A 57,671-nucleotide genomic window follows, 5' to 3' on the forward strand; every position below is an offset into this window, starting at 1 on the left:
ACACCCGGCCGCGCCTGCTCCTCCGTAGGCGCGACCGCGGCGGCACCACACAACAACGCCGACCACATATTGATCACCGACGCATCGAAAACCAACGGAGCCAACTGCAAAACCCGACTCCCCCCATCAATCCCCAACCGCACACCCTGCCCGACAGCAAGCTCCACCACACCCCCATGCGACACCGCAACACCCTTCGGCGCACCCGTCGTACCCGAGGTATAGATCAAGTACGCCACCTGACCAGGATCCGGAAACGGCAGCGTCATCTCCGGGTGCGCTTCCTTGCTCGATTCGCACATATCGATGATCGGAAGATGATCGACGCCGATGTCGGCCAGCACTAAGGCCAAACGGTCTGCCAGCGCCGATGTCGTCACCACCGCCGCCGGTGCGGCATCACGGAGCACGAACGCGAGCCGGCGGTCGGGATACGACGGATCCAGGGGAACATAGGCACAACCAGCTTTCAGAGCAGCCAGTACCGCGACGAACGGATGCTCGGTCCGAGGCAAGAGCAGCGCAACTCGGTCGCCGGGCTCGACACCACAGCCGATCAGCCGGTGCGCGAAGCGGGTCGACGACCCGTCCAGTTCCTTATACGTCCAGGTTCGGTTGTCGAAGACGAGCGCAACGGAATTCGGGGTGCGCGCGACTTGTGCGGCGAATGCTTTCGGCACCGATACCCGGCCACCGCAGTCGGATTTCGGCGCGGCACCATTGCCGAAGGACTCCAACTGCCGGATGTCCTGTGCCGCCAGCAGTTCGATCGCGGTCACCGGTACCGCCGGATCGGCCGCCACCGCAATCAGCACCCGAACGAACTGTGCGGCGATCGCGTCGACGGAGGCCGCGTCGAACAGGTCGGTGGCGTACTCGATCCAGCCGGTCCAGCCCGCGACATCAGCCTGCTCGACAATCGCGATATTCAAGTCCATCCGGCAAGTACCCGTCGCCACGGACACCGGCTCGGCCGTGAGGCCGGAGAATTCCGCGTCCGCGGCCGTGTTGTTCTGGAACGCCAGCAGAGTCTGGCACATCGGGTGGTAGGCGGGCGATCGGATCGGATTGAGCTTCTCGACCAGTACCTCGAACGGAACATCCTGGTTCGCGTAGGCGGCCAGAGCCTTTCGCCGAACCTGAGCCAGCACCTCGGCGAAGGTCTGCTGCGGAGTAAGCTGAACACGCAATATCCAGGTGTTGACGAAGAACCCGACCAGGTCCTCGAGCGCTTGATCGGTCCGACCGGCGATCGGCGAACCGATCACCACATCCGCTCCGGCGCCCAGTCGGTGCCACAGCACGACCAACGCGGCCTGCAACACCATCGATGCCGTCGCGCCCTCGCTTTCGGCCAACCGCGAAATCGCCTCGCGCACGGTGGGCGCTATCGCAAAGGACACGAATTCGCCGCGGTGCGACATCGTGCGCGGCCGCGGTCGGTCGGCGGGCAGGGTCAGCCGTCGCGGAGCGTCCTCCAGTTCACGCTTCCAGTACTCGAGCTGGGTGGACAGCAGGCTGTCGGCGTTGTCTTCCGAACCGAGTAGTGCTTGCTGCCACAGCGTGTAATCCACGTACTGCACGGGCAGCGGGGGCCACCCGGGCGCATGACCGGCGACGCGCGCTCGATAGGCGCCGGCCAGATCGTTGAACAGCGGTGCGGCGGACCAGCCGTCCGCGGCGATATGATGCACGACGATCAACAACAGATGCTTGTCCTCGCCGCAGCACAGCAGTTGGGCCCGGATCGGAATCTCGGTGGCCAGTTCGAAGTGATACCGGGCCACCTGCGCCACAGCGGTCTGGCGCTGGATGTCGTTCCAGGTCGTGCCGTCCACCGTGGCCCAGCCGAAGTAAGCGGCGTCGGCGGGGATGACGCGCTGGCTCGGCACACCATCCGATTCAGGGAAGACGGTCCGCAAAGATTCGTGCCGAGCCACGACATCCGCTATCGCGGCCCGCAGGGCGTCCCGGTCCAAAGGCCCGATCAGCATTCGGACCATGGGAATGTTGTAAGTCGCCGAAGGTCCTTCCAAGCGATGCAGGAACCACAGTCGACGCTGCGCGAACGACAACGGAATCATCGGCGGTCGCGGCGAAGGTCGCAACGATGGACGCGGTTCGACCGCCGCGTCGAAGTCAGCGGTCAGTCTCGACACGGTCGGTGCGTCGAACACCGCACGGACCGGGATCTCGATACCGAGCACGCTGCGGATCCGGCTCGACAACCGTGTCGCCGCCAGCGAATGTCCGCCGAGAGCGAAGAAGTCGTCATCGACGCCGACCTTGTCCAACCCGAGGACCTCCGCGAACAACCTCGCCACCGCCTCCTGCACCGGCGTCCCCGGCGCCCGAAAAGCACGCTCTGAGGCATATTCCGGCGCAGGCAGCGCAGACTTGTCTACCTTCCCGTTCACCGTCACCGGAATCTCGTCGACCACCACGATCGCCGCAGGCACCGAATACTCCGGCAATCGATGCGTGACAAACCGCCGCAACGACGCCGAATCAACGCCGGCACCGACTACCACCGCATACGCTGCCAACCGGCGATCACCCACCACATCCTCACGGACCATCACCACAGCCCGGGTCACCTGCGGATGCATAAGCAGCGTCGCTTCCACTTCACCGGGTTCGACCCGGAACCCGCGGATCTTCACCTGATCATCGACCCGGCCACAAAACTCCAACTCCCCCGAACGATTCCACCGCACCAGATCACCCGTCCGATACAACCGACCCCCCACCCCACCGAACGGATCAGCGACAAACCGCCCCGCCGTCAACCCCGACCGACCCCAATACCCCAACGCCACACCCGACCCCCCCACATACAACTCACCCACCACACCCACCGGCACCCGCCCCAACCGAGCATCCAACACCACCAAAGCAGCATGCGACACCGGCGAACCGATAGACGGCACACCCGAACCCACACCCAAACGACCAGTGATCGTGCAAAACACGGTCGTTTCGGTCGGACCATACCTATACACCATCGGAAAGCGCCCAGCCCACTCATCGGCCAACTCTGCCGATAACACCTCAGCCCCCACCGACAACAATTCCAACGAGCCCAAATCGCTGGCAGACAACACCGCCAGTGTCGAGGGCGTCACATGAACATGCGTGACTGCGACACGAGAAATCAGCGCCGCCAGCGCATCCCCCGGGCGCGCCTGATCTTCCGTTGGCACCACCGCAACCGCACCATTCAACAATGCCGACCACATGTCGATCACCGATACATCGAAAACCAGCGGTGCGAACAGCAGAATCCGGCTTCCACTGTGTACCGCGTAATGCCGCCTGTGGGCAGCGACCAACTGGACAACGCTGGCATGAGTTACCGCGACGCCTTTGGGTTCACCCGTCGTTCCCGAGGTGTAGATCAGGTAGGCCACCGACCACGGATAAGGGAAGGCAACCGGCGTATGTGGCTCGGTGTCGAGCGTCGGATCAGCGATATCGATGACGGACCTGTCGCGGCGGTCCAGCGACCGCAACAGTGACTCCGCGCGGGCCCGCAGGGCCGCTGTGGTGACGACCGCCGACACAGCGGCGTCGTCGAGGATGTACCGGACTCGGTGATCCGGATAGTTGGGCTCGATCGGAGCATAGGCCGCGCCGATCTTCAGAGCCGCCAACAGTGCGACATAGCTGTGGGCGCAGCGGGGCAGCAGCAGTGCCACGACATCCCCTGTTCGGACACCGCAACCGAGCAGCCGGTGCGCTACCCGGGTGGACTGTCTGTCGAGCTCCCGGTAGGTCCAGGTCTGGTCGTCGAAGATGAGCGCGACAGCATCCGGTGTCCGCGTCACCTGCGCGGCAAAGGCCTCCGGTATCGATGTAGCAGGACCGCGGTCGACAGACAACGCGGCCCGATTGCCGAATGTATCCAGCTGTTGGATCTCCTGGCTACCGAAGAGTTCGAGTGAGCCCACCGGGACGCTCGGATCCGCGACGATGCCGCGCAGCACCTGCATGAACTGCGCTGCCAACTCGTCGATTGTCTCGGACTCGAACAAATCGGACGCATAGGTGATGTGGGCATGCCAGCCCGCACCGCGTCCTCGATCGGTGATCACGATCGTCAGGTCCAACTGAGAAGTTCCCGTGTCCGTGTGCACGACCGTGCTGTCGACACCGTCGAGATCCAGATCCGTGACGATGTCGTGGTGGAACACCAGCATCGTCTGGAACACCGGGTGGTGCGCCGAGGACCGGATCGGGTTGAGCCGCTCGACCAGAAGGTCGAAGGGCGCGTCCTGGTTTTCGTAGGCAGCGAGCGCTTTTCGCTTGACTACCGCGAGCAGCTCGGACGCCGACTGGTCGGAGGTGACGTTCGCACGGAGGACCCAGGTGTTGACGAAGAAGCCGATGAGCTCGTCCGTGGCCTGGTCGGCGCGGCCGGCGATCGGCGAACCGACCAGGATGTCGTTGCCCGCACCGCGCCGATGCAACAACACCACCAATGCGGTTTGCAGCACCATCGCCGCCGTAGCACCGGCGTCGCGAGCCAGGCGGAGGATGTCGGATCGGAGTCGCGCGTCCATGTTGAATGGCCGGGTGCCACCCCGGTGCGATCTCGTCGGCGGGCGCGGGCGGTCCGCGGACAGCTCGAGACATGGTGGAGCGGCCGTCAATTCGGCGCACCAATAATCGAGCTGTGCGGACAGTACCTCGGTCGGTTCGGATTCCGTGCCGAGCAACTGTCGTTGCCACAGAACGTAATCGGTGTACTGCACCGGTAGCGGTGCCCGCTCGGGCGCTCGGCCGCCGAGTCTGGCGTGGTAGGCAAGCGCCAGATCGTTCAGCAGCGGCCGAGACGACCAGCCATCGGCGGCGATGTGATGGAGCACGACCGTCAATACGTGCTCTGTGCGGCTGCGCTGAAACACCGTGACGCGCAGCGGAACGTCGCGCTCGAGGTCGAAGGTGTAGGCCGCGGCCGCCGTTATCTCGGCGGCCAGCCGACCCGGTGCCCACGCACCGGCGTCGACCAGGGCCCAACCGACATCGGCATGATCCACATCAATGATCCGCTGTCGCGGAATGCCGTCCACTTCAGCGAAGACCGTGCGCAGCGATTCATGGCGCGCGAGCAGGTCGATAAATGCGGACCGCAGGGCAGTCAGGTCCAAAGGACCGGTCAGTGACCACGCGAGTGGAATGTTGTACGTTGCCGACTGCCCTTGGAGGCGGTGCAGGAACCAGAGTCGACGCTGTGCGAACGACAGCGGCAAAGCGTGCGGCCGCGGCATCGGCTGGAGCGGCGGACGCATGAGCCGCCGCTCGTTCAGCGCCGGCGCCAACCCTGACACCGTGGGTTTGTCGAAGATCGTGGCGACCGGCACATCCATTCCGAGCGTTGCGCGGATCTGGTTGGTCAACCGAGTCGCGGCCAGGGAGTGGCCGCCGAGCTCGAAGAAGTTGTCGTCCACACCTACCCGGTCGCGCCCGAGGATCGCGGCGAACAGTCGAGCGAGCTCGACTTCGACACGGGACCGCGGCGCACGATACGGAACCGTCGACAGGTATTCCGGCACCGGCAGGGCCGCCTTGTCGATCTTTCCGCTGATCATCACCGGAAGCCGGTCCATGACCGCGATCGCGGCCGGCACCATGAATTCGGGCAACCGGCGTCCGAGCCGACGCCGGACGGCCTCGGGTTCGATGCCCGCGCCAGGGGCGCTCGGATCCGGCACCACATATCCGACCAGTCGTTTCTCGCCGTCCTGATCCACCTGTGCCACAACGGCGGCCCGACCGATCCCCGGCAGGGCAACCAATTCTCTTTCGACCGCCCCTGGTTCCACCCGAAACCCGCGAATCTTCAGCTGATCGTCGACTCGGCCGACGAACTCCAACTCGCCCGCCTCATTCCAACGCACCAGATCACCCGTGCGATACAGCCTGCCGCCGGATCCACCGACGGGATCGGCGACAAACCTCGACGCGGTCAAGCCCGCCCTCTTCCAATAGCCCCGCGCGAGGCCGGATCCCCCCACATACAGCTCGCCGATCGCACCTGTCGGCACTCGGCGCATCAGGTCATCGAGCACCACCATGCCCACGCCCGGTACCGGTGTTCCGATCGACGGCGTACCCGATCCGACGGCCAGCGGTTCGGTCATCGACACCATCACGGTGGTCTCTGTCGGGCCGTAGGCGTTGAACATGGCTCGATCGCCGGCGAATCGGTCCACGAGCGCCGCGCTGCACGGTTCGCCACCGGTTACCAGCGTCACCCCCGCCAATTGTTCGGCAGTGAGTACTTCGACCGTGGAGGGTGTGAGATGTGCATGAGTCACTCTCTGGCGGTCGATCAACCGAACGAGGGCGGCCCCGGGCAGGGCTTCGTCATCGGTGGGCACGACGGCGGACGCACCGGCCAGCAGTGCCGACCACATATTGAGCACCGACGCATCGAAGACCAACGGCGAGAACTGCAGTACGCGGCTGTCGCTGCGGATCCGCACCCGCCGAATGTGCGCTGTGATCCGATCGCACACGGCACCGTGCGATACCGCGACGCCCTTGGGCCGCCCTGTCGTTCCCGAGGTGTAGATCAAGTAGGCCAGCTCCTGTGCATCTGGCAACGGCAACGCGGAGAACGGTTGGCTGTCGAGCCGCCGATCGGATACATCGACGATCGGGATATCGTCGGCTTCGACCGGCAGCGCCGCCTCGACGCGGGAAACGAGTTCGGCCGAGGTGACGACCGCCATCACACCCGATTCGGCAAGCACGGCGGCAATCTGATGATCAGGGTATGCGGGCTCGATCGGCACATACGCTGCCCCCGTCTTGAGGATGCCCAGCACCGCGGTGATCCAGTGCATCGAACGCGGCAACACCAGGCCAACCGTTCGACCTGGTCGTACGCCCAGCCCGATCAGGAAGTGCGCTTGACGAGATGACAGCTGGTCGATCTCACGGTAGCTCCACTCCTGGTCGGCACACACCACAGCGCGGTTGTCCGGCACCCGGTCGACCTGTGCGGCGAACAGCCGGAGTAATGAGCGGCTTCCGCTGCCTATCTCCCGCAGCGCCGCACAGTTGCCGAAGGCATCCAACTGCGTACGTTCCGCTTCGGACAACGGCAATTCCGACCGTGGCTTCATGGTGCATCCTCCTGTGAAAATTCCCGTCGCTCGGGTGCAGCGCTCGACATGAGCAATCCGGACCACATTCCGGGTCGATCGGCCGCTCCTCGGAAGCACGCGCATTCGAGGTGGGGCTTGTCAACGATGTGGTGCCGCCGGACGAACTGGACGACTGCGTCGCGGGCTGGACCACCTTCGGGAACAGGCCGAGCTCAGACGGACGTCGATTCCACGATCCACAAAGGGCCATCGGCGCACTCCACCCGCTCCCCCTCCCCAGGGTCGAGGCGAGTACGCAACACCCTGATGCGACGATCGCCGATCTGCGCGACCGGACCCGTCCCGAGAGAGCGCAACGCTCGGACCTGGTTGTGTACTACGACAGCAGTATTCGACCAATCCACCCGATAGAATCCAGGTTCGAAGGACGACTCGTACGACGCCTCCCCCGCATCCTGCGGAAGTCCGGGAATTCCAGCCACGACCTTGTTCAGCGCGTCGGGCAACAGGTCGTGGATCACCGGATCCATACGACCCCACAACCGTTCCGGCGTCGGATCCTCGTCCAGCAATATACCGCCCCGACTGGACAGTATCTCGCCGGTGTCGAACTCTTCATCCATTCTGTGTACCGTCAGTCCGAATCCCGTGTCACCATTTCTTATGGCCCACGCAATCGGCATCGGCCCCCGATGTTTCGGCAGGAGTGACGGATGTATATTGAGCACACCGAGTTCGGGAATCCGCAGAACAGCGGCCGGGAATTTCCAGGGGAATCCGCACGCCACGATGACGTCGGGTCGATATCCGGGTAATGCGTCAGCCAGCCCGGCGGCACTGCCTGGCAGCACCAGGTCCATCCCTCCCGGTATCACTTCCAGCAACTCCCCTATCACCGCCGCCGACGACGGCAGGATCGGAGAGCCTGACTTCACCGAACGAGCCAACAAACAGGACACCACAGAATATCCGGATTTCTCGCACACCGAGTTGATGGTTTTGAAGTGCGCAGCGCCACCGGCCACGATCACGACCCGAAGCGCGTCTTCCATGCTCGCAGTATTCCAGGCAACACAAACTTCCCCATGGATGGGCATGCTCGACTCCATCACACACAGCGATGCAGCCCGGTAAAATTTTATCCAGAAATCGGCACGGAGGGGCCCATCCGCTACCGATGACGCGACCCGCCAGCTGCCGCGCTACCCAGCCCCACTCCTCCGCACCGTCCAGCACCATCTTGAACCCACACCCACACAACGCCTTCCGCCACTCGATGCCGCTCGGTTTCACCGTCGCCCACCCGCCGAACAACCAGTCCGTGCGGTGAAACCGCCCGAGTTCCGGGAGCATCAGGGAAACGAGAGCGTTCCCAACGGTGGACCCACCGTGTCGCCGTGAATTGTCAGATCGGATTAAACTTCCCGAGCGACGACCCGCTCGGCTGCGGCCGTGCCCCGAGGCGGGCTCCCCAGGGAATGGATGTGATTCACGATGAATCTCGCACGCCGTGCACACCAACTGCCGAGGCGCCGATCTCTGCACCAGCGCATTTCCACCGATGCGCCACTCCGGGTCGAGGTCTCAACGGCCGGAGCGTGAGTTGGTGAATTCGGCTTGCGAATTCTTGGTGTCGGAACGACAGTCCCACCAACGTCGATGCTGATCGCGGACGGCGGCACGCTCGCCCAGCAGAGCCCGGCGCAAAGCCGGATGGCACCGGCAAAACCTCGGATGCCTGTTGACCGCGCTCGACGCCGGTGGGCACGGCCGGCCGGCGGTCGAGTGGAATCGACCGGACGGCGGTGTCTTCCTCGTCATGCGCCTTCAGGCGAACCTCGCGCTCCTGGAAAGATCAGCGTCCAAGTACGGCGTGCTGTGGACCCTGATGGACCAGTTCTATCTCGACGGAAGCGGCAGCCGCCGACTGCGTTTGTCGTGCAGCGACCTCGATGTAGCAGACATCCGGAGCGGATTTACACGGCTGGCCTCGTTCATCGAAAACGAGGTTCTCGCACGCGAGCCGCTTGCCCCGCCCGGGAAGGTTGATGCGTATGGTCCTGAGGACGGCCATATGAACGGGACCAGCGCAGTGCCGCCGAAAAATCCGATCGAAGCGGACATCGTGCCGAGAACGCCTCGTGTTCGACACGAATTGCCGAGTTTGGCACTGCTGCTGGCGGCCACCACGATCGCCTACCTGTGCAATCTCAGCGCCAACGGGTGGGCCGACGAGTTCTATTCGGCTGCCGTGCAGGCTGGTTCGGAGTCGTGGAAGGCATTCTTCTTCGGGTCCTCCGACTCCGCGAACTCGATCACCGCCGCCAAAATACCCGCGGCACTATGGCCGATGGAACTGTCGGTGCGGGTGTTCGGGTTGAACAGCTGGAGCATTCTGGTGCCGCAGGTATTGTTCGGTACCGCGTCGGTGGCTCTGCTCTGGGCGGCGGTACGCAGGTCCTTCGGGCCGGGCGCCGGGTTGCTCGCCGGATTCGCGCTCGCGGTGACACCAGTGGCCGCACTGATGTTCCGGTTCAACAATCCCGATGCCCTGTTGGTGTTCTTGGAGGTCGCCGCGGCGTGGGCGCTGATACGAGCGCTCGACGACGGACGTACCCGATGGCTGGTCCTCTGTGGCGCTTTCATCGGATTCGGTTTTCTCACAAAGCAATTGCAGGTAGTGCTGGTGTTGCCCGCCCTGGCCCTGACCTATCTCGTCACCGGTCCGCCCCGCCTCGGCAAGCGCATCGTCCAACTGCTGGCGGCCGGTGTTACCATGGTCGCGGCAACCGCCTGGTGGCTACTCACGGTGGAACTCTGGCCGGCCAGGTCGCGGCCGTGGATTGGCGCCTCGCAACATAATTCCGTGCTCGAATTGACTCTCGGCTTCAACGGATTCGACCGGCTGACGGGAAACGACCGGCGCGGCGTCGGCACGCCGGGAGTCGAAGCGGTCCGCCGGGCAACCGCACCCAGCGATACGGGCATCGCCCGGCTCTTCGAACCAGCGCAGGGTGGCCAGATCGCGTGGCTCATCCCAGCGGCGCTGGTCACCTTCGTGGCAGGACTCTTGTTGTGCGGAAGATCCCCTCGCACCGATTGCCGGCGAGCAACGCTGCTCCTCTGGGGTGGCTGGCTGGTGGTCTCCGGGCTGGTGTTCAGTTATATGGCAGGCATATTTCACCCCTACTACACGGTGACCCTCGCTCCGGCGGTCGCCGCTCTGGTCGGCATAGGCGCCGCCCTCGCCTGGCAATACCGTGACCGACTGTCGGTGCGCCTTTCCGCGGCCCTCGCGCTGGGAGCTACCACGGCGACCGCGTGGCTGCTATGGAGTCGCAGTGCGGATTTCGCGCCATGGCTGCGTTGGGCGGTGCTGGCAGCCGGATTGCTCTCCTTCGTCACCGCGATAGTCCGTGACAAACCCGGCGTCGTTGTTGCGGCTGCCGCCGCGCTGACCGCATTCGCGGGACCGGTCGCGTACACTGTGCACACCATCGCGACCCCGCACCACGGGACAAATCCCATCGCGGGACCGGTAGTCGCCGCACCTACCGGCGGCGGCGTGACTCCGGCGTCGATCGCGTTCTTCCTCGAGCCCTCCACACCGAGTTCTGAAGTGGTTCGTCTATTGCGGCGCGACGGTACCGGTCACCGCTGGGCCGGCGCGGCAATCGGATCGATGAACGCGGCCGGATACCAAATTGCCGCCCAGCTGCCTATCATGCCCATCGGCGGCTTCAACGGCCGCGATCCGTCTCCGACGCTCGAACAGTTCAAAAGATACGCCGCGCAGGGCGAGATACGCTATTTCATCATCACACCGAACGGGCGAGAGCGCGAGACCGGAGCAAACGCACATATCACCGAATGGATCCAGGACCACTACTCTCCCACGATCGTGGACAGCGTCACTCTCTATGACCTGTCGATCCCAGCCAGACAGAAGAATTGAGCCGAAATCTTCGACAGGCGTCGGATTCCGAACGCATCCGGGCAATCAACGACCGCGGCCGTCCGGCTAGCTTCCGTCGAGCACAGCGGCCAGGCGCTCGACACCTTCGCGAATCTCAGCGGGGTTGTGCGCTGAAGGACATGCGCGCGACGACCTGTTCTGCTCCCGACGCCGACGTCACGGCGGCGGGGCTGAATCCACAGTCCAAGAAGACGGAGACCCCGTACCCGGAGCAGAAACAATGCCGGTGGACCGGCCATGAGCGGCCGGGGTTGGGTGAAGACCTCGTAGGCCCAGTCCGTGAACCTACTGTCCCGAGTGAATACGGCCACATCGTACGATTGACCCCGACAAGGTGTCCACGCCCGAGCCTCTTTCGCGCACGGCGAGGATTGCCCGACCACGGCTGGAGTTGTCCACACCCAGAGACCGTGCGGAATCGGATCCTCGTAGGTGACCGTGCAGGTGAGCGTCTGCCCAACCCCGTTGTCGAGCTTGGACGTGGTGACAGGCTGCGCATCCACTGGTCGACAGGGCGCCCGCGAATCGGTGCAGCGCATCGTCCGCCGCGGTGCCGACCTCAGCGCACGATGTGGGTAGTGCCGAGTATCCGGAGTCGGCTTCAGTGATTGTCGAAGTCGTGTCCACCGACAGGGTTGTGCGGGAAGACCGCGCCTTCTGGTCGTGATCGCGCAGTGGCCGCAGGCCGGTGGCCGGTGGCCGGTGAGGGGTGGGCGATTCGGTCGAGGTGCTCGTCGCGCAACGACAATCACGGACCGTCATCATCCAGTTGCTGCGAACGTCGAAATCGGCCGATACCAACGTCTTCCGCGTGATGGTGGTGTCGAATTGACCTTGATCAACGGTGTTTGTGGATGACCGATGTAACCAGTCAGGAGTACGCGCGTGCCACGTGAAATCGATTCGGCTGTGTTCCCGCATCTGGAGGCGGACCTCGACCGCGTCCGTGACGTTCTCGGACCCGTGCGGTTCGAGGGCAGGCCAGAGTTGACCGCACTCACCGACGAAGGGACCGACACCTCCCGCCGCCTGGTCCGCCCTACCTTGACGTTGCTGTCGTATTACCTGCTCACCGATCCTGCGACGCCCGCCGACGACCGGGCGGTGCGCGCCGCCGCCGCCGTGGAGTTGCTGCATCTGGGCTCGCTGTATCACGACGACGTCATCGATCACGCCTACCAGCGCCGCGGCCGGCCCAGCGCGAACGTGGTGTGGGGATCGCACATGGCCGTACTGGCTGGAGACTCCGTGACGACCGAGGGCGGGCGCGTACTGCTCGAACTCGGCCGACGTGAAGGGCTCGCGGGATCGACCGCGAGTGCGCACATGTGCGCGGGCATGGTGCTCGAGGCCGCCGACCAGTACGTGGCCTCCCGCAGCGAGCAGGCCTACCTGGAGTCGATCGACGGCAAAACGGCGGCGCTGCTGTCGCTGGCCTGCCGGGTGGGCGCGATGCAAGCCGGCCGCCCCGAGGATCGAGAAGAGGCGTTGGCGGTGTTCGGTCGACAGTTCGGGATGGCCTACCAGTTGTATGACGACATTTTCGATTTGACCTCGACCGCCGAAGAAATGGGCAAGCCGGTCAATCAGGATCTGCCCGAGGGCATCTACACCCTGCCCGTGATCCGCGCCGCAGCACGCGATCGGGACCTTGCCCGCCTGCTGCGCAGCAGAATGACCGGTGAGCAAGCCGCACGTGCCCGCGAACTCGTCGTCGCCTCCGGCGCCGTGGACGAAGCACTGGCGCGAGCCGAGGAATTCATGGACCAGGCTGCCGGTCAGCTCGCCACCCTGCCCGTCGACCCGCGCGCCCGTCACGCGATGACCGCCTACGCCCGGTCCATACTCGATCGGCGAACTCCTGGTCCCACGGTCTCCCGGGCCTCGACGCAGCCACCCCAGACCCACAGTGAGGTGGTCTCTGCGCAGGCCGCGTCATGGTTGCGGAGCTGGCTGGTGGACACCGGCCTGGCCCTGACACCGACCGAGGCCGCCTATCACCGGTGGACGGGAGGGCTCCGGGTCCCGGCACGGACCTGGGCCCCAGCAGCGGACGCGGCCCGTGAACAGACCTTCGCCGGCATGTTCACGCTGGCCCTTGTGTGGGACGACCTGTTCGAGGATCCGCAGCTGACCGACCCCGAAGCCGTCACCGCGCTGCGGCGTGGCCTGGTGGCCATGCTGCGCCAAGACCCGCAGGCGCCGTCGCGGCCTGGAGCGATCCCGACGGCGTGGGCGAGTTTGTGGCCGCGCCTGCGCGAGGGCCGCGGCACCCGCTGGCAGCAGCGGTTCTTCGACAACCTCGAGGAGTGGTTCGAAGCCTGCGAACGCGAAGCGCACCAGCGCATCAACGGCGACATCCCCGCCACGGCCGACTATCTGCCGCTCCGGAAGTCGACCAGCGGGTTCGAAACCGCCATCGCCTGCCTAGAGGCATACCAGGACCGTGAGGTGCCGTCGATGCTGCGCAACCACCCCGTGATCCGCCGTCTCGAAGAACTGCTGTTCTTCGTGGTCTTCGTGGAGAACGATCTTGCGGGGCTGGATCGGGACGAAGCCGACCAAGTCCCCTACAACCTGGTCCGCGCGATCCGTCACGAGACCGGCTGTGCCCGCAGCGAAGCCGTCGAGCAGGTACAGCGCCAACTGGCCGAGCAACGCGCCCAACTCGAGACGGTGATCCGCTACATCCCCGCCCTGCTCCGGGTGCTTCCCGGCCTGTCCGGTCAGGGGAAGGACTATGCCGAGATGTACACAAACATAGTGAGAGGGGGGCTCTGGGGGAGTCAAACCGATCGGTACAGGAAAACCGCAGATTCTGCGGCGCCGGACCTGGAACGCTTGCGCCGTGAGATCTACCATCCGGCAGCCGAACCAGCTCAGACCGCGTCGTAAACCCCGCAGGCCGGCCCGAGATGCCAGGTCCGAGCAGGCCGACCTGCAAATATCAGGTGTCGTTCAGTCTGCGGTGGGCTCGGCTCGCAGGTAGCGGTAGACGGTTTCGCGGCTGATGCCGAACTCGGCGGCCAGAGCGAGACGTCGGCGACCCACGGCAGTTCTTCGGCCTGGCACCGAAACTTCGCCGCCCAGCCGCCGCGCCCTCTACCGCGCCATGGTCCGCCTCGGCCGCAGCATTGCAACCCACACACCCCGCGACGGAGACTCTCTCGGCACTTGAGCAAAGGCGCGCCTGCTCGAGCACGCCACTGTGGTATCGGCGTCGAGGACGCGGTATAGGTGTGGCGAGTTGGCCGGCAACGCCGTGGCGCATGCCCGCGCCCCGCGCGGGTGCCGGTTGATCAGGGCTGGTCGCCGCTGGTTTCGCGTGGAGGTCGATGACGGTTCACGCGCGCCGGTACGCTTCCGCCGCCCTGGTCACATCGGCGGGCGCGGGTTGATCCTGGCCGATGAGCTGGCCACTTGCTGGGGTGTGGACTACCGCGGCGGCGGCAAAACGATGTGGGCCGAACTCGGCGCCCGCTGCGTCGGCGAGTGAGGGTCAGTTGTCGGGTCCGGTGTGGGTGGGTCTTGTCGGGAGAGTTGGGCGTTGAGTTCCAAGGCTTCGGTGAGCTGGTCCTCCAGGACGATGATCCGGCACGCCGCCTCCAGGGGTGCGCCGGCGTCAACCAGCGCGCGGGCGCGGGCGGCGATACGCAGCTGGTAGCGGGAGTAGCGGCGGTGCCCTCCCTGGGAGCGTTGCGGGATCAATAGTTCGACGGCGTCGAGACCGCGCAAGAAGGCGGGGGGACGCCGAGGATTTCCGTGGCCCGGCCCATGTGGGCTTCAGAAGATGTCTACATCCTGGAGTGAAGCTTTTTTCAGTACACCGTTTCGCTCTGCGACGACGTCGCCGCAGGCCGGATCTGATGATCTGGATCAGCGCCAGCGCGTCTGTGCTGTTACGCGATGTGCAGAACCGCGTCGGCGCCGTCGAGGGTTGCTTGGTCGAGCGGGAAGTAGCCTTGCTCGGGTGTGGGATCGGTTCGGATGCGAGCGGGCCCGAGGGTGGCGGGGCTGGTCAGACCCCAGGTTTGTATGCGCTCGCTCAGTAGACCCTCGTAGGTGTCCGGCTCGGGGACGCCAAGTCCGACAGCCGTGCTGTGGCCGAGACTTCCGGCGACGAAACAATAGCGTTCGCCGAGCAGGGAATCGGCGATCGCCCCGGCGCTGAACCAGGTGAGATCCATGCCCGCGAGGGACCAGCGGCACCGATTTCGTCGCAGGTGACCGTTCTGCGCGAACACGAAAGTCGCGCCTCGCGGACTCTCGGCTCGGCGGATGGCGAGCAGGTTCTGGGCCATGAGGGCGTCCCGAACCGCGAGCATCCGGGATACCCGGGCGGTTTCGTCGAGTTGCCGGTCGGCGGACTGTTTGTGGTAGCGCAGTAGGCCGAGACCGGCGGTGAGATGCGTTTCGGCAGTGATCCATTCGGCATGTGAGGTGGCCGCGATGAGTTCCGGTGCCCGGGCATAGAGCATGGTGAGCATGTCGTCGGCGATTACCCGCAGTCGCTCGGCCTCGGCTGTGGCGCCGGGCGAGGCGGCCGCATCCATGATCGCCTCCATACGGCTCCATCGCTCGTCGTCGCCGGTCAGTCCCGCGAGGTCGATGGCAAGTCCCAGATAGTCGCGGGCGAATTCGAGGTAATGCCGTGGACTGGGGGCGCTCGTCATTTCGGTGGGTGCATCGAACCCGTGGAAGGACAACTGCTGGTCTTCGGTCCTGGTCGCGTTGTACTCGCGCATCCAGGTGACCAGCTGCCTGTTGGCATCGAGCTTTCCGAGACCGTGCGAGAAGCCTTCGTCAATCACTTGCTCGAGGGAGCCGACCCCATTCCGGACGAAGTCGTCTACGGTCAGCGCCGCCACGCGGTCGGTCTCGATCGTGATTGATCTGAAGCCGCAGCCGACCAACTGAGCGAATAGTTGGTTGCGGACCCGCGCAAAAGCGGGTTCTTGATGTGTGGGTTCGCCGAACGCCAGCAAAGCACAGGTCGCGGGAACGAAGTCTTGAATGTACTGGCTCATGTGTCTCTACCGTATCGTTGAATTCACTGTTGAGACTTAGTCGATATCGAGCCCTCGGAGAACCACAAAAGTCTCAAACGGGTGGGCTTCCCAGTCAGTCGGTCTCGACTCGATTCGCGCTGCGTCGCTCCTTCGCATGACCCGTTGTGTACATCGGCTGGCGGCCTCACCGCCATTACCGGAAGCAGAGAAGCGCAGGGGTCCCGTGGCCGAAGTCAGAAAAGGGTGTCGCGGACCCGAAGCAACCGGTAGCCGGTGGGTCCGAGCTGGGCGAGTCCGGCGTCGACTCGACACCCACCAAACCAGCGACAGCCGGGGGACACAGAAAGGACGGTCACCAGTGCCACGATCGAAAGGACCCCCTCGACAATCTCCGCACACCGGAGCGGTCCCGCCACCACATACCCACCCAGTTCGAATGGGGCACACAACGCTACCGGCTCCACGTCGTCGCACCCACTGTCGCCGACGTGGTCGAACCCGCCGGAGGTTGGCTGTTCGACCGCGCCCTGGCCGGTTGGGAGGTCACAGTGCTGCTGGCTCAGATGTCGGACCCGCGCCCACTCGACGTCCTCGGCGTGCAAGCCCTCGAACTCGAACCACTACTCAACGACCATGACCGCCGACCGCACGCCCTCGCCGTCTGCCGGGATCTGGGCGCATGTGCTGCGGCAACTCCAGGCGATCGCCGACGCCGCCGAACAGATCGGATGGCTGGTCAGCGTGGATTCCACGATCATGCGTGCCCACTCCCACGCCGCCGGAGCCCGCCGCCACGGCGACCGCCAGGCCGAACCACCCGGCGGCTACCACAGCGAACCGGCCGATCACGCACTCGGGCGGTCCCGGGGCGGATGGGAAACCAAACTTCATCTGGCCTGCGAACACCGCCTGCGACCGTTGTCGCTGCTGCTCACCGGCGGTCAAGCCGGCGACAGCCCCCAGTTCGCCGCAGTGCTCGACAGCATCCGGGTACCGCGCATCGGTCGCGGCCGGGCACGCGTGCGTCCGGACCGGGTACTGGCGGACAAGGCGTATTCCTCGGCCGCCAACCGCGCCTACCTTCGCGAGCATGGCATCCCCGCCACGATCCCGATCCCGGCAGATCAAGCAGGACACCGCCGCAATCGCGGCCGTGCAAGCGGGCGACCACCGGCGTTCGACCGTCAGATCTACCGACACCGCAACACCATCGAGCGTGGCAGCAACCGACTCGAACAACACCGCGCCGTCCCCACCCGCTACGAGAAACTCGCCACCCGCTACCTCGCCCGTCATCCAGATCGCCGCCATCGACCAATGGCTGTGACCTCGACACCTACTTCCAGACACTGCCTAGTGTTCTGCGCCTGGGGACTGTGGATCTAACGGTGTTTGCGGCCTGACGCGCTGAGCGATGTTCAGCGGGAAGGTGCCGTGATGACGACACTTGATGCCGTGGCGAGGAAGAAGGCCGAGGCTTCGGCCGAGGAGCTGGCAGCGGCGGAGCTGGTGCGGATAGCCAAGGAGCAGGGCTTGTCCCTGACCGGGCCGAACGGGCTGCTCAAACAGTTCACCAAGACCGTCCTCGAGACGGCGTTGAACGAGGAGATGACCGAGCACCTGGGGTTCGAGCCGAACCAGGCGCCCGCCGAGCGGGACTCGGCGAACGTGCGCAACGGGACCAGGCCGAAAATCTGCCCGGCCAAGACTTTCGCCGAGCTGGAACGCCCCCCGAAGCATACACGTCGGATCTGGATGTCCCGCACATGCAATGCGTCCCCTACGGCTGCAGTGAACGTTCCGGCCGGCGCGCAACCAGCGCTGCTCGGATTCACCGGCGGCAATCCGCTCGCCCTCACCCTCGCTGCCGCCGTCGCCGCCGAAAGCGACGCCGTACCCGGTGACTGGCGACCGAACCAAGAGACGATCGCCACCTTGCTGGGACGTCTCGTCGGCACCACTCCGAGCCCCGCGCACCGCCGGGCGCTCGAGATCTGCGCGCACTCCTACATCACTTCCGAATCCATGCTGCGTGCGCTGATGGGCCCGCAGGCCGCGGATCTGTTCGGCTGGCTACGGATACAGCCGTTCATCGAATCGACCGACACCGGCCTGTTCCCGCACGACGTAGTCCGCGAAGCGCTCGAGGCCGATCTCAAATGGCGCGACCCGCAAGGCTTCGCCGAAATGCACGGCAGCCTGCGCGATTTCCATCTCCAGCAGCTGCGCGCGGCACCGCAAGCCCAGCTGTTGGCACGCACCGGAGCGCTGATCTTCCTCTACCGCGCGGATCGCCGGATGTCGGAGTTCAATGTTTTTCGCGAGGCCGGCGCGGTCCAGGATCGGCCCTACGTCCCGGCCCAGCGCGCCCGCCTGCTGGAGATGGTGCAGGAGACCGAGGGCACGGCCTCGGCGACGATCGCGGCCTTCTGGCTGGACCGGCAGCCGGAAGCCTTCCGGGTCTACCATTCCACCCACACCGACGAACTGATCGCCTTCTCGGCATGGTTGAACTCGACCGAGCCGGAAGGTGCCGATATCGATCCCGTCGTCGCGGCGGCCTGGGAGCACGCCCGCGCGAACGGCCCGCTGCGGGGGGCCGGTGCCAGCGGTCCCGGATGTCGCGCAGGACGGCGTCGTCGGTGAAGGAGAACACGTCGAGGAAGGCCAGATCGAGTTCGGCCAGACCGGTGACGAGATGCCGGTAGAGAGCGGCCGAGTCGGGTCCCTCGTCGATGCCGCCGAGACCGTTGCCGGGTGAGAGCCGGATGCCGGTGCGGTGTTCGCCGATCATGTCGGCGACGGCCTCGGCGACCTGCAAGGTGAATCGTGCGCGATTGGCGAGACTGCCGCCGTAGTGGTCGGTGCGCCGATTGGCGTTGGGTGCCAGGAACTGGTGCAGGAGATAACCGTTCGCGGCGTGGATCTCCACGGCGTCGGCGCCGGCCTGCACAGCCATCCAGGCCGCATCCGCGAATTCCCCGACTATGCCTTCGATTTCGGGTTGGGTGAGTGCGCGCGGCACGGGAGCCGGCTGCGGGCCGGTAGGGGTGAAGATGTCGACGCCCGGTGCGATCGCCGACGGCGCGACCGGTGTGTGCCCGCCGGGGGTGTTGTCCGGATGGCCCATGCGGCCGGTGTGCATGAGCTGGATGACCAGATACGCACCCGCCTCGTGTACGGCGTCGGCGACGGCACGCCAGCCTTCGACGTGGGCGCGAGTGTGGATTCCGGGAGTGTTCAGATAGCCCTGCCCGGTCGCGGATGGCTGGGTGCCCTCGGTGATGAGCAGGCCGAGGGCGGCGCGCTGGGCGTAGTAGCGGGCGGCCATCGGGGACGGGGTGCCGTCGTCGAGGGCACGGCCGCGGGTCATGGGCGACAGCGTGATCCGGTGCGCGAGCTGCATGGCGCCGACGGTGGTGGGGGTCCAGAGTTTGGTCATGGTGATGGGTCCTTGTCGGTGAGTGAACAGCTCAGACGGCGACGGGGCGGGGGCTCAGCCGGAAGATCGGCACTGGCCTGCCCGCGCTGTCGCGGTAGCGGGCGAACGAATCCGAGACGGCCTGGAATCGGTGCCAGGCCCGGTCGTATTCGGCACCCTCGAGTTCCCGGGCGGTGACGGCGGCCGGACCCGCGGGCGTCTCGATCATGATGTCGGGGTGGGCGCGCAGATTGTGATACCAGGCGGGCCTGGCGCGCGCGCCGGCCGCGGAGGCGACGACGAGCCGGTCGTCGCCGTCGCGCAACGACAGGGCCGGGTTGACGCGTTCCAGTCCGGTGCGGGCGCCGGTGGAGTGGATCAGCACGAGCCGGTCGCCCCAGCCGCCGACCCGGCCGCCGCCGGTCCGGAACTGCGTGATCACACGGGTGTTGAAGTCATTCATGGTTCGTCCTTCGGTCCGGGTGCCGTCATGGCACCCGGACAATGCAACACCTATCCGGAAGAAATATTCCGCATAAGTGGTTGCCGGTGAGACGGGCGAACGCCCGCTCCCGATCCGGGACACAGTGGAAGAGGACACAGATGAGCGAGCAGAACCGCACGACCACGGCGCTGGGACTACCGGCCGGAATAATCCATGGCCCGGAGAGCGAGGTCTACCGTGCCGCGACCAGCCCGCACAACACCGTCGCGCCCCAGCATCCGGCCGTGGTCGCCCGCCCACGTCAGGACCGGGAGGTCGCCGCACTCGTACACTGGGCGGCGGATCGGAATCTGCGAGTCGCCGTGCAGGCCAGCGGCCATGGTGCCGGAGCGGCCATCGGTGACGATCAATTGCTCATCGACACCTCCGCGCTGGACACGGTCGACATCGATCCCGTCGCCCACACCGGGCACATCGGGGCGGGCGCTACCTGGACGCGGGTGAACGCGGCCGCCGCCCGGTTCGGACTGGCCGGGCTCGCCGGCACCTCGCCCACCGTCGCGGTGTCCGGTTACACCTTCGGCGGCGGGGTCGGTTGGCTACTGCATCCCTACGGGCTGGCCTCGGCGGCCCTGCTGGCCGTCGATTACGTCGACGGGGCCGGGCGCATGCGCCGCGCCGCCGAGGATGCGGTCGATCCGATCGATCGCGAGGCGCTGTGGACCTTCCGCGGCGGCGGTGGTGTCGGCATCGCGACCGGATTGACCGTACGGCTGGTGGCGCCGACGGCGATGTGGGCGGGCTACCGCTTGTGGGGAATCGACGCGCTCGACGCCGTCATCGCGGCTTATCACCGCGGGCTGGCCGCAGCCGGGGATGCGCTGTCGACCAGCCTGGCGGTGCTGCACACACCGCCGGCGGGACCGTTTCCGCCCGAACTGTCCGGGCGTCCGGTCGTCCACTTGGCCTACGCCTCGCCCGCCGGGGAGGCCGCGGCCGCACCCTTGCTCGAAGCGCTGTCCACCGTGCCCGCTCCGGCCACCGAGGACCCATGGGGTCCGGCCGACGGTGCGCGCCTGGCGCACATCCACCTCGACCCGTCCGGCCCGATGCCGGCGCTCGGGCTCGGGCGCTGGTTGGACCCGAACACCCCCGATGTCAGCGCGGCACTGCTGAACCGTGCGGCGTCGCCCGCCGGTGGGATCGCAATGCTCGAACTGCGTAACACGGCGCGCACCACAGCCGGTCCTGAAGGGGCGATGACGACCTCGCCAGGACCGTGGCTGCTGCACGCCGTCGGTATCGGCGCCACCGCCGAACCGGCACTCGCGGCGATCGAAATGCTCGCTGCTCCGGCGGATACCGGCCAGGCGATGGCGTCCTTCGCCGAAGGCCGGGCCGCGGTCGCGAACGCACTGCCGGATCCGGCGCTGGCCAGACTGCGGGCAATCCGCGCCGCGGTCGATCCGGAGCGGCGGATCGTACCCAGCCGGGTGGGCACGGCCACCGGGCGGCGACAATGAAGAGACGATGACACCGTCTCAGTCCACACCGCCGTCCCGCCGCCGGGCCCTGCGCCGAGACGCCGCACTGAACCGGGAGAAACTTCTCACCGTCGCGGCCGAACTCATTTCCCGGCGCGGGCCCGGCGTGCCGTTGACCGACATCGCCGCTGCCGCCGGTGTCGGCGTCGGCACCTTCTACCGCGGCTACCCCCACCGCGCGGCGCTGCTGCAGGCCCTCGAACAGCGCGCCTACGCGATGCTGGAGGCCGTGCTCGACGAGATCACCGCCGCCGGCGCGACCGGTGCCGCCGCCATCGAAACCTACCTGCGCCGCTGCTTGGAACTCGGCGACCAACTGGTCCTACCGCTGCGCGGAGCCCCACCGCTCACCGACCCGGCCGCAGTCGCCGCGCGGCAGCGCATCGCCGCGGCACTCGACCGATTCCTCGGCGAGGGCCGTGCGGACGGCGCGATCCGGCCGGACGTCACCGCCGCCGACATCGTCGTCTGCGCCGCCCTGCTCACCCAGCCCCTGCCTCGCACTCCGCTGTGGTCCGATCTGGCCGACCGCCATCTCACCTTGTTCGTCAACGGTTTGCAGCCGACCCCCGGCGCACCTCTTCCCGGACCAGGCCCCGCCGACCTCGAAGCCCTGCTCGACGGTCGGCCGGCAGCGGATCCACCCGAGTGAGCGAGGCCGTGACGGCCACTCAGCGCAGCGCGTCGCGCACGAGTGCGGCGGTGACATCCGCGAGGTCCGCCGGGATCGCGGAGCCGGAGGTCAGGTAGCGGCGCACCGCGGCGATGGGCAGGTCGACGGCCGCCAGGAGCAGGGCGGTGCGCCCGCGCCCGGTCTGTTCGCCGAGCCGCGCGACAAGATCGCGCATCGCCGAGTTCCAGCGCTCGTTCTCCGCGTCTCGCTCGGCACGTACCATCTCCGGCCAGGCATCGGCGCCGAATCTGGCGGCGCCGGTGAGCATTACGTGCGCGTCCAGCGGGTTCGCCGCACACCACCGCACGGTGTATCCGGCCAGCGCCACCGCGGCCTCGACGGGATCACCGTCGAACAGCGGGTACGCCGCGGTGTGATAGCGCGCGAGCGTCCGCGTCCACAACGCGCCGAGCAATGCGGCCCGATCCGGAAACCGGTGATAAACCGACCCACTCGACACTCCTGCCGCGCGGACGACCGCGCTGACAGTCACCCCGGCGACACCGCCCGTCCGCAGTAACTGCGCGGCCGTGTCCAGGATGTGGTCCGTGTCGTGCACCAGTCGAGGCATTCCTGGACAGTACTGCCCGCCCTGCCTAGAGTCATCTCTCTAGAGAGTCTTCTTTAGAAGGGAACCGTCATGACCATCACCACCGAGGACGTCTACGCGCTCGCACCATTCGTGCGCACTCTGGGAGTGGAGTTCGATCACATCGAACCGAACCGGGTGACCGCGCGGCTGACTCACTCTGCCGCCCTCTCGACCACCGGCGGTGGCTTGCACGGCGGCGCGGTCATGGCACTGGCCGACGCGACGGCAGCTGTGTGCGCGGCCGTGAACGGCAAGCCCGGCGCACTGCCCGCGACAGCGGACTCCACCACCTACTTTCTGCGTCCGATTACCGATGTCGCCACCGCGATCGCGGTTCCGCTCCGGGTCAGCGGACGTCAGGTCGTGGTCACAGTCGAGGTGCGAAATGACGCCGGCAACATGTGCGCCCATGTCGTGCAGACGGTGCACCTGATTTCGAACCACGAGTGAGGATCGAAGGCGGTTTCTCGAACCTCATCGGACCGGTGAGGCCGTGAGCGCACGCTATCCGCGGCTGAAGCGTTCCACCAGGCGGGCGTAGCTGTCATGGCCGTGACCTGATTCGAGCGCTTCGACGACCAAGTCGGCCGCCAGAGAACGCAACCGCGTCCGGTGAGCCGATGGCCTGAGCGATGGTCATGATCTGGCCATGCGGTAGTCCGTTACCGTGTTCGGTCACCAAACGCGAGCGCTCCTTCGCACGGCTACACGCATTCGAACGCCTACGAACCGCTACGAACGCCGAGCCGACATCCGCCACGCCCTACTCAGCCTCGCCTGCTCGGTCATATTCTCCGCAACTCATTTGAACCGAGTTCTTAGCCTGATCGGGGCCGCCAGCTCCGATCAGGCACCCAGGCAAGGTCACAGCCCAAGCTACACTCGGCACCCGCCGCGCCTCCGAACGCTAGATGAGATCCCCCGCCAAGCTCGCCGCCGCGTTGCGAGGCGGTCATGAGCGATCGCCCGCCTTCCCGACTTGACCGCTGGAAGCTGCAGGAACCGCCTCATCTCAGTTGAAACCTTCCCTCCAGCGGGGCATCACGGCCAACCATCCATTCGCCGCACAGGTGGTGGACCCACTGTACGAACTGCTCTCCCGGGTTCGCGAGATCGGCACGCTAGTAGTGTTCGTGCGATTTGCTCTGCGCCCCAATGGAATCGACTTGCCGCGACACGGCGAATTGTTCCGGCCCTTCCACGAAGCGGGCGACGCCTTTCATGAGGGGGCGCCCGGAACGAGGTCGAATCGCCGGTCGCCGCCGAGGATGTCATCGCGTCCAAGCGCCGGTCCAGCTCATTCGCAGGCACCGATCTCGACCTCGTACTCCGTGCCCACGGTGTCGACACGCTCGCGATCGCAGGTGTCGCCACCAGCGCAATGGTAACTGCAACGTGCTACGTCGCAGCAGACCGCGACTACCGGGTGATCGTTCTGCGCGACGGCTGTGCCGACGACGAACGGACAACGCACGACTTCTTCATGGATACCGTTTTCCCCAATCGCGGTTTCGAGGTCGTCACCTGCGCCGAGTGGCTGCCGTCACCAACACCGCAACGCATGTCACGGGAGGCGATCCAATGCGCCGAGGAATCACTGACGGCGATCGTTGCCGAACTGCCCGGCGAGCGCATCACCGAGGTCGTGTACCACCTGCTGACCACCGACGATGAGGACATCTACATCGATGAATGGGAGTATCCCGGCTGGGACGAACCGCGGATGGGCGTCCAACTGATCACCGACAGCGGTCGGCACTACTCGGCGAGAACCACCGATGCCTTCACCGAATACGGAATCGAGATTTTCCGCAAACCGATGTCCGAGGTCCCTCGACTCGACCTCGGCGGCATCAAGCCGGTATCGGCAACCATCGTGTCACCCATTCCCCATCGAGGACGATTCCGGCCCTGGCTTCTTAGTCATGCAGTCAGCACTACCGAGGCTGTCCGGTGTGCTGCGGGCGGTCAAGAGGGTACGTCGGTCGGGTTGATGGCGAGAACACAGGCGACAGGCGGATCGAGGTCGAGGGTTTCTACCCGGAGCTCGGTGAAGCCGGCCTGGGCGAGCAGGTCCTGGAGTTCTTGGCCGGCTCGGGCCGTGGTGTCCCGGGTGGCGCCGGGGCAGCGGGGCTGGCTGACGAGCGCGATGCGTCCTGCGGGCCGGAGCAGGCGGCGCAGCTCGCGAAGCCGCTCCACCGGGTCAGGCCAGAATCCCACGGAGTTGACGACGAGGATGGCGTCGAGCGGATCGTCGAAACTCGGCAACTGCTCCACCGAGGCGTGCGTGAGATGCACTCGGCCGGCACGGACGGCGGCGGCGTTGCGGCGGGCGGCGTGCCGAACCATGGCTCGGGAGTGGTCGATCCCGAAGACATGCCCCTGGGTGGCGCGGCCGGCGAACTCGGCGATGGCGACGCCGGGGCCGAAACCGATCTCGAATACCCGATCGGTGGGCTGCACGGCCAGCAACGAAACTGCCCAGACGTTGCGCTGCCGGTTGGAGGGGCGAAGAGCGAACATCCAGCCGTTCGCCCACCCGACGAAGCCGCGAGGGTGACGGGCCTGGCGCACCAAATATCTGATCGCCCGTTGTTTGAGAGCTGTGGCTACTTTCTGCATGATCGCCAGTGAACGGCTTCAAGTATGCTTGAAGTCAAATGAGTGAACAGTTGACGATCGGTGAGCTGGCGAGCCGCACCGGTGTCGCCACCTCCGCGCTGCGGTACTGGGAGGAACTGGGCCTGCTACCGCCACCGGCCCGGGTCTCGGGCCAACGGCGTTATCCGCCATCGGCGGTCAGGCTGGTCGGTGTGGTCTTGGCGCTGCAAAACGTCGGTTTCACATTGCGGGAGGTCAAAGCGTTCATCGCGTCTCGTTCGCTGACCGACGACAGCTGGCGGGAGCTGTATCAACGCAAGCTCACCGAGCTGGATCAACGGATTGCCCAGGCACTGGCGGCACGCACCGCCATCGCCCATGGTCTGGCCTGCCCGCACGATGACATCGTCGAGTGCCCCAACTTCACCAGCGGAGTCGAGGCGCTCCTGGCGGGATGTTCTCTCGAAGAGGCGCACTCACAGGTTCATTCGTACTGACCTCGCCTCGAAATAGGCGGCCTCGCTATTGAGACCTCAGCTCTTCACCCACTCGCCGAGGTGCTCGCGATGCTCGACGACTTCCTTCGAAGCCGAGGCCTTCCCGTCAGTGAACTTCTAACCGAATTCTTCACAGCTCGCGGCAGCACGAAGCCCGGCTTGGATACCTGCAAGGGATGGCACCAACAGTAGCTCGAACAGCGACGTGGGCATATGCACCCGGCGGGTGGTACCGACTCGCGTAACTATCTGCGGCGGCGACTTACCGCCAGATCCGGCGGACTCGGACCTCATGGGCCGATCTTCCGCCGGACCGAGCCGGCTGCCGGTTCGGTCCGCGCGGCCAGCGGCATTACGGGGCATCGGGCACTTGGATGCCGGGCCTGGCGGCGGTCCGGACCGGAGGACGGGCGACGTCACGCAGGGGCGCCGAGCGGCGGGTGCTCGAGCACGCGGGGCTTGTACTCGACCAGCTGGATGCGGCCATCGAAGGTGCGCTGATCGATCATCTCGAGCGCAACGTCCGGATAGCCGTCGTAGATGCGTTCCGCGCCCGTGGCACCGGTGATCACCGGGAACATCACGACCCGGAATCGGTCGACGAGTCCGGCTCTCAGCAGGGACCGGCACAGGCTCAGGCTGCCGATCGTGCTGAGCAGTCCCGAGCCGCTCGACTTCATGGAGCGGACCGCCTCGACGGCGTCGTCGCGGACGAGCGTGGAGTTGGCCCACCTCAGTGGCTCCTCGAGTGAGGAGGAGAACACCACCTTGGACGCTCGCGTGAGCTCGTCGACGGACGCCTCTTCCTCGGGCCTGAACTCGTCTTGGCCACTCGGGACCTCGCCGGCGGCGAAGCCCGACATCAGGCGGTAGGTATTCGCTCCCATCAGGTAGGTGGCCTCGGGCTGCTCGCCGAGCCATGCGAGGTACTCCGGGCCCTCGAGGCCCCAGAACCCGGGCCATCCTTCTCCCGATGCGTAGCCGTCGAGAGAGGTGATGTAGTCGACGAGAAGCTCCGACATGGCGGTGTCCTTTCCTAGAGTGTCACGAGCTTCGACCGATCGGGAGCCCCAAACTCATCGGCCGCACTATGGGGGTGCCGGTGAGGATCGTGTCACCAGCCGCAAACGAGGGGTATTACGTGACGTTGTCGTAGGCCGATCCAACCGCCCCGACCGAGGGCTGGACCCCGGCCTCGGCGAGGCGCTCGGTGAAGGCGATGGACATGTATTGGTGGTCATGATCCGCTTGGTCGAACACCGCATGCGGCAGGGTCCGCACCCACAGCCACGAACTTCGATCGCGTAGTGGGTGTTGCAGCGCTGCCGGCTCGCACCCGGCACGGCGCCGATCGCGGCTACCGGTCCGGCGGGCTACCTGTCGGTAAGAGTTCCTCGAGCCCGATCGGCGAGAGTGATTCGGACTCGCACTCCCAGGCCGATCAACCCGCCCGCTTCTTATTACGACAATGGCCCTGTCGAAGGCACATTCGATGACATTGCGGCGTTTGTAGATCTCGGCATCGAAGCTCGGTGTCCGCCCGCCTGCCCGGCCCTTGGGTTTGCGGTTGACGACCTGGTCCCGGCGTTCGGGAATCACGGTCTGGCGATGATCCCGCCGTCCCGCCCCTTCGAGCAGCACAAGCCCGATGAACACCCCCACCAGCGCCCAGTCCCGCCAGGACCGCCTCGGCGGGTTCGGCGCCGTACCACACCGAGCGGAGAAGTTGACGCACGCTTCGATGGTCGCGCTCGGACCCGAGGAAGGAAAACCGGTGCGGGCTCGGGGTTCGGCGACCGGCAGACGTCGCCCGCGGATCGCGGTACTCGTCACACGGCGCATGCCGACAGGATGTAGGCGTGCGCGCGCAGAACACTGAACTCGACGCGGACGAGGGTGCGGTTCGCTGTGCAGGTGGTGACCGTCTTTGGCTGTTATCTGGCGAAGTACGAGCCGAGCCACCAGGCGTCGTGTGTCGGTTGAGTTCTGCGGTCGAAGGCGGCCCGGCGTTGTTTCGGCTGGTCCGTTTTCTGGTCGCGCCGCTGAAGCAACCGGGCACTGACGTAAGCGACCTCGGGAGCGGACAGAGAGCTGCGGCGGGTCCAGCACATCCAGGTCGTGGAAGCCGTCGCCGCCGCGCTACGGACGGGTGAGGAAGCCGCCGTCACAGGGTCTCGATCACTCCGGCGCCAGTCGAATGGTGCGTGACGCCGTCGTGGCCGGGTATCTCGCGCGCGGCGACTCTGCTCATCACGCGGCGCGAAGCGGTCCGGCGAACGCCTTGCGCAATGACGACGGCCCGACCAGCCGCAGCAGCATCGCCAGGATCTTCCCCTTGACCGCCTGCGGAGTGCGGGTCAGTTCGACATCGACGCGGCTGCCCGACGCGGCGGGGGTGGCGCGGAAGACCCAGCCGCCGCCCGTGCCGAACAGCTTCGAGTCCAGCGTGGTGATGGTGACGGTGTCACCGGCGGGATCCCATTCGTAGCGGGCGCGCTCCCAGGCGGCGGCGGTGCCCTCGGTGACCTCGGCCCAGGTGTCGCCGCGGTCGTGGATTCGGAAGTGCTCGGCGTCGATGTTCGGCCACACCTCGGCGCGATCGGGTCCGAAGTCGGTGAGTACCCGCACGACCTCGGCGGGAGTCAGTGTGGACAGGAGGTGAAAACGTACCGTAGTCATGGGGCTACCTTCGCCGCCGCGACCAGGGCGCCGAATCTGTCAGTTGACGCTGGGGTGACGTAATCCGGTTTCGGTAAGGTCGCGGCGGGTCGCCGCATCCCGTGACGGCCCCGGGAGGAGAACGCCCACATGCCGATGTTCGGACGAGAGACCGAGCTGAAAGACCTGGCCGCACTGGTGGACGGTCCCGGCGAGCGAAGTGGCATCCTGATCGAGGGGGAACCCGGAATCGGCAAGTCGGCACTGGTCGCGGAGGCGGCCGCCGCCGCGGCCGCCGCGGGGCTGCGGATACTGCGGACCGCGGGTGCGGAGGCCGAACACGGCCTCACCTACGCCGGGCTGCACCGGCTGCTCTACCCGCTACGCAGCGCGTTCGATACCCTGCCGAGGCACCAATTCGAGGCGCTGACGAACGCCTTGGGCATGTCGGATACCACCGAGGAGCCGAGCCTGCACCTGGTGGGGCTGGCCGCGCTGACCCTGCTGGCGGACCTGGCGGTCGAACGGCCGCTGGTGGTCGTCGCCGAGGACGTGCACTGGCTCGATCCCGCCAGCGCAGAGGTCCTCGCCTTCGTCGCGCGCCGCATCGACTCCGAACCCGTCGCTGTGCTCGCCACGGTGCGCCACGGTGCAGATTCACCGCTGCGCGAGGCCGGACTGACCACCATGCGGCTGGGTCCGCTGCCCGAGCACGACGCGAACGCGCTGCTCGACAGCATCGCACCGGAATTGCCTGCCGAGGTCCGTCGTCGGGTGCTCGCGCAGGCGCAAGGCAACCCGCTCGCGCTGATCGAACTGCCCACGGCGGTGGGGTATCTCAGCGAAACCGCTCCAGCGCTGCCGTTGACCGAGCGCCTCGAACGCGCCTTCTCGGCGCGTGGTGCCGCGCTGCCCGAGCGCACCCGATCGGCATTGCTCGTCGCGGCGCTCGATGACAGCGATTCGCTCAGTGAGACGCTGATTGCCGCAGGGATTCTCCTGGGATCCGAGGTGGGAACCGAGATTCTCGCCCCTGCCGTGGCGGCCGGGTTGATCGATATCGGTCCCGGCACGGTGACTTTCCGGCATCCGCTGATTCGTTCGGCCCTGGTGGCGGCGGCGATGCCCGAGGAGCGCCAGCGGGCCCACCGGGCCCTCTCGGACCTGCTCACCGAGTCACCGGATCGCCAGGTGTGGCATCGGGCGGCGGGTGCGGTCGGCGCCGACGAGGAGGTGGCTACGGCGCTCGAGGACGCCGCCGAACGGTCCCGGCACCGCGGCGGCGCGATCGCGGCGCTGGAGCGTGCTGCGGCGCTGAGCGCCACCCCCGGCCGACGCGCGGATCGACTCCTGCGCGCTGCTGAACTGGCCGTCGACGCCGGTCACCGCGACACGGCCGATCGCCTGGTCGACACCGCACGTACGCTCCCTCTCACCGCCGCGCAGGAGGCCACCGCGAACTGGCTGCTCAGCGGGTTCGAGGACGGGATGCGTGAAAGCCCTTCGCGTATCGGCGAACTGGCCGCGCTCGCGGCCGCCGTCGCCGCCGACGGGTATGTGGATCCCGCGCTGCGGATCCTGTGGGGTGCGGCCATGCGGTGCTTCTGGGTCGAACCCGGACCCGAGGCCCGGCGCGCGGTGCTCGCGGTCGCCGACACCTTCGGCATTCCCGACGGTGATCCGCGCAAGCTCGCGGTCGACTCGATCGTTGCCCCGTTCGAGCGCGGCGAACAGGTCCTCGGTCACCTGCGCGCGCTGGCCGCGACCACGGGGCGCGATCCGGAGGTCGATCACTTTCTCAGCAGTGCGGCCTATCAGGTCGGCGCTTTCGACCTCGCGGCACAGTTCGCGGCCGCCGCCGCACCCGGATTCCGCTCCGCCGGACAGTTGGGGCTGCTGACCCGGGCACTCGCGATCCAGGCCTGGAGCCTGGCCCGGCTCGGCGACCTCGCCGCTGCCGCGCCCATCGCGGCCGAGGCCGCGGCCTTCGCCGGGGAGACCGGGGCGCCGTTCATGCACGCGGTGGTCGTCGCGGTACAGGCCGAAATCGCGGCGCTGCGTGGCGACTACTTGCAGGCCGCCGCACTCGCAGCGGACGCCGAACGGACCGGACTGGCGGCCGGCGCGCGGCCTGTGCTGGCCACGGTGCAGCTCACCCGCGGGCTCATCGCGCTCGGCGAGGGCCGATTCGATGACGCCTTCACCGATCTGGCTCGCGTCCACGATCCGCGGGATCCGTCGTATTCACTGACGCTGCGCGCGTGTTTCCTCACCGAAATCGCCGAGGCCGCGGTCCGCGCCGGACAGACCGACGCGGTGGCGGAACTGTTGCGCGAACTGGAACCGGTCGCGGCAGCCACGTCATCGCCCGCCCTGCACATCGGAATGCGCTACGCGCGAGCGGTGCTCGCCGGTGATATGGCCGGAAAGCTGTTCGCCGCCGCACTGGAGGCGGATCTGACCGGCTGGCCGGCCGAACGCGGCCGCCTGCATCTCGCCTATGGCGAGTGGCTGCGGCGGCAGCGGCGAGTCGTCGAATCCCGCACCCATTTGCGCAAGGCGCGAGAGACTTTCGACGCCCTCGGCTTCACGGCGTGGAGTGAACGGGCCCGCCTGGAATTGCGCAGCGCGGGCGAATCGAGCCCGAATCGCGACCCGGATGCCCGCGACCGGCTCACCCCGCACGAGCTGAGCATCGCGCAACTGGCGGCCCAAGGGCTGACCAACCGGGAGATCGGGCAGCGGCTGTTCCTGTCGCACCGGACCGTGAGCACTCACCTGCACCGGATCTTCCCGAAGCTCGGGATCAGTTCGCGCGGTGATCTCGCGGGGGTGCTGCCGACCGAGGAAGAGACGGCGTAGTAGAACGGGCCTGGGCAATGGACACCGATTACGTCATCCGACGCTCGCGGCCACGACCGCGCGCTACCTAGCGTCGGCGGAATGAATATCAGCAGACGATTCTTCGGTGGTGCGCTCGTAGCGGGTGCCGCGAGCCTGACCGCCGCCTCGCTGAGCGCCTGCGGGACGGATTCCGCCACCGCGCCGGGGGCCACGACGCCGGTCCCCGGCGCGGATCTGCGGAAGGGCTCGGGCGACAACACAACCCTGGGACCGATCAAGCAGATCGACGCTGGTGTTCTCAGCGTCGGATACGCCGAATTCGGGCCCGGCACCGGTCAACCGGTGATCCTGCTGCACGGCTGGCCCTACGACGCCTACAGCTACGCCGATGTCGGTCCGCTGCTGGCGGCCGCCGGTTACCGGGTTCTGGTTCCGTTCCTGCGCGGCTACGGTCCGACCACCTTCCGCTCCACCCAGACCGTCCGCAACGGTCAGCAGTCGGCCATCGCACGCGACATCGTCGATTTCATGGACGCCTTGCACATCGACAAGGCCGTACTGGGCGGCTTCGATTGGGGCGCGCGGACTGTCGACATCATCGCCGCGCTGTGGCCGCAGCGGGTCAAGGCCATGGTCGCGGTGAGCGGGTACATCGTCACGGTGCAGGCGGCACAGCAGCAGCCACTGGCTCCCGAGGCCGAACTCGGGTGGTGGTACCAATACTATTTCGCCACCGAGCGTGGCCGCCTCGGCTACACCCGCAATCGGCACGATTTCAACAAGCTGATCTGGAAGCGCGCCTCCCCGGTCTGGAATTTCGACGACGCTACCTTCGACCGCAGCGCCGCCGCCTTCGACAATCCCGACCACGTCGACATCGTCATCTCCAACTACCGCTGGCGCTTGAGCCTGGCGCCGGGCGAGCCGCAATACGACAGCTACGAGCGGCAACTGGCCGCCGCACCGGCGATCACCGTGCCCGCCATCACGCTCGGTAGCGACTTCGACGGCGCGGCCAAGGACGGAAAGCTCTACGCCGCAAAGTACACCGGCAAGCATGAGCACCGTGTTCTCGACGGTATCGGCCACAACGTGCCGCAGGAGGCGCCGCGCCCGTTCGCCCAGGCGATCATCGACGCCGACCACCTCTGAAAGCCGGAAAGGCCGGGCCCGGTCAACCGGGCCCCGCCTTTGCGCGTCTATAAGGAGTCGCGTAGCTGGAATCCGCCGTCCGCATCGAGTTCGATCACAGTGTTCATACCGATCCTGCGCAGGAACGGATAATCGTGGCTGACCACGAGAATCGCGCCGCAATAGTCGCCTAGGGCCTCCACGAGCTGGTCGACGCTGGCGATGTCCAGGTTGTTGGTCGGCTCATCGAGGATCAGCAGCTGCGGCGGCGGATCGGCGAACAGCAGGCGCGCAAGGGATACCCGGAAGCGCTCCCCGCCCGACAGTGTCGAAACCGGCCGTTCGACACTGCTGCCGCGCAACAGGAGCCGGGCCAGCTGATTGCGGATCGCGCCCGGCGCTATGGCAGCGGCCACCGAAAGGACGTTCTCGAGCGCACCGGCCTGTTCGTCCAGATTGTCCAGGCGTTGCGGCAGATACCCGACGCGGTCGGTCAGCAGCGTCCCGCGTTCCAGATCTCGACCATGAATCAGATTTTCGAGGAATGTCGACTTGCCCGCGCCATTGCGGCCGATCAGAGCGACCCGCTCTGGCCCCTGAACGACGATGGAGCGGTCGCCGTCGCGTAGTTCCGCGATGCGACGGCTGCGCGGCACATCCGGGTCGGGCAATTCGAGACGAATGTGCTCCTCACGTCGGACACGGGATGCGGCGGTGTCCACAACTTTCTGGGCCGCGAGCACTTTCGCGTCGAGCGTGGAGCGCATCGCGCCCGCGGAGCCCTGCGCTCTACTGGCGCGGTTGCCCGCCAGGATCCGGGGTATGCCGCCGCCGCGCTGGGTCGCCCTGGCGGTGCGTTCACGTCTGGCGAGCTTCGTCTCGGCTTCGATGCGCTGGCGTTTCTCGACTTTCAAGGCCTGCTCTGCGGTGCGCGCCGCTTGCGCGGCCGCCGCCTGCTCCTGCTCGACGTGCTGCTGCCAGACGCTGTAGGGCCCGCCGAACACACCCAGCGCAGTCCCGTGCAGTTCGGCGGTGGCGTCCATATGCTCGAGCAGTTCGAGATCGTGGCTCACCACCACCAGGGTGCCGGGCCACGAGTCCACGAATTCGGCGAGCTTGGAGCGGGTCTCGCGGTCGAGGTTGTTGGTCGGCTCGTCGAGCAGCGTGATCGGTGTGCGCCGAATCCGCAGACCCGTGATGGCGATCAGCACCGCTTCGCCGCCGGAGATCTCCCCCACCTTGCGGTCGAGATCGGCGGCGCTGAAACCGATGTCGTGCAGCGCTTCGTCGGCGCGGGATTCGATGTCCCAGTCGTCGCCGATCGTCTCGAAGTGCGCTTCCCCGGTCTCGCCGGATTCGATCGCGCGCACGGCCGCGAGCGTGCCCGCGATGCCGAGCAATTCCGCGATGGTGTGGTCGTTGCCGAGGGTCAGCGTCTGCGGCAGGTAGCCCACCTCTCCGGTGGTTTCGATCCGTCCGGAGGTCGGGGTGAGGATTCCCGCGATCAACCGCAGCAGTGTCGATTTTCCGGAGCCGTTGCGCCCTACCAGACCGGTGCGCCCGGTGGTCAGGGTCCCGTTGAGCTGGGAGAGCGCGGCAGTTCCGTCGGGCCATTCGAAGGACACGTGCTGCAGAGTGATCGCTGATTGCATGGATGTGGACATGGGTCGTCGACTCTTTCCTGCTCGTGAACGAGCGGGCCGCGTGATTTCAAGACATTGCGGAAGCAGACGAAGGCGAATCAGGCTCGAAAAATCTCGGGCTGTTCGGTTACGGGGCACCGAGAGAAATGAATGAGGAATGCGCCGCCTTCGACTGGGCGGCTAGCGTCTGTCGACTTCCTCGATAATCACGTGACCACCCTACCAGCGGTGTCAGACGGTGATCGTCTGGTATTCGGTGTACTGGCCCAGCCCGACCACGCCGTACTCGCGTCCGATTCCGCTGGCTTTGAAGCCACCGAAGGGACCGTCGAATCCGATCGGCGCGCCATTGATGGTGACCGTGCCGGTCCGGATTCGGCGGGCGACGGCCAGCGCCGCGGCCTCGTCGGCCGACCACACGCCGCCGGAGAGGCCGTATTCGGAGTCGTTGGCGATGCGGACCGCGTCGTCGATGTCGTCGTAGGCCAGGACGACCAGGACCGGACCGAAGATCTCCTCCCGCGCGATGCGCATGGTCGGCGTCACATCGGCGAAAACCGTGGGGGTGACGTAGAAGCCGCCCCGCGGTCCGGGCGGGACCTGCGGGCCGCCGCAGACCAGGCGCGCGCCTTCCGCGATGCCGATCTCGATGTAGTCGCGGACGCGCTGTTGTTGATCGCCGCGAACCATCGGGCCGATGAAGGTCTCCGGGTCGCGGGGATCACCGACCGGCAGGGACTCGACCAGCGCCGCCAGCGCCGAGATGACCTCCTCGTAGCGGGAGCGGGGGGCGAGGATCCGGGTTTGGGCAATGCAGGATTCACCGTTGTTCAACAGCGAGCCGAACTTCAGGCCGTTCATCACCGCCGTCAGATCGGCATCGGGCAGGATCACCGCCGCCGATTTGCCGCCCAGTTCGAGACTCACTCGTTTGAGCTGGGTGCCCGCGATGGACGCGATCCGGCGACCGGCCGCGGTCGAGCCGGTGAACGCGATCTTGTCCACCCGCGGATGGGAGATCAGATACTCGCTCGTTTCGCGATCTGCGGGCAGCACGCTGAGCACGCCGCCCGGCAGTCCGATTCGATCCACCAGTTCGGCCAGCAGGCCCATGCTCAGGGAGTTCTCCGGAGAGACTTTCAGCACCACCGAATTCCCGGCGAGCAGAGCGGGCAGAATCTTCGAGGTCGCGGAGGAGAAGGGTGAATTCCACGGGATCACCGCCGCCACGACGCCGACCGGCTCGCGCCGCACCACACTGCGCACGCGGGAACTCGGGTCCGACGGTTCGAGGGTGCGTTCCCAGTCGAAATGCTCGGCGGCAGCGAGGTAGGCATTCGCCTGGCGGGTCAGACCGGCCTGGCCTGCCTTGGTGAACCATGCGGCGGCGCCGTTTTCTGCGGAAATGAGGTCGGCGATCCGGTCTGCCTCGTCCTCGCGCAATTTATTGAATCTGCGCAGCAATGCGATTCGCTCGGGGAGCGGGGTGTCACGCCATACGCGTCCTTCGAACGCCGTGTGCGCCAGCATTGCCGCGCGGTCCACATCGGCGGGTTGCGCCTGCGCCGCCCTGCCGATGACCGAGCCATCGTGTGGCGAGAGGATTTCCAGCAGTGCCGGTTCGCTGGGTTCGGTCCAGGAGCCGCCGACGTAGAGCCGCTCGTAGATGATCATCGGGTTTCTCCCAGGGCGAACGATGGCTGTTGGTCGCGATATGTCTCCAGCAGGCGGAGCCAGACTTCGCTTATGGTGGGGAACGAGGGGACGGCATGCCAGAGCCGGTCGAGGGGGACCTCGGCGGTGATGGCGATAGTGGCCGAGTGCAGCAGCTCGGCGACGCCTGCGCCGGCGAAGGTCGCGCCGACGATGACCCGGCGGTCCGGATCGATCAGGATGCGGGCCCGTCCGCGATAGCCGGGATCGTGCTGGATCGCACCAGCGACGCGGCCGCTGTCGTAGTCGACCACGTCCACCGTCCGTCCGGCGCGGGCGGCGTCCTCGGTGGTGAGGCCGACCGCCGCGATCTCCGGATCGGTGAAGACGACCTGCGGCACCGCCTCGAGGTCGGCGGTCCCGGCATGCGGGCCCCAACGACTGGTGTCGAGCGCATTCCCCAGCGCGCGGGCGGCGATGACCGACCCCGCGATACGGGCCTGATACTTGCCCTGATGGGTGAGCAGCGCACGGTGATTGACGTCGCCGACCGCATACAGCCACTCGCCGTCGACGGCGGTCACGGTGAACGTGTCGTCGGTGGTGAGCCACGCTCCCGGTCGCAAACCGACCGTGTCGAGGCCGAGGTCCTCGGTGCGGGGTGCGCGTCCGGTCGCGAGCAACAGTTCGTCGGCGACCAGCCGGGCGCCGTCGGCGAGGGTCAGATGGATGGTGTCGTCGGGGCCACCCGCGCGATCTGCTGCGGTGATGGTGGTGCCGAATCGCAGGTCCACCCCGGCTGCCCGGAGCCGCTCGGCGACCAGGTCCGCGGCGAAGGCTTCGACGCGGCCCAGCAGCCGGGACTCGCGGGCGATGAGCGTGACCTGGGCACCCAATGCCTGCCAGGCGGCGGCCATTTCGGTGGCGACCACCCCGGCCCCGAGAATCGCGAGCCGGCCCGGTACTTCGCGGGCGCTGGTGGCTTCGCGACTCGTCCACGGCCGCAACGCATCCAGGCCCGGCAGCGGCGGCAGCGCCGCGGAGGTGCCGGTGCACACCGCCACCGCGTACCGGGCGGTGAGCCGCACGGTCTCACCTTCAGGAGTGTGGACCGTCACCTGACGGGGCCCGTCCAGGCGACCGTGGCCGCGGATCAGGTCGACATCGACGGAGTCGAGCCACTCGACCTGGCCCCGATCGTTCCAGCCGGCCGCCATGCGGTCGCGATGTTCGAGCACCGCGGGCGCATCGAGCGCGCCGGTGACCGCGGCGGCGACTCCCGGGAAGGCCGCGGCCTCACGGTAGAGCGAGGCTGGGCGCAGCAGCGCCTTGCTGGGTTCGCAGGCCCAGTAGGAACATTCGCCGCCGACCAGTTCGGATTCGACGATCACGGTGCTCAGCCCGGCGGCGCGAGTACGGTCGGCGACATTCTCACCGACCGGTCCAGCCCCGATGACCACCACGTCGTAGCTACGAAGTTTTCTGTCGGACACGGATTTCACCTTCGATGGAGGTCAGCGGCCGGGTGCGCGCTGGGTGATTTCCTGCAGGAACCAGCCATTGCCATCGGGATCGGTGAACGCGGCGAACGAGCCGTAGCTGCGACGCTGTGGATCCGCTCCCGGCACTCGACTTTCGGTCCCGGCGTGATGGAAAACGCCGGTGGCGTCGTGGAACGGTCCGTCGACCGCGATCCCGCGCACGGTCAACTCCGCGACCGCTTTCTCGATATCGGTGACGATCAGATGCAGCCCGGCCAGACTGCCCGGTGCGGCCGCGGTCACTCCCGTGCCGAAGATGATCGAGCATTCCGAGCCGGGTGGGGTCACCTGCACGACGCGATAGCCGTCGTCCACCGGGAAATCGGCGTCGAGACGGAATCCGAGCCGCTCGGTGTAGAAGGCCTTGGCGCGGTCGACATCGGCGACCGGCACGACGGCGACTTCCAGCTTCATGTCCATGATTCGTTCTCTCCTCTAATGTCTTTCGCGACGCTTCAGTGGGCGTTGTTCCGGGCGGCCTGCTCGATCACCTCGGCGACCCGATCCGGGTGCGAGACCGTGACCGAGTGCGACGCCGCAATCTCGATCACCTGGGCGTGCGCCCGCTCGGCCATGAACCGCTGCGCCGCGACCGGAATATTGAGGTCCTGCGTGGTGACCACATCCCAGCTGGGCTTGTCGGTCCAAGCAGCGACGGTCGCCTTCTCCTCGAGCGCGGACTGCCGGATCGGGCGCTGTGCGGCGGCCGCCAGGGCGGCGCGATCGGCGGGGACGTCGGCGGCGAACTGATCGTGGAATTTGTCCTGCTGGATGTACAGATCGGTGCCGGTACTGCCGTCGGCATCGGTGAACGGCACGGCGTTGAGCGTGCCCGGCAGGGTAGATCCGGGGAACTTATTGGTCAGCTCGAACGCAGTCTCACCGGGCGCGGGCAGGAAGGCCGCGACGTACACCAGCGCCTTCACCTGATCGCTGCCCGCTGCGGCGGTGCTGATGACCGATCCGCCGTAGGAGTGTCCGACCAGGACCACGGGCCCATTGATATGGCTGATCAGTCCCCGCACAGTGGTGGCGTCGGCGGCGGGCCCCCGCAGCGGATTGGCGGCCGCCACCACGGGATACCCATCCTTGCGCAACTTGTCGATGACATCGTTCCAGCTCGACCCATCCGCGAACGCGCCGTGTACGAGGACGACGGTCGGCTTCGGCGCGTCCTCGGTCGGTCCGGCATGGGTGGTGCTCGCAGTGCAGGCGACGGCGAGGCTGCCGACCGCCACCGCAGCCGTGACCGCCGCGATCGCCCCGCCCGCGCGCCGCGTACGAGGGTGTCGAATGTCGACCATGTCGATGTCCTTCCGAGGAGCGTTGAAGCATGTTGCGCAGCCTCGACTCTGGTCCCGCTCCCCCCACCGCCACATCTGTCAACTGACGCCGACCATGACGTAGTCAGCCGGCACCGCCACCAGAAAGGCGGACGGATCGACCAGCGTCCTACGCGCCGATCACACAACGCTTCCGCTGGTGGAGGCGTGTGCGTAGTGGTCGTGTCTTCCTCCGGGCACAGAAACGACTCAACCGCCCCGGGTACGGCCGCCGCGGTGTCACCGAATACGGCGCCTGTCGCTGCTCGACGTTCACCCGCTCCCGCCTCGATCCGACCATCCCGACAGCACTGTGATCGAGGCGAACGTTCCACTCGATCAGGTCGTCGAAACGTCCCGGAGTCCTCAGAACAAGCTCGTCTGCGCTGCAACGGACCCGCCGGTGATCGAATCGTCGAGCTCGATACGCCGCCCGATGAGCTGAGTGTCGTTGGCCAGGAGAAGTTCTCCGGTCTCGGATCCGTCGCGGCAAGCGATGGTGTGCCCGTGCGCGGTCACCGCGTCGAGGACGTACTCCCCCGGCGGCAACGCCCCGCCGAAATCGATGACGGTCGCGTAGCGGCCTCGCTCCGCCACTGTGCGATAGAACTCGCCGCCACCCGACCAGGTCGTTTCAGTGCGCATCGTCCCGGTGGGCAGCACGGCGAGCGCCTCGGAGGCTGCGGCGGTCACCGCAGCCTCCACTGCCGCCCACGGAGCCAGCGGCTTGGTCAGGACGCGAGTCTTCGCCGCGCTGCCGACGGCCTGCCGGAAACCGGCCTGTGCCGATACCACCCGCTCCAGTTCGCGCACATGCATGCCATCTGGTGAGTCGGCGATGAACCGGGCGGCGAGCGCGCCCTGTTCGTACAGGCGGCGATGCCGACGTACCGCCGACGCCGTACCAACTTTGGCCAATCCCTCACCGAAATAGGCGATATAGAGATGGTGGGGCTGGGACACGTAAGCACGGATCTGCTCGGGCAAGGCCGAGATCGGTCCGCGGTGCGTGTGCACCACCGCCCACCCTTCCCGCACCCGGCAAAGCGGGCACTGCCGGCCGCTGACAAGTTGCGCGGAATCCGGACACGCTCGCCGCCCCGGGAAACTGCCGAATCCGTGATATCCCAAGCAGTATCGCGCCGTGTCGCGGATCCTGAACGCCAAGCGCGTACCGAGACCGGGCACGCGCTCGGTCGATCCGTCACCGTGGATCAGCTCATACCACCACTGGCCGCGCTCGTCCCAACGGGTGCCGCCGTACAGCAAGTTATCCGTAGTGGTCATCGGCGCAGCGCTCCGCACGTTCGTGTTGGGTCGTGGTCATCACCATGATGCGTGATGCCACCGAAACTCGTTCTGCGCGTGTGGATAACTGATGCCGCCTACCACGAGGCGTATGCCGGGCGATCCGCCGAGCTCGCAAAAATGCTGGCCATGGGTATCTTGTGACTTCCCCGTACTATACGAGGCCGCGCCACCATCCCCGGCACCCCGGCCGAGCTCCGAGCCCGGTCTGCCATGGATGTAGTGATCGCCCGCACCGGCGACGCATACCGCTGAGCGGATGACCGGTCCGAACTGTGGTGGGCGCAGCAGATGCGACATCTCCCGACCTGAGGCTCGTCAGCCAGACTCTGATCCTGGACGAGACGCCATCCAGGATCGGGGTTTGTGACCGATTCGGCCGACGCCTTCGGTCAGATTCGTTCACTGGGCGGTGGACTCACCTGTGTGACTGGTGCTTCCACCGGGACCCACTGCTGGCTCGAGAGGTTCCACTCCAGAACCTTTCCGTGCAGTGCGGGCTCGGTAGGGTCGAGGTCGAGCAGGGCCAGGCGCGCCTCGTCCGGAAGGCCGGTGGTGACCAGGATCGCCGCCGCGTTCAGGTTCTCGATGTCGAGCACGGTAACCACTTCGACATCACCGTGCGATCGCCGTGCCCGCTGAAACCAGCGTTGGCGTAGCTTGCTCGGAAGCGCTGCCGCACCGTCGGCGGCACGCTGACCGAGCGCTTCGAGGAATGCTTTGCCGAACACTGTCGCCGCGGGCGCGACCGCGCCGAACGCAGCCGCTGACCACTGCAGCAGATCGTGCGACAGTGAGCCGGGATCGCCGGGTGGCGGGCCGCCTCCGGGCGACGGCTGCACGACATCTCCACTATCGGCGCGCCCCGAGCTCGGCTGTGTCTGATTCACGGTGACCCTACCCCCATCGCTTCAGTGCGCACCGATAGTACGTCACTCCGCCCCTGTTCCACCTCGCGCGGCCAGTGCTCGTGCGGGCTGATCCTCGACCGGATTTGCAGCGGAATGGACCATTCCGCTAGTGTTGTGGAACAAAGTATTCCGTTCCAAGGAGTTGGTCATGAACGCAATCCACCCCTTCCGCGTCGAGGTTCCACAGGCCGATCTGGACGATCTCCGCGACCGGCTGAACCGGGCTCGCTGGACTCCCGCCCTGCCCGGGGCGGACTGGAGCCGCGGCGTGCCGGTGGACTACCTGCGCGAGCTGGTCGCCTACTGGGCCGGCGAATTCGATTGGCGGCAGGCCGAATCCGAGCTCAATCGGTGGCCGCAGTTCACGACCGAGATAGACGGCCAGATCATTCACTTCAAGCACATCCGCTCCGCGCGGCCCGGCGCGCGGGCGCTGCTCCTGCTGCACGACAACCCGGGCGGGGTTATGGGCCTGCTCGACGTGCTCGAGCCGCTCTCGCGCGACTTCCATCTCGTGGTGCCCTTCATGCCCGGATTCGGGTTCTCCACGCCGCTGGCCGACACCGGCTGGACCGTCCCGCGTACCGCGACCGCGATGGCCGAACTCATGACCCGCCTGGGCTACGAGCGCTTCGGCGCGCACGGCGGCGGTGGCGGTGCGAACCTGTCCCTCGAGCTGGGCCGTCAGATCCCCGAGCGGCTGATCGGCCTGCATGTCAACGCCTACGTCGCCATGCCCGATGAGAGCGCCGGTGATTTCACCGACACCGAGAAGCAGCGCATGGCCACCATCGACGCCTTCATGCGCGACGGTATCGGCTTCAACATCATCATGTCCACCCGCCCGCAGACCATCGCCCACGGCCTCAACGATTCCCCCATCGGCCTGCTCGCCTGGGTGGTGGAGAAGTTCAAGGAGTGGAGCGACCCGCAGGCCGAGCTGCCTGAGCACACCGTTCCCAAGGACCGGATGCTCCTCGACGCGAGCGTCCAGTGGTTCACCGGCACGTCGGGTTCCATCGCGCAGAGCTACCACGACCTGGCACACGACCCCATGACGTGGGCGCCCAAGGAGCGCGTCACCGTTCCCACCGCCTTCGTGGTCGCCGCCGGTGACGTCACCGTCCGCCGCTTCGCCGACCGCGACACCACGGTCGCCCGCTGGACCGAGTTCGACAAGGCAGGCGCCTACATCGCCCTCGAACAGCCCACCCTGCTCGTCGAGGACATGCGCGTGTTCTTCGCGAACCGCTGAGCCCTATCCCGATTCTTTCGGCCGCCGCTGCGCGGCAAAGCGATCGGTGTGTGAACCGGCGTCGCCGGAGGCGGCGGCATCCTGGGCATGTTCCTGTCCGCATTGCTCGTCGATGTCGCCGACTGGCGCTGGCTGTTCGTCCTTCCCGCGGCTCTGGTCATCGCAGCCCTGGCCACGACGCTCAAAGCCCTGCCGAACTCTCACGAGCACTCCTCACATGCCTTCGACACCGTCGGGGCGCTGATCTCTGTCGTCGGCCTGGCGCTGATGGCCGGGTTCGCCTTCGTCGACGGCGGCTACCCGTCCATCCTGCCCGGCATCCTCGCCATGGGAATCGGCATGGGCCTGGCGATGACTGCGCACCCGCGCCGCGGGACTCGCGGATTCGCCACCAGGTCCGCAGCTCGCAGCGCGTCGCGAGGCGGAGGGGTTGGCATCAGCCGCGGTCCTGGGATGCGACCGGGTGGAATTCCTCGGGTACGCGGATTCCGGACTCGACGGTCATGTGCCAGGCGGCTTCTGCGGCGTCCCTGTCGCCCAAGCGGCTGAGCGGCTTGGCGCATCACCGACCGGACGTGTTCCGTACGACGATCGCGCCGTAGTCCCTGCTCGGCGGATCCGGATAGTAGTCGGGGATGATGTGCTGTCGGTCGGGCACCAGATAGCCGTGCCCCCGGTACATCTCCAGGAACGGATCGACGAGGCAGCCGCCGAGCTGACGAAACGCGTAGTCGCCTGCGTCGATCTCACCGAACCGGCGGCAGTAGGCGTCGTAGCCGGGGATCTTGGCTCCGGTGAGAACATAGTCCAGCGCCAACCGCTCGGCCAGCTCGACCGGGGTCTCCATCATCACCGCGTATGCCATTCCGCCGCGCGCGGTCCGCTTCAATGAGCCGGAGGCGAGGTAGATGGCGTTCGCGGTGTCCAGATCTATCGTCGGGTAGTAGCCGTGACCGGTCACCGTATCCCAATCGCTGAGTTCGGCGATCTTGTCCGGCGTGTAGTGCATCGGGAAGCCCATCAAGGTTCCGACGACCTCATCGTCCTGCTCGAAAATCCAGAATCCTTCGGGGAAGGCGCGCAGGCGAGCTGTCATCTGGTCCCGGCTCGCCCGCTGGGCTTCCTCCCAGTCCTGCTCGACCGCCATGATCTCGTCGAGGTCATCCAGCGCCGCCTGGCGCACTTTGATCGTCATCGCGCTTCCCAGGTGACAGGCAGGCATTCGAGGCCGTGGACGAATACGCCGATCTTCCATCGCAATGTGTCCGGATCAGCTGCGAATCCCAGTCCGGGAAAGCGCTGCACCAGGGTGCCGATAGCCACCTGCGCCTCGAGTTTTGCCAGCGACGATCCGAGACAGAAGTGCAGGCCATGGCCGAACCCCAGATGCTGGTTCGGCGTCCTGGTGATTTCGAACCGGTCCGGTTCGAGGAACCGTTCGTCATCGTGATGTGCCGACAGCAGCGAAGCGACGACCAGTTCCTCGGCCGGAATGACCGTGCCTCGGAACTCGACATCGGTCAGCGGAAAGGCCCCGGTGCTGTTTGCCACCGGCGGGCAGTATCGCAACACCTCCTCGATGGCCGACTCGATGAGTTCAGGCGTGTCGCGCAGCCGCCGCAACTGCGCTGGATGACGGAGCAGCGCCCACACTCCGTTGCCGATGAGGTTGCCCGTCGTCTCGAAACCCGCCGCGATGAGCAGGAAGACCATGCTCATCAGTTCCACCGATGAGAGCCGGTCACCATGCGTCTGCGCCTCGATCAACGCACTGGTGAGGTCGTCGCGGGGATGCCTGCGGCGTAGCGCGAGGAATTCCTCGAGGTACTGCTGAAACTCGATCGCCATCCGGCGCAGGGCGTCGAAGTTTCCGTCCGACGGCGGAGCGATCAGAATTCTGGTCCACTCCCGGAACCGCTCCTGGTCTTCGATCGGAACCCCGATCAGCTCGACCAGCACGGTGATCGGCAACCGGAATGCCAGTGTGTCGAGCAGGTCCACCGAGTCCTGCTGCTCGGCCAGGTCCAGCAGACTCTCCGTCGCCTCGGCGATGCGCGGGCGCAGCTGCGAGATTCGGCGGGGAGTGAAGGCTTTGGCCACCAGTGCGCGCAACCTGCTGTGCTCGGGCGGATCGGCGTAGAGCATGTGCTTGTCCAACCGATCGAATTCGGTGACCCGGAAGTACCGGGAGCGCGCCTGATCGGACAGTTTCCGCTTGTCCTTGCTGAAACGGGGATCACGGAACAGTTCGACCACGTCGGCGTAGCGGGTCACGCGCCACTCGGGCGCCCCCTGATGCGGATTGAACAGCCGGACGATCGGTGCCTCGGCACGCATCCGCGCCAGCGTCGGCAACGGATCGACCCGCATCTGCTCACCCCACAGGTCGAACTGGTTCATTCGGGTCGCTCCAGCACCTTGCCGACTCGAAGCCAGGTCGGCCTTCCACTGATCTCCCGCCACCACCGCGCCAGGTTCGGCCGCGCATCGATCAGGTCCGCGCCGCCCGAGGCGACCAGATATTGCAAGTAGGGCAACCAGGTGACCTCGGCGAGTGAGAACTCGGGGCTGGCGAGGAACTCCTGCCTGGACAGCGTGGCGTCCGCTACGTCGAAAGGTGTCGCTAGTGCAGCGCGGGCAGCGGCGATAGCGTCCTGGTCCGGCGGCGGCGGCAACAGCGCAGCAGCGGGGCTGCTCCGGATGATCTCGTAGACGGGGCCGCCACGGACCAGCTCCCACACCGGGCCGCTGACATAGCTTTGCTCGATGCTGATCCACTGTTCCATCAGCCCGTGCAGCTGAAGGTTGTCCGGCGTCAGCGCGGGGCCCGGCAGCCGCTGATCGAGATAGCGGATGATCGCCCGCGATTCATACAGCAGGAACCCGTCGTCTTCGAGTACCGGAATCTCACCGAAGGGCTGGCGTTGCCGGTGTTCCGGCGACTTGTCGTGTCCTTTGAGAACACTGACCTCGACCAGCTCGGCTTGCTGATCCTTCTCCGCCAGCACCATCAGCACTTTGTGCGTACACGCGCTGGTGGCTGTCCCGTAAACCTTCATCATGATCCATCCTCTTCGCGCTCCGCGACTATCTTCAGCAAGTACCGAGTGATCGCCCGTGGGGTCGGGTGTTCGAAGGCGAGGGTGGATGGCAGCGCGAGGCCTGTTCGCGCGGCCAGTTCGTGCCGCAGTTGTACGGTCATCAGCGAATCCATGCCCAATTCCGTGAATTTGCCGTCGACCGGGACATCGGATGGCGAAGACAACTGGAGCACGGTAGCCGCATCCGCGCGTACCGCTGACTCGATCGCTGCCTCCTGCTCGCCGTCCGGCAGCCCGATCAACTTCTCGAGCCAATGCACCGGCTCGACGGGGACCTGATCGCGTGGGGGTTCCGGGGTGTCGAGCCAGTGACGCCTGCGCTGCCACGGATAGTGTGGCAACGACACCACCGGGCGGCGATCCGGGTAAAGGGCGCCGAAGTCCACTGGATACCCCGCGGTATAGAGATCGGCGACAGAGTTCAGCAGGCTGCGCGTTTCCGGGCGTTCCCTGCGCAGCGTCGGTATCGCCGCCCGCGCGCCGAGACAGTTCGCGACATGGCCGGAGAGCACAGAGTGCGGTGCTATCTCGAGGAAGAGCCGCTGCCCATCTCTGGCGGCAGTATGCACGGCGTCGGCGAACCGGACCGGATGCCGGACGTTGTCCGCCCAGTAATCCGTGGTCAATTCGTTTCCGGCGATCCGGTCTCCGCGTGCCGTGCTGTACAGAGGGCATGCGGTCCGGCCTGCCTCCACCGTACCGAGTTCCTGCGCGAGTTCCATGGCCAGCGGAGCCATCGACGGCGAGTGGAACGCATAGTCGACAGGCAGCCGGCGGCAGCGAACGCCTTGTCGCTGAAGTGGGCCGAGCACGGTGTGCAGCTCTTCCACCGTGCCGGACAGCACAACGGATTTGTCGTCGTTGATCGCCGCCACAGCGACCGACGTACCGATGGTAGACAACGAGGCCGCGACCTCATCGTGGGTGAGCTCGACCGCGACCATCGTCCCCGAACCGGCTGCTCGCGCCATGATCCGGCCTCTCGACACCACGATCCTGATAGCTTCCGCGAGGCTCAACGCCCCCGCGACATGCGCTGCGGCGATTTCACCGACACTGTGCCCGATGACCGCGTCCGGTCGGACGCCCCATGAGGACAGCAGGGCGGTCAGCGCGATCTGGAAAGCGAACAGCGCGGGCTGGGCGATCTCGGTGCGCTGCAACCTCGACCGATCCGGTGGCGCGGCCAGCTCCGCGAGCAGCGAGAACGATGTGTTCTTCGCGATGAGTTCATCGCATTGACCGAGCACAGCGGCGAAAACCGGCTCGCTGGACTGCAATTGCCGTCCCATGCCGATCCACTGCGAGCCCTGTCCGGAGAAGACATAGGTGAGCGCAGGCGGTGCGTCGGCTCGTGCCACGGTGGCGCCGTCCCGTGCGAAGGCGCGCAGCTTCTCGGCCAATTCGGCTCCGGACTCGCCGACCACCGCGGTCCGCCACTCGTGATGATCGCGCCGTGCCCCCGCTGTGTAGGCGATATCGTGCGGGTCGTTGCCCCGCTCGAGGACACTCGCGTGTGCCGAAGCCAGCTCGGTCAGCGCCGCCGGGCTTCGTGCCGACAGCGGGAGCACCACAACGGGCCCGGCGCGCGGTGGCACTTGCTCGGGCGTAGGCGCTTCGGTGACGACGACATGAGCGTTGGTGCCGCTCATGCCGAACGAACTGACGCCTGCGATCCGTGGCCGATCGCCCCGAGGCCACGCCACGGCCGTCTTCGGGATCACGAATGGTGTTCCGGTCAGGGAAATCCTCGGATTCAGGCTGCTGAAGTGCAGGTTCCGGGGAATCTCCGCATTCCGCAATGCCAGTACCGCCTTGATCAATCCGGCGATCCCGGCGGCAGCTTCGAGATGCCCGATGTTGGTCTTGACGGCGCCGAGTACACAACCGCCGCTGTCCGGCTCCGGTTCGCCGAAAACTTCGGTCAAGGCCTCGATCTCGATCGGGTCCCCGAGCGCGGTTCCGGTGCCGTGGGTCTCCACGTATCCGATCTCGTCGGGCCGCACACGCGCATCGGCGAACGCCTGACGCAGCATGTCCTTTTGCGCCAGCGGGTTCGGCGCGGTCAGTCCGGCCGAGCGACCGTCCGAGTTCATCGAGGAACCCCGCAGCACGGCAAGCACCCGATCACCGTCGGCCAGCGCGTCGGACAATCTCTTCAGCACCACGATTCCGCAACCCTCGCCCCTGACGAACCCATTCGCACGCGCGTCGAATGCGCGACACCGGCCGTCCGGCGACAGCGCCTGCAGATCGGCGACTATCTGGGTCACCGACTCGTCGAGAACGAGGTTCACTCCCCCAGCCAGCGCTAGCGAGCTCTCTCCTGTCCGCAGACTGCGGATCGCCAGGTGTACCGCAACCAGCGACGATGAGCACGCGGTGTCCACCGCGAGACTCGGCCCACGCAGTCCGAGCAGGTACGACAACCGGCCCGCGCCGAAACAGTGGGCCGTTCCGGTGCCCGCGTACGCGCCCATCGCGCCGGACCTGGCGCTGAGCAGAAGGTAGTCGTTGCTGCTCATGCCGACGAACACACCGGTTCTGCTACCGGCCAGCCGCTCGGTCACCACGCCGGCATCTTCCAGCGCTTCCCACGCGACCTCGAGCAGCAGTCGATGTTGCGGATCCAGCGCCGCCGCCTCCTTCGGCGAGATCCCGAAGAACGCCGCGTCGAAACCGTCGACAGCGGAAAGGAAGGCACCGGTTCGCGCGGCATCGCCGGTGCCGCCAGCCGGCCGCTCGGACACCGCGTCGACGCCGTCGGAAAGCAACGTCCAAAATGATTCCGGGTCGTCGGCGCCGCCGGGGAAACGGCAGCCCATGCCGATCACGGCGACAGGTTCGGATTGCTGCCGCGTCAGCCGGGCAACCTCGGCCTCCAGGCTCCGCAGCGCGGCAGCCGCTTTCACCAGACGCGAGCGGTAGCCTTCCTCATCGATGACGGTCACGGCAGCTGCCTGCGTTCGAGCCGGTCGATCGAATCGTCGATCTGCGCCAGCAGGTCGCGAAGGTCATCGACCTCTTCGATGACCTCCTCGGGCTCGGCCATGCCGAGTACGTCGAGTAGCTGTTCGCTCAATGCCCGCACCGTCGGTGCGCTGTACAGCAGCGTCGCGGACAGCCGGACGCCGAGCGCCGCCTCCAGCCGGTTCCTGAGTTCGAGCGCCATCAGCGAGTCGACTCCCATGGTCGTCAGCGGCGCCTTCCGGTCGATCGAAGCGGCGTCGAGGTGCAGGATCCGGCCGAGTTGCTCAGTGACGACGTCATCGATCAATCGCGGGCGTTCGGCAGGTGTCGCCGCGCGCAGCCGGTCCGCCAACCACGGATCCGATGGTCTGCTCGCACTCTCCCGGTCATCGTCACCGAGTTCGGTGAACAGCGACGCACCGGCCAGAACCGGGTAGAACGCCAGCCACTGTCGCAGATCGAGATTGGCCGCAGCGATCTGGCTGGTGCTGCCACCCAACAGCAGACCGAGGATGTCCGTACCTTGTTCGGGGGTCAGGGTGCCAACTCCTCGATGCGCGAGTCGCTGCCCTTCGGTGTTGCGTTCTGCCATGATTCCTTCCTGCGAGTACAACCCCCAGTCCACGCACAGGGCTTTTCGGCCACCATGGTCCCGATGCCGGGCGAGCGCGCCGAGAAATGCGTTGGCGGCCGCGTAGTTGCCCTGTCCCGGCGAGCCGAGCAGGGCAGAGGCCGAGGAGTACATCACGAAGAATTCCAGCTCCCGGTCCTCGGTGAGCTCATGCAGATTCCAAGCGCCCCGCATCTTGGGTGCCAGCACGCGGTCGTACCGTTCGGCATCCAGTTCCAGAATGGTCCGATCGTCGAGCACCATGGCCGCGTGCAGCACTCCGCGCAGTGGCGGCAGCCGGTCATCGATGTCCGCGAGCATCGCGGCCACGTCCTGGCGCCGGCCCACGTCCGCCCGGGCGACCACGACCTCGACGCCTTCCCTCCTGAGCTCGTCGATTCTGGCCTGCACGTCAGGAACCGGATCATGCCGTCCGGCCAGCACGAGGTGCCGCGCACCGTGCGCGGCCAGCCAGCGCGCCAAACCGATGCCGAGCCCGCCGAGCCCGCCGCTGATCAGGTACGTGCCCCGGGCGAAGGACAATTCGACATCCCCTGGCTCGACCGAGGCCCGTACCAACCTCGCCAGATTCCGCCCTTCCTCCCGTAAAGCGATCTCGTCCTCACCGTCCGGCCCGACCAGTTCGGGAAGGAGTTCGTCGGCGCAACGGGTTGGCGCCCAACCCGATCGGAGGTCGACCCGCACGCACTCCAGTTCGGGATGCTCGACGCTCAATGTCCTTGCCAATCCCCACAACGGAGTTTGGGACACCTCGACCGGCTCGGAGCCCACCTGCTGTGCGCCTCTGGTGACCAACCACAGCCGGGGATGGTCCCGCAGACGGAGGCGAGCGAGCGCGCGGACGAGGCGCACGGTAGTGAGTCCGGTGATGTGCTGATCGGCGGTCAGCGTGTCGGCGGTGACGTGTTCGGTAGCTGTGGTGTCCAGGCTCCACAGATGCACTACCCCGACGCAGGCTCTTTCGCCACCGGCGGTGACGTTGTCGAGCAACGTGCTCCACGCGTCGTCGTCGGCGACGTCGATATCCCGCTTGTCGATCAGTACGCAGGTTTGGCCACGCTGTTCGAGCAGCGTGGCCAAACCTGCACCGACACCGGTGGAGTCGGTGAGCACCAGCCACGTCCCGGGAGACCCCTCGCGACGATCCGGGGCAACGAGCCGCTCGGCGGCGCGCCATGCCACCTGGTAGAGCCAGTCCCGGTACGGTCCCGGTCCGGCAGGCCTTGCCACTGTCAAACCCTCGACCTCGATCAGCACCGTGCCGTCTTCGTCGAGCACCAGCAGATCCCCGCTGTCCTCGGTGGACCGGGCGCGTGCGTGTACCCACACACGGTCGCCAGGTGGCCGGTGGACTCGCAGCCGGTCGATCCGAATCGGAATGACCCCGCCGCTCGCCCGCTGGTCGAGTAGCACGCTGCCGAGCACCTGGAAGCAAGCGTCCAGCAGTGCAGGGTGGCAGACATACCCCGAGGACGATCCGGTCGACTCGACCAAGGCCACGCCCTCCCCGTCACCGGTCCAGATTCGTTGCACACCACGGAAAGCCGGGCCGTAGTCGATAGCTCGCCCGGCATACCGCGCGTAGTGCTCGGCTACGGCTACCTCGCTGCCGCACCGTTCCCGCACGGACGACGGGGGCTCGGCCATCGGCGGCCCCCCGCCACCATGACGAACGGTTCCGTGCGCGCAGTGAACCCACGGTTCGTCCCTTGTCGCTCGGCAATACACCTGGAAATGGTCGGAGTCCTCGATGAACTGGACGTGCCCGGAGCCGTCTTTTGCGAGAATCGCCATCCGGTCGAAGGCGAGGTCCTCCAACACCATCGATCGTCCGCACGCGCCGAGCGCCATCTCCACATAGCCCGACGCCGGGAACACCACCGCCCCGTCCACCATGTGGTCGGCCAGGTACGGCAGATTCAGCTCGCGCTCCCAGATCCGGGTACCCGGTGAGGTTGCCGGGCTGACCGGCTCACCGAGCAATGGATGCCCGTGGTCGGCGCGCGCAGCCGGAGTTCGATCCACCCAGTACCGCTGGCGTCGCCACGGATAAGCGGGCAGTGGCACGCAGCGTCCGCCGCTCGGGTGGAGGGCGGGCCAGTCCACCTGGCAGCCTCGGACGTACAGTGCGGCAAGCGATTCGAGGAAAACCGCGCGCTCATCGTGTTCACGCCGCCCGGACGGAACGACCAGGCCTCCGTCCTCTTCGATCGAGGGCAGCAGGATCGGGTGTGGGGTCAGCTCGACGAATACCGTGCGCCCCAGCGTCATGCAGTCACGGACCGTCTGCGCGAACAACACTGGTTCACGAAGGTTGCGTATCCAGTAGGCGGTATCCAGCTCGGCCCCGTCACAGACCTTTCCGAGCACGGTGGACCACATCGGCACCGTGGTGGCCTCCGGCGTCAGCGCACCGAGTTGGTGACTCAGCTCATCGGTGATGACATCGACTTGTGGGCTGTGCGCGGCGACCTCGACCTTGATCCGTCGACAGAACACCCCCGCGCCGGTCAGCTCGGCCAGAACCTCCTCCAGCGTGTCCGGGTCGCCGGAGAGCACGGTCGAGCGCGCGCTGTTGCTCGCCGCGATCGACACCTGATCGGCGAATCCGGACAGCGCCGCGCTCGCTCGCTCGAGCGGCAGTTCCACCAGTGCCATCGCGCCGCGCCCGGCCAGTCCGCGCAGCAATCCGCTGCGGCGGCAGATGATGCGAGCCGCGTCGGTCAGCGTGAGCGCGCCGGCCACATGCGCGGCGGCCACCTCACCCATGCTGTGCCCGATGACGGCGTCCGGCTCGATGCCCTTCGATCGCCACAGTGCCGCCAACGCGACCTCCATCGCGAACAGAACCGGCTGCACGACGTCCACCCGGTCGAGCCGCGACGTGGATGGACCTGCGGTCAATTCATCGATAACGGACCATCCGGTCTCGTTTCGGATCGCGTGGTCGCATGTCTCGACAGCCGCTCGGAACGCGGGCTCACCGGCGAGCAGTGCTCGCCCCATGCCGAGCCACTGCGAGCCTTGACCAGAGAACACGAACACCACTCGCGGCCGTTCGTCCGGCTCGGCGCCGGGCACCAGCCGCGGCGGCCCGTCACCGGGCAGCACCAGGGCGGCCCGGTACTGATGATGATGCCTGCGGACAGCCGCGGTGTAGGCGATATCCCGGATGTCGGCCTGCCGCTCATCGAGCCTGGCGCGGAACGCAGCGACCAAATCGGTCAGCGCGCCCGCATCGCGCGCGGAGATCGGCACCAGTGCCGGTCCTGGTTCGGTCGCGGAAGGCTCGGCCTGCTCCGGCGGATCGGCGACGATGACGTGCGCATTGGTGCCGCTGATACCGAACGAGCTGACACCCGCCATCCGCGTCGCACCGTCGCGTTTCGGCCACGCGACCGGATCACTCGGCAGAACCAGGGCGGTTCCGGTGAGGTCGATCCTGGGATTGACGGTGCGCAAGTGCAGGTTCGCCGGGATACGCTCCCGCTGCAGCGCGAGCACGACCTTGATCAGCCCTATCACCCCAGCGGCCGCCTCGAGATGCCCGATATTGGTCTTCACCGCGCCGAGCACGCAACGCGAACCGTCGGCCCGCAACCCGCCGAGCACGTCGGCAAGCGCGTCCACTTCGATCGGATCACCGAGCGGCGTTCCGGTGCCGTGCGTCTCGACATAACTGATGTCCGCCGCGTCGGCGCGAGCGCTACGCAAAGCCTGACGGAGCAAAGCCTTCTGCGCCGAGACGTTCGGCGCGGTCAGCCCGGAGGAACGGCCGTCGGAGTTCACCGCTGAACCACGGATCACCGCGAGCACCGGATCGCCGTCGGCCACCGCGTCGGAAAGCCGTCGCAGGACCAGCATCCCGCAGCCCTCGCCCCGGACATAGCCGTTGGCCAGCGCATCGAAGGTTTTGCATCGCCCGTCCTCGGACAGCGCGCGCGAGCTGGCCAGCATGTCGGTCATGTCTCTGGCCAGCATCAGGTTGACCCCACCGGCCAGCGCCATCGCGCTCTCTCCGGAACGGAGGCTCTGGACCGCGAGATGCACGGCGACCAAGGACGAGGAGCACGCCGTGTCCACGACAATGCTGGGCCCTTGGAGACCGAGCACGTAGGACAGCCGTCCTGCGGGGAACGAGTGCCCGTTGCCGGTCACCGTGTAGATGTCCCGGTTTCCGCGGCTCAGCCGGTCGTAGTCGGTGACGACGACACCTGTGAAGACACCGGTTCTCGAGCCGGCCAGCCGGTCGGGCCGAGCGTGCCCGGCCTGTTCCAGTGCCTCCCAGGCCACTTCCAGCAGTAGGCGCTGCTGGGGGTCCATCGCCTCGGCCTCCCGGGGCGCGATGCCGAAGAAGGCCGCGTCGAATGTGTCCACATCAGACAGAAAGCCACCCCAGCGCGCCGGACTGCCGACCTCACCAACCCACCGGTCCGGAGGCACTTCGGTGATCGCATCGACGCGGTCGTCGAGCAGTCGCCAGAATTCGTCGGGGTCGCGGCCGCCGCCCGGCACACGGCAGCCCATGCCGACAACGGCGATCGGCTCGGTCTTCGCCATCAGTTCCCGGTCCAGCCGGGCTTGCAGGGTCCGCATAGCCGCCAGGGCCTTCTTCACCGGCGATGTCTGCTCAGTCATCATGCTGTTCCTGTTCGACGAGCCGGATGCTCTCCAGCAGCATGGCCTCGGCTTCCTCGTCGGAGAGCAGATCAATGTCCGCTGCCATGGAAGGCCGATCGTCCGGTTCCGGTTCTGCGGCCGGAGTCTCGGTCACCGCGAGTTCGTCCGCGATGAACTCGGCGAGCGTGGCGATGGTCGAGTAGGTGAACACCAGTGCGACGGACAACCGCACGCCGAGCGTCGATTCCAACCGGTTGCGTAGCTCCACCGCCATCAGCGAGTCCATGCCCATGTCCTGGAACGTCGACTGGCGACTCAGGCTCGGGGGATCTCGTTGCAGCGTCAGGGAGACCTGCTCGATCAGGTGCTCTTCGATCAACCCCGCCCGTTCCGGCGCGTTGGTCGCGGCCAGCCTGTCGGCGAACGCGGTGGCGATCCCCGAGGCACGGAATTCGAGCTCGTCGAACAGCGGTGTCCCCGCCACGCTGGGAAACGATTCGAACCAGTGCCGGAGGTTCAGCTTCATGACCGCGAGTTGACCGAGATCCGCACATACCCCGTGGTCCAGTGCTCGCGCAAGATCCGCCGAGGACACGTCGGCGATGCCGTGTGTCGGCATGCCGGCCTGCGCGAGGTGCAGGCTCAGTGCGCGCAGGCCGCGGGCACGGCGATGGTGTGCGATCGCGTTCACTCGTGCGCTTGCCATCGAGTCGCCCGGGGACCCGAACAACGAGGCGACCGATGAGCAGAGTACGAAGAGATCCAGCTCGCGATCGAGCGTGTGTTGGTGCCACCGCCACGCGCTGTCCTCGCCCTCGGCGTGGATGAGCCCGCGCAATGGGCCCGACGCACTCTCGATCTCGGTGATCAGCCCGGTCATCTCCAGGTCGTCGGTCGCGCACGTGTCGATGGTCGACACCTGCGCCCCCGGAAAGCTGATCGGCCCGATGGTGCCGTCTCGGTTCAGGATCACGATGTTGCGCGCACCACGGTCGGTCATCCACCTGGCAAACGACTCCGCGAGTGCGGCATCCGCGCCGACGATCAGGTATGCGCCGTCCGCCCGTAACGTCGCCACTCGCTCACGGACGTCCGGAGCGCGGACCAGCCTGGCCACGAACCGGCCACCGGGACGCAGGGCGACATCGGTCTCCCGATCATCGCTGAGCATAGCCGTCACCAGCGTGGCTGCCTCATCGAGTGTGGTCGGCGCGGCAAGATCCACCCGCGTGACCGATAGCCCGGGATGATCGAGCCCGATCGCCCTGCCGAGTCCCCACAACGCTGCCTGGTCGACATCCACCGCCGAGATGTGCTCGCCGACTGCCTGGGCGGCCCGAGTCACCACCCACAACCGTGGCTGATCGCGCCAGCCCATTCCGGCCAACACGTCGGCCACCCCCCGCAGGCTCGCGCTGCCGAGACTTCCGACGTGCACTACCCCGGTCGGCGCCGTTCCGGTCAGAACCGCACGCAGAGACTTCGTTCCGGTCGGGTCCGCTCCCTGCGCGGTGACCAGATCACACTGCTTGCCTCGAGCCCGCAGCTCTTCCGCGAGTTCAGCGCCGAGGCGATCCTCGCCCGCCAACACGATCCACGACCCGGCCCGATCTCCCACCGGTTGTGGATCTGCTCTTTCGCGCCATTCCACCGTGTACAGGCAATCTTCGACCGGATCGGGTTCTCTGAGCGGCCGTAGGCGCACGCCCTCGGCCTGCACCAGTACCCGGCCGTCGTCGTCGAGCAGGTAGAGGTCGCCGCCCGACCCCGCTGATCGGCCGTGCGCCCATACCGAGCCCGCCGGGGTCCGATGCACTCGCAACCGACCGATCCCGGTCACCACATTGCTTCCGGACGAACCGTTGCACAGGGCGATCAGCGCCTGCAGACCGGCGTCGAGCATCGAGGGAGGGATGCGGTAACCGGTCTCTCGAGCATGTGGCCGCTCCGGCGGCACGAGCCGGGCAAGCACTTCCTCGTGGCCGAACCACAGCTCCGATACCCCACGAAGGTGCTCTCCCATTCCCAGCCCCGCCCCGGCCAGCGCGCGGTAGTGCTCGGTCCGGTCTCGGTGCGTGGTGCAGCGGTGCCGAATCAGGGCGGGCGCCTCGCGCACATCCGGCTTTTCGGTGTCCGGCGCGACGGTGGCCAGTGCGTGCCGCACCCGATCCGGACCGTGGGGGCCGAATACCTGGAAGAGTCCCTCCCGCGTGCTGATCACCGTCTGAGTCGTGGGCACCGCGGCCGCGGTCACTTCCAGCATGCGCTCGAACACCAAATCGGTAACGGCGATGTCCTCGGTTCCGTACGCCTCGGCGCCCGATGCCAACGCCATTTCGGCGAACGTGGCCGCGGAGATCACGGTGTCCCCGCGCACCGTGAGGTCCGCGAGATACGGCAGCCTTACCGGGTCCAGCGCGCGTTGCCAGTAGCAGGTTCCCTGCTCTACGGCCGAGATCAGGCCTGTGCCGAGCAGCGGATGGCCCCCGTCGTCGCCGGCGAGCGCGGTACGCCGGTCGGCCGCGAGCCAGTATCGCTTCCGTTGCCACTGGTAAGCGGGCAGCGAAACGACCCTGCCGGTCTCGAGTAGCCGATCGAAATCTGGCGAGCAGCCACCGGCGTACAGTGCGCCGGCCGCGCGGCGCAGCGCGGATCGTTCGTCCTCGCCCTTGCGCAGCGAACCAACGGCGTGACCATCGATCCGGCGGGCAGCGAGGCATCGCTGGACGTTCTCCAGCAGTACCGGATGCGGGCCGATCTCCAGGAAAACCCGGTATCCGTCGGAGATCGCCCCGTTCATGGCGTCCGCGAATCGCACGGTGTCCCGCACGTTTCGTGCCCAGTAGTCCGCGTCGAATCGCTGATCGTCGACGAGTTTTCCGGAGACTGTGCTGTAGATGGGCAACCGGTTCGGCCCCGGAGTAAGCGTGCCGAGCGCTCGAGACAATTCACGCCCGGCCGGGTTCATCCGCGCACTATGGAACGCGTAACCGACCCGGAGTTCACGGTATGCGATCCCCTCGCCGCGCAGCCGTCCGAGCAAGTCGGCCAGCGCGGCGGCGTCACCGGACACGACGGTCGAATCGGGATCGTTGATCGCGCCGATCGTGAGCTCACCCTGGTACGCGCTCAGCAGGTCGCGCACCCGCTCGGCGGGCAGCTCCACCGAAGCCATCCCACCTTCTCCGGCCGCGGCCTGCATCAACCGGCCCCGGTGATACACCACCTCGACCGCTTCGGCGAGGGACAGCGACCCGGCCAGGTACGCGGCGGTGACTTCGCCGAAGCTGTGGCCGATCAACGCGTCCGGCACAAGCCCCCATTCCTGCCACAGTCGCGCGATCCCCACCTGGACAGCGAACAGAGCCGGCTGCGCGACCGCGGTCTCATCGAGGCGGCTACGTTCCACCGGCGCGGTCAGCTCGGCCGTAAGCGACCAGGTGGTCAGCGGCCGTAACCACTTCTCGCATTCTTCGACAGCCGCGCGAAACACCGGCTCGGCACGCAACAGGTTCCGGCCCATACCGGCCCACTGCGAACCCTGGCCGGAGCACACGAACACGATCGCTCGCCGTTCGCCACGAGCCACGCTGCCCATCCATGTGTTGCCGGGCATGGTCCCCACAGCCGTGGCACGCAATGAATCGGCCAGCTCCTTCGAAGATGAACCTGTCACCGCGAGCCGGTATTCGTGGTGGTCCCGCCGCACCGCGGCCGTGTAACACAAATCGCGCAGGGCGATGTCGTCGGCATCGCTGAGTTCGAGTGCCATCGTGGCCGCCGATGCCAGCAGGGAATCGCGAGAGCGGGCGGAGAGCACCAGCAACTCCGTCCGGCCCCGGTCCGTCGGCGGCTGGGCGGCGCCCAGGGTGTACAGCGCGCCCATCGAGTCGATCAAGGTGGAGCGGTCGCGGTCCGCACGGCGCAATGTCGGCAGCGCCGTGCCGCCGTGCTGCTCGACCACCGACGTGAGGATCGGATGCGGGTCCACGTCGACGAAGATCTGGCGGCCCCCGGCGAGCAGGTGTCCCATCACGGTGTCGAATCGCCATGGTTCGCGTTCGGTGCGCACCCAGTGCTCGGCATCGAGCAGCGCGCCCTTCATCTGCGCCCCGGTGGCCGCGGAGTAGAACGGTATCCGGGTCTCGCCGGGCCGCAGGTCAGCGAGCGCGGCCCGTAAGTCGGGCAGCACCGAGTCGACGTAGGGACT

Annotated in this window: 35 protein-coding genes and 3 pseudogenes (1 of these 38 running past the window's edge); 13 read left to right on the forward strand and 25 right to left on the reverse strand. The window is 66.8% G+C overall.

The window, feature by feature from the left end; all coding sequences use genetic code 11:
• Both M8859_RS29640 and M8859_RS29645 read right to left on the reverse strand, forming a co-directional pair.
• Positions 1-7,133, reverse strand: a 7,133-nt coding sequence (locus M8859_RS29640) for a non-ribosomal peptide synthetase (RefSeq protein WP_249645169.1), incomplete at its 3' end; no start/stop codon positions are given.
• A 194-nt stretch (positions 7,134-7,327) separates the two neighbouring features.
• Positions 7,328-8,212: a methionyl-tRNA formyltransferase gene (locus M8859_RS29645; protein WP_249645170.1), complete on the reverse strand. Its 885-nt coding sequence runs from the start codon at positions 8,210-8,212 to the stop codon at positions 7,328-7,330.
• 977 nt (positions 8,213-9,189) lie between these two features.
• On the opposite strand from M8859_RS29645, the gene M8859_RS29650 reads away from it, so the two are divergent.
• The gene (locus tag M8859_RS29650; RefSeq protein WP_249645171.1) at positions 9,190-11,070 is read left to right on the forward strand and encodes a glycosyltransferase family 39 protein; all 1,881 of its coding nucleotides are present in this window, start codon (positions 9,190-9,192) and stop codon (positions 11,068-11,070) included.
• Positions 11,071-11,976: 906 nt separating this feature from the next.
• The gene (locus M8859_RS29655; RefSeq protein ID WP_195071905.1) at positions 11,977-13,986 is read left to right on the forward strand and encodes a polyprenyl synthetase family protein; all 2,010 of its coding nucleotides are present in this window, start codon (positions 11,977-11,979) and stop codon (positions 13,984-13,986) included.
• 63 nt (positions 13,987-14,049) lie between these two features.
• On the opposite strand, the gene M8859_RS29660 is transcribed toward M8859_RS29655, so the two are convergent.
• Entirely contained in the window at positions 14,050-14,142 is a 93-nt protein-coding gene (locus tag M8859_RS29660; protein ID WP_236565808.1) for a helix-turn-helix domain-containing protein, read from the reverse strand.
• Between the two features lie 196 nt (positions 14,143-14,338).
• Here M8859_RS29660 and M8859_RS29665 point away from each other — a divergent pair, with 196 nt between their 5' ends.
• A complete protein-coding gene (locus tag M8859_RS29665; RefSeq protein ID WP_195071904.1) occupies positions 14,339-14,587 on the forward strand; it encodes an ATP-binding protein in 249 nt (82 codons plus the stop codon).
• On the opposite strand, the gene M8859_RS29670 is transcribed toward M8859_RS29665, so the two are convergent.
• Both M8859_RS29670 and M8859_RS29675 read right to left on the reverse strand, forming a co-directional pair.
• Positions 14,527-14,826, reverse strand: a complete 300-nt coding sequence (locus tag M8859_RS29670; protein ID WP_372492949.1) for a MerR family transcriptional regulator — start codon at positions 14,824-14,826, stop codon at positions 14,527-14,529. The two genes, M8859_RS29665 and M8859_RS29670, sit on opposite strands and share 61 nt — an antisense overlap.
• Positions 14,827-14,990: 164 nt before the next feature.
• The gene (locus M8859_RS29675; RefSeq protein WP_195071902.1) at positions 14,991-16,118 is read right to left on the reverse strand and encodes an erythromycin esterase family protein; all 1,128 of its coding nucleotides are present in this window, start codon (positions 16,116-16,118) and stop codon (positions 14,991-14,993) included.
• A gap of 645 nt (positions 16,119-16,763) precedes the next feature.
• On the opposite strand from M8859_RS29675, the pseudogene M8859_RS29680 reads away from it, so the two are divergent.
• Together M8859_RS29680 and M8859_RS29685 are read left to right on the forward strand one after the other, a co-directional pair.
• A pseudogene (locus M8859_RS29680) lies at positions 16,764-17,427 on the forward strand (IS5 family transposase); the annotation flags it as partial.
• A 107-nt stretch (positions 17,428-17,534) separates the two neighbouring features.
• Positions 17,535-17,810, forward strand: a pseudogene (locus M8859_RS29685) (transposase); the annotation flags it as partial.
• 598 nt (positions 17,811-18,408) lie between these two features.
• Here the strand turns inward: M8859_RS29685 and M8859_RS29690 are convergent.
• Positions 18,409-19,542: an oxidoreductase gene (locus tag M8859_RS29690; protein ID WP_195071901.1), complete on the reverse strand. Its 1,134-nt coding sequence runs from the start codon at positions 19,540-19,542 to the stop codon at positions 18,409-18,411.
• Positions 19,543-19,573: 31 nt separating this feature from the next.
• Positions 19,574-19,984: a nitroreductase/quinone reductase family protein gene (locus tag M8859_RS29695; RefSeq protein ID WP_195071900.1), complete on the reverse strand. Its 411-nt coding sequence runs from the start codon at positions 19,982-19,984 to the stop codon at positions 19,574-19,576.
• 140 nt (positions 19,985-20,124) lie between these two features.
• Here M8859_RS29695 and M8859_RS29700 point away from each other — a divergent pair, with 140 nt between their 5' ends.
• Both M8859_RS29700 and M8859_RS29705 read left to right on the forward strand, forming a co-directional pair.
• Positions 20,125-21,489 (forward strand): FAD-binding oxidoreductase, encoded by a 1,365-nt coding sequence (locus M8859_RS29700; RefSeq protein WP_195071899.1) that lies wholly within the window; start codon positions 20,125-20,127, stop codon positions 21,487-21,489.
• 7 nt (positions 21,490-21,496) lie between these two features.
• Positions 21,497-22,162 (forward strand): TetR/AcrR family transcriptional regulator, encoded by a 666-nt coding sequence (locus tag M8859_RS29705; RefSeq protein WP_195071898.1) that lies wholly within the window; start codon positions 21,497-21,499, stop codon positions 22,160-22,162.
• Between the two features lie 19 nt (positions 22,163-22,181).
• Here M8859_RS29705 and M8859_RS29710 read toward each other — a convergent pair whose 3' ends face one another.
• Positions 22,182-22,754, reverse strand: coding sequence for a TetR/AcrR family transcriptional regulator (locus tag M8859_RS29710; protein ID WP_195071897.1), 573 nt, complete (start codon positions 22,752-22,754; stop codon positions 22,182-22,184).
• Between the two features lie 69 nt (positions 22,755-22,823).
• Between M8859_RS29710 and M8859_RS29715 the strand changes: the two genes are divergently transcribed.
• Entirely contained in the window at positions 22,824-23,225 is a 402-nt protein-coding gene (locus tag M8859_RS29715; protein WP_249645173.1) for a PaaI family thioesterase, read from the forward strand.
• An 820-nt stretch (positions 23,226-24,045) separates the two neighbouring features.
• Positions 24,046-24,291, forward strand: a pseudogene (locus M8859_RS37730) (cysteine hydrolase family protein); the annotation flags it as partial.
• Between the two features lie 452 nt (positions 24,292-24,743).
• Here the strand turns inward: M8859_RS37730 and M8859_RS29720 are convergent.
• Positions 24,744-25,397, reverse strand: coding sequence for a class I SAM-dependent methyltransferase (locus tag M8859_RS29720; protein ID WP_249645174.1), 654 nt, complete (start codon positions 25,395-25,397; stop codon positions 24,744-24,746).
• A 38-nt stretch (positions 25,398-25,435) separates the two neighbouring features.
• On the opposite strand from M8859_RS29720, the gene M8859_RS29725 reads away from it, so the two are divergent.
• A complete protein-coding gene (locus M8859_RS29725) occupies positions 25,436-25,873 on the forward strand; it encodes a MerR family transcriptional regulator (protein ID WP_249645175.1) in 438 nt (145 codons plus the stop codon).
• Positions 25,874-26,289: 416 nt separating this feature from the next.
• Here M8859_RS29725 and M8859_RS29730 read toward each other — a convergent pair whose 3' ends face one another.
• Both M8859_RS29730 and M8859_RS29740 read right to left on the reverse strand, forming a co-directional pair.
• Complete coding sequence (locus M8859_RS29730) at positions 26,290-26,895, reverse strand: dihydrofolate reductase family protein (protein ID WP_249645176.1); 606 nt, start codon at positions 26,893-26,895, stop codon at positions 26,290-26,292.
• 1,228 nt (positions 26,896-28,123) lie between these two features.
• Positions 28,124-28,552, reverse strand: a complete 429-nt coding sequence (locus tag M8859_RS29740; RefSeq protein ID WP_159928554.1) for a hypothetical protein — start codon at positions 28,550-28,552, stop codon at positions 28,124-28,126.
• A 129-nt stretch (positions 28,553-28,681) separates the two neighbouring features.
• Between M8859_RS29740 and M8859_RS29745 the strand changes: the two genes are divergently transcribed.
• Both M8859_RS29745 and M8859_RS29750 read left to right on the forward strand, forming a co-directional pair.
• The gene (locus M8859_RS29745) at positions 28,682-31,393 is read left to right on the forward strand and encodes an ATP-binding protein (protein WP_159928552.1); all 2,712 of its coding nucleotides are present in this window, start codon (positions 28,682-28,684) and stop codon (positions 31,391-31,393) included.
• Positions 31,394-31,474: 81 nt separating this feature from the next.
• A complete protein-coding gene (locus tag M8859_RS29750) occupies positions 31,475-32,527 on the forward strand; it encodes an alpha/beta fold hydrolase (protein ID WP_249645177.1) in 1,053 nt (350 codons plus the stop codon).
• Positions 32,528-32,574: 47 nt separating this feature from the next.
• Here the strand turns inward: M8859_RS29750 and M8859_RS29755 are convergent, their stop codons facing one another.
• The 7 genes from M8859_RS29755 to M8859_RS29785 all read right to left on the reverse strand — a co-directional run bounded on the left by M8859_RS29755 (position 32,575) and on the right by M8859_RS29785 (position 40,815).
• Positions 32,575-34,170: an ABC-F family ATP-binding cassette domain-containing protein gene (locus tag M8859_RS29755; protein ID WP_249645178.1), complete on the reverse strand. Its 1,596-nt coding sequence runs from the start codon at positions 34,168-34,170 to the stop codon at positions 32,575-32,577.
• A gap of 210 nt (positions 34,171-34,380) precedes the next feature.
• Positions 34,381-35,823 carry an aldehyde dehydrogenase gene (locus M8859_RS29760; RefSeq protein WP_195071893.1) on the reverse strand — a complete coding sequence of 481 codons (1,443 nt, stop codon included), beginning with the start codon at positions 35,821-35,823 and terminating at the stop codon, positions 34,381-34,383.
• Complete coding sequence (locus M8859_RS29765; protein ID WP_195071892.1) at positions 35,820-37,295, reverse strand: dihydrolipoyl dehydrogenase family protein; 1,476 nt, start codon at positions 37,293-37,295, stop codon at positions 35,820-35,822. Before M8859_RS29765 ends, M8859_RS29760 begins: the two co-directional genes overlap by 4 nt.
• A 21-nt stretch (positions 37,296-37,316) precedes the next feature.
• Complete coding sequence (locus M8859_RS29770) at positions 37,317-37,763, reverse strand: VOC family protein (protein WP_195071891.1); 447 nt, start codon at positions 37,761-37,763, stop codon at positions 37,317-37,319.
• Between the two features lie 35 nt (positions 37,764-37,798).
• Positions 37,799-38,647 carry an alpha/beta fold hydrolase gene (locus M8859_RS29775; protein WP_159928540.1) on the reverse strand — a complete coding sequence of 283 codons (849 nt, stop codon included), beginning with the start codon at positions 38,645-38,647 and terminating at the stop codon, positions 37,799-37,801.
• A 384-nt stretch (positions 38,648-39,031) separates the two neighbouring features.
• Entirely contained in the window at positions 39,032-39,952 is a 921-nt protein-coding gene (locus M8859_RS29780) for a DUF2797 domain-containing protein (RefSeq protein ID WP_159928538.1), read from the reverse strand.
• Between the two features lie 413 nt (positions 39,953-40,365).
• The gene (locus M8859_RS29785; protein WP_159928536.1) at positions 40,366-40,815 is read right to left on the reverse strand and encodes a hypothetical protein; all 450 of its coding nucleotides are present in this window, start codon (positions 40,813-40,815) and stop codon (positions 40,366-40,368) included.
• 217 nt (positions 40,816-41,032) lie between these two features.
• Here M8859_RS29785 and M8859_RS29790 point away from each other — a divergent pair, with 217 nt between their 5' ends.
• Positions 41,033-42,139, forward strand: coding sequence for an epoxide hydrolase family protein (locus M8859_RS29790; RefSeq protein WP_195071890.1), 1,107 nt, complete (start codon positions 41,033-41,035; stop codon positions 42,137-42,139).
• 3 nt (positions 42,140-42,142) lie between these two features.
• Here M8859_RS29790 and M8859_RS29795 read toward each other — a convergent pair whose 3' ends face one another.
• The 7 genes from M8859_RS29795 to M8859_RS29825 all read right to left on the reverse strand — a co-directional run.
• On the reverse strand, positions 42,143-42,343 hold the full coding sequence (locus tag M8859_RS29795) for a hypothetical protein (protein WP_249645179.1): 201 nt from the start codon (positions 42,341-42,343) through the stop codon (positions 42,143-42,145).
• A gap of 358 nt (positions 42,344-42,701) precedes the next feature.
• The gene (locus tag M8859_RS29800) at positions 42,702-43,334 is read right to left on the reverse strand and encodes a GNAT family N-acetyltransferase (RefSeq protein WP_159928534.1); all 633 of its coding nucleotides are present in this window, start codon (positions 43,332-43,334) and stop codon (positions 42,702-42,704) included.
• Complete coding sequence (locus M8859_RS29805) at positions 43,331-44,539, reverse strand: cytochrome P450 family protein (protein WP_195071889.1); 1,209 nt, start codon at positions 44,537-44,539, stop codon at positions 43,331-43,333. The genes M8859_RS29800 and M8859_RS29805 overlap by 4 nt, the downstream gene beginning before the upstream one ends.
• Entirely contained in the window at positions 44,536-45,201 is a 666-nt protein-coding gene (locus tag M8859_RS29810) for a glutathione S-transferase family protein (RefSeq protein WP_249645180.1), read from the reverse strand. Before M8859_RS29810 ends, M8859_RS29805 begins: the two co-directional genes overlap by 4 nt.
• Positions 45,198-48,191, reverse strand: a complete 2,994-nt coding sequence (locus M8859_RS29815; protein WP_249645181.1) for a type I polyketide synthase — start codon at positions 48,189-48,191, stop codon at positions 45,198-45,200. Before M8859_RS29815 ends, M8859_RS29810 begins: the two co-directional genes overlap by 4 nt.
• Positions 48,188-53,479, reverse strand: a complete 5,292-nt coding sequence (locus tag M8859_RS29820; RefSeq protein WP_249645182.1) for a type I polyketide synthase — start codon at positions 53,477-53,479, stop codon at positions 48,188-48,190. Before M8859_RS29820 ends, M8859_RS29815 begins: the two co-directional genes overlap by 4 nt.
• On the reverse strand, positions 53,472-57,671 hold the 3' portion of the coding sequence (locus M8859_RS29825) for a type I polyketide synthase (protein WP_249645183.1). The gene runs 2,349 nt beyond the window's last position; only the last 4,200 of its 6,549 coding nucleotides appear in the window; its start codon lies off the right edge, out of view; its stop codon occupies positions 53,472-53,474. The genes M8859_RS29820 and M8859_RS29825 overlap by 8 nt, the downstream gene beginning before the upstream one ends.

It is taken from the genome of Nocardia sputi (genome assembly GCF_023501985.1).

Bases quoted from the DNA above. Each gene is read 5' to 3' on its own strand.
- M8859_RS29750 (WP_249645177.1), top strand. From the start codon at position 31,475: ATGAATATCAGCAGACGATTCTTCGGTGGTGCGCTCGTAGCGGGTGCC.
- M8859_RS29755 (WP_249645178.1), bottom strand. From the start codon at position 34,170: ATGTCCACATCCATGCAATCAGCGATCACTCTGCAGCACGTGTCCTTC.
- M8859_RS29720 (WP_249645174.1), bottom strand. From the start codon at position 25,397: ATGCAGAAAGTAGCCACAGCTCTCAAACAACGGGCGATCAGATATTTG.
- M8859_RS29745 (WP_159928552.1), top strand. From the start codon at position 28,682: ATGCCGATGTTCGGACGAGAGACCGAGCTGAAAGACCTGGCCGCACTG.
- M8859_RS29645 (WP_249645170.1), bottom strand. From the start codon at position 8,212: ATGCCCATCCATGGGGAAGTTTGTGTTGCCTGGAATACTGCGAGCATG.
- M8859_RS29650 (WP_249645171.1), top strand. From the start codon at position 9,190: ATGAACGGGACCAGCGCAGTGCCGCCGAAAAATCCGATCGAAGCGGAC.
- M8859_RS29740 (WP_159928554.1), bottom strand. From the start codon at position 28,552: ATGACTACGGTACGTTTTCACCTCCTGTCCACACTGACTCCCGCCGAG.
- M8859_RS29805 (WP_195071889.1), bottom strand. From the start codon at position 44,539: ATGAACCAGTTCGACCTGTGGGGTGAGCAGATGCGGGTCGATCCGTTG.
- M8859_RS29675 (WP_195071902.1), bottom strand. From the start codon at position 16,118: ATGAGCCAGTACATTCAAGACTTCGTTCCCGCGACCTGTGCTTTGCTG.
- M8859_RS29715 (WP_249645173.1), top strand. From the start codon at position 22,824: ATGACCATCACCACCGAGGACGTCTACGCGCTCGCACCATTCGTGCGC.
- M8859_RS29770 (WP_195071891.1), bottom strand. From the start codon at position 37,763: ATGGACATGAAGCTGGAAGTCGCCGTCGTGCCGGTCGCCGATGTCGAC.
- M8859_RS29705 (WP_195071898.1), top strand. From the start codon at position 21,497: ATGACACCGTCTCAGTCCACACCGCCGTCCCGCCGCCGGGCCCTGCGC.
- M8859_RS29710 (WP_195071897.1), bottom strand. From the start codon at position 22,754: ATGCCTCGACTGGTGCACGACACGGACCACATCCTGGACACGGCCGCG.
- M8859_RS29780 (WP_159928538.1), bottom strand. From the start codon at position 39,952: ATGACCACTACGGATAACTTGCTGTACGGCGGCACCCGTTGGGACGAG.
- M8859_RS29800 (WP_159928534.1), bottom strand. From the start codon at position 43,334: ATGACGATCAAAGTGCGCCAGGCGGCGCTGGATGACCTCGACGAGATC.
- M8859_RS29760 (WP_195071893.1), bottom strand. From the start codon at position 35,823: ATGATCATCTACGAGCGGCTCTACGTCGGCGGCTCCTGGACCGAACCC.
- M8859_RS29725 (WP_249645175.1), top strand. From the start codon at position 25,436: ATGAGTGAACAGTTGACGATCGGTGAGCTGGCGAGCCGCACCGGTGTC.
- M8859_RS29700 (WP_195071899.1), top strand. From the start codon at position 20,125: ATGAGCGAGCAGAACCGCACGACCACGGCGCTGGGACTACCGGCCGGA.
- M8859_RS29820 (WP_249645182.1), bottom strand. From the start codon at position 53,479: ATGACTGAGCAGACATCGCCGGTGAAGAAGGCCCTGGCGGCTATGCGG.
- M8859_RS29775 (WP_159928540.1), bottom strand. From the start codon at position 38,647: ATGGTCGACATTCGACACCCTCGTACGCGGCGCGCGGGCGGGGCGATC.
- M8859_RS29810 (WP_249645180.1), bottom strand. From the start codon at position 45,201: ATGATGAAGGTTTACGGGACAGCCACCAGCGCGTGTACGCACAAAGTG.
- M8859_RS29730 (WP_249645176.1), bottom strand. From the start codon at position 26,895: ATGTCGGAGCTTCTCGTCGACTACATCACCTCTCTCGACGGCTACGCA.
- M8859_RS29695 (WP_195071900.1), bottom strand. From the start codon at position 19,984: ATGAATGACTTCAACACCCGTGTGATCACGCAGTTCCGGACCGGCGGC.
- M8859_RS29690 (WP_195071901.1), bottom strand. From the start codon at position 19,542: ATGACCAAACTCTGGACCCCCACCACCGTCGGCGCCATGCAGCTCGCG.
- M8859_RS29790 (WP_195071890.1), top strand. From the start codon at position 41,033: ATGAACGCAATCCACCCCTTCCGCGTCGAGGTTCCACAGGCCGATCTG.